A 55,860-nucleotide genomic window follows, 5' to 3' on the forward strand; every position below is an offset into this window, starting at 1 on the left:
GAGACAGGCCACCGCCCGTTCGGGGCCTACCAGTAGGCCCCGGCGAACGTGCCGTCGAAGCCGGTGGCACGGTTGGCCCCCTCCGGAGTGGAGTGGACCTGCTCGATCCCCCCACAGTGGGCTCGGTACCAGCTGGCGGGCAAGCGCGGCTCATACCACTGGTGGGTGCATCGGCATCGCACGTGGACGGCATCCTCAACGAGGATGAGCAGCCAGTCCCGCTCCGCGCCGCACTCCCCGCACGTCAGCAGCCGCTGCCCGAGAGGAACCTCGAACGGATAGTGCCAGCAGTACGACCCGGCCTCATCTGGGGTTGGCCCCAGCGCCGTGGCGTCGTCCGGCACGGCAACCGGCGCAAGAAGCGGCACGGCCGGACTGGCGGACCGCTCGCGTCTCCTTGGCATCCGCATCGTCTCACCTCCCGTTGGCCAACGCCTCGGGCAAATGGTTGCTGCCGTTCGGCAGAAAGTCCAGCCTGGGCTTCGTGCCTCTCTAGGAACAGCAGTTGCTGATGCGTTTGGGAGGCGGTTGGTGATCGTTCGTCGTCCGGAGACGGCGGGTTTTGTGGCCATCGCTCCCTGACTGCTAGCGAGAGGGCAGATCGTGAGATTCACATCCTCGTTGACGACCCGAAGAGGGAGCCCAAGTGCTCGCGGATGCCGCTCGTCGATGCCATGGTTCGGTGGGGAGAGGTCTATATGCCGGTGAAGAGACTGGCTGTCGAACCTCGGGCTAGGCGGCGGTGGCTGATTTGCCGCGGAAGGGCTCCTTGCTGTCGAGTCCGCAGGTCCGCTCATCCTCCGAGTATGTACAGGGCACTCCATGCCCTTCTGCCTCCGACGCGTGAGAGCCCAGGCGCACACGCAAAACCGTCGGCCTCCCTGCTCAGAGGGAGGTCGACGGTTTGAGGTCTGAAACGTCAGTGTGCCTTCTCGTACGCCTCACGGATGTTGGCAGGCACCCGGCCGCGGTCGTTGACCTCCAAGCCGTTCTCCTTAGCCCACTCTCGGATCGCCGCAGTGTCCACGTCGGGCGCCGAGCGCTTGGCGGCTGCCGGCGCCTTCCTCCCACGTCCGAGCTTCCGACCCTTGTCCATGAACGGGGCGAGGGCATCAAGGAGCTTGTCGAAAGATTCGGGAGTCAGGTCAATCTCGTACTCTACGCCGTCCAAGCCGAACCGGTGCGAGTCGATCTCAGTCGACTCCTCCCCCGTCAGATCGTCCGAGTAGATAGTTACAACTTTCTGAGCCATGCGGCGGAGTATAGGCCCGCAGGCTGCCCTCCGATACTGCCTGCCCGCCTTCTGCCCCTTCCTCCCTGTGGGCTAACGCACGAGGAAGACGTCACTCCCTTGATCCCCTCCGGGTAGAGAGAGGGACCCATCGCTTCGGAGGTTGCCGGGATACCGCCCGAAGGACAGGCGGATGACTTCAGGGCCTCGCAGCAATCCGGCATTCTCCGTCCTGCCAGACTCGCTTCCCGCTTGGCGGCAAGAGACCCTCGGTTTCCTACGTGACGCTGGCCGACCCAAGGTCGGTGGGGCTCGCCAGAGGCGAGGTGGTGGCCAAAGGTTGGGGAACGGTCTTGGCTGCGGTCATACTTCTCTACCTTTTAACCGGCCCTTGGAGTTTGGGAGCTCGGCCGCTTTGTCGACCTCTCGGTGTTCTCGCCTCGTCGCACCGTGGTTTGTGGCCGGTGTGGGGAGGAGACATGGCGAAGGTGGCCGAGATGCCGCAGCCGCCAGGTCAGGACGTCGCTGATGAAGTGTGCGCTGGCCAGCTCACGGTGCCGAATGGCCTGGCGAAGCAGGGCTTCAGCGTCGCCGCCGGATTGTTCGACCTCCTCGAGCGTGGCAGCCAGCGCATGCCACCCGGGCTCGGCGAGCACACGTTGGGCGCCTTCCGGTAGGGCAGCTTGGAGGGTGGCGGCGTGTCGGGCGTGCCGGTGCGGGGGCAGCTGGCGGCCTTGTGCGCGCAGTGCGGCGAGGGGGCGAGCGGCGGCGATGCCGTAGGCGGCACGGAGGTGTTCGGCCGCATGGAGGGCGGCGGCGGCCTGCTGGTGGTGTGCGTGGGCGGCGTGCCAGCGGTGGGCGGCAACCGCGAGGAGGGTGAGGGCGGACAGGAGTATGGCGGTCGCGGCGCCGTCCCGGCCGCGGCCGAGCGCCGGGCCGGCGAGGACCACGCTGCGGGCGGCGCGGCGGAGGGCGCGGGCGTGGGCGTGGGCGTGGGCGGCGTGGACGTGTGAGCGGGAGGCGCGTTCGAAGGACCGTGCGGCTGCTGTGATCTGTGCTCGTGTCGGTGCGGTTGCGGTGGTGGTGAGCGCGTCGAGGAGTTCCCCGGTCGCGACGAGCTGCGCTGCGGCGGTTTCGTCGTCCTGGTCGAGGCGGGAGGCGGCCGTCCAGGCCGCGTCGGCGGCCTCGGCTCGTGCTCGTGCCGGGGGCGCCACCGGTGCGACGGGGTGAGGGCTGAGGCGTGCGCGGATGCGTGGCCAGGACAGGTCGGGGGCGAGCTTGGTGCCGGAGAACCACACCGGTTCCCCGCGGTGGTTGTGGTCGCCGGGCAGGGCGACGGTGTAGCCGAGGAGGTCGCCGGAGGGGGCGTGTCGCTGGCGCACGAGGAGGCCTTGTTCGGTGAGTCGGGTGAAGAACTCCTCCTGGCTGGTGGCGCCGGCTACGGCCTGGCGGACGGCGTCGCGTAGTTGTTCGCGTGGGGTGCGCTGGCGTCGGTGGCGTTCGGCTTTGAAGCGTTCGGCGCTGGTTGGTCGTGGTGCGGCCGTGCCGTCGCCTGGGTTGAGGCGGCGAAGTCCGAAGTCGCGTTCGATCTGGCGGCATTCGGCCTGGGCGCGGGCGGCGTCCTTGTGCAGCCGTGGTCGGCGGCCGTCTTCGCGGACCAAGGTGGCGATGATGTGGATGTGGTCGTCGGCGTGGCGGACGGCGGCCCAGCGGCAGCCGTCGACGTCCCCCTCGGGTGCGATGCCGGTGGCTGCGACGACCCGGCGGGCGATCGTCGCCCATTCGGCGTCGGTGAGGAGTCGGTCTTCGGGGGCGGCTCGTACCGAGCAGTGCCAGACGTGCCGTTGAGGGCGGTGCCGCTCGGGGAGTGCCCGCACCGGCTGGTCGAGGACGTGGGCGAGGTCCTTCAGCAGCGCGTGCTCGTCGCGGCCCGGGTCGGGTGCGGTGTCGTCCCAGGAGGCGACGAGGTGGGGATCGGTGTGCTGGTCGCGGATGCCTGGTCCGTAGAGGTAGGCCAACAGTCCGAGCGTGCGGGAGCCTCGCCGGGCGATCTTGGGGTTCATCGGTCCGCGCTCAAGACGGCCGGCCCCGCGGACCGGGCGGTCTTCGCAGCAGACGGACCGGTCCGTACACCGGCCCAGATGCGAGGAGATGCCACTGGGGGGCCGGGGCCCGGCGCGGCGCCGCAGCCGGTGGCGGAACGGCGTGCGGACCAGGTGGTGGACGGTCCATGCGTCGCCTGGCGGCTGCTGGCGCGGCGGTCACCGTGGTGCTGGGTCATCGTGGTCCGGGCTCTGGGCGCTGGCGTTGAGCCACGGCGTCCACGGCCACGTCGACACGGCGAATCGCCTGGGCGACCGTGTCCAGGACCGCCTGGGTGTGGGACGGGGGGCGTGCGCCGGAGTTGAGGGCCTTGGCGATCTGGTTGAGGTTGTTGCCGACGTAGCCGAGGTGGCGTCGAGCCAGGAAGAGCTCTCGGACCTTCGCGTGCTCGTCCGCGATGTAGGCGGCGGGCAGCGGCGATTGTGCGGCAGCGACCGCCGCCAGCGACAGGAACGCCGCGACCGACAGGCCGTTATCGGCCGCCGCTGCGCGCACGGCGGCCAGCTCGGCGTCGCTCAGGCGAACGCCGCGCACGTGGGGGCGCGGTTCGGGCAGCCGCAGGCGACGCCGAGCACGCGGGCGCCGGTCACGAGGCGCGGCCGGCGGCCTGGTCGCGGGCTGCTCGTCCGGCTCCCCCTGGAGCCGGACATCCTCCGCCTCCCCTGGGGCGGATTCCCCGTAAGAAGCTTCGCCGTCCTCGGCGAAGCTTCTTACGGGATAACTTGCTCGGGCACCGTCCGTGGCAGAAGAGGCGCTTCCGGTAGCGGTGTTGCGAGGATCCGGAGTGGCGGTCACCGGCGCTGGCCACGCTGCACGCTGGCGATGAAGCGGCTGGCCTCTGCCGGCGTCGTGAGGAAGCAGGGTGAGGAGTCCGGTGTGCGTTGCACGGCCCACCCGCTCCTGCCGACGGGTTCGGCGGAATGCAGCAGGCCACGGGCGCACAGGATGGTGAGCCACGCGTCCACGACGGCCGGATCGGCCATCTGATCGGTCATACCTTGGTCCTTCGAGCGTCTATCCACACAGCGGGCAGTGCCGCAGGTGGTGATTGAGGGAGTTCGCCATGCGGCGGCGGAGGACCTTGGCGTTGGTCGCCAGGACCTTGCCGTTGGACGTGCCGGTCCGGAGCACGGCGCTGTCGGCCTCCCGGCTGATGGCGAGCTCGTAGTCGTTCTTGATCTCGGTGAATCTGGCGCAGTGGTATCTCATGACCGGCTCTGGGACTTGGTGATGCTTGCTTCGTTGCGGAGGGTCTGCAGGACGATGCCGAGGCGCTCGTTGCTGATCTTGATCTGGTGGGCCTGGAGGGCGGAGCGGACCAGGCGGCGGCTGACCCGTCCGGCCTCCTGGACCGCGCTCTGGGCGACGAGCAGCGCTTCGTCGGGAGCGGTCTCCGTTCCCGGACCGGTCTCGTCACGGTCCGGCGGCGCCCCGCCGTCCTCACGCGGGAAGGGCGTCGTCGTCGAGGCGATGGGGCCTTCTGGTGTTGTCGGAACATCGAGAAGGTCCGCTGTGCCGGTGGTGGGCCGGACGACGCTGGACTGGTCCACGCGGCTGCCGTCCGGTCCGCCCTCGGTCCGCGTGGCGGCTGACGCCTCGGTGCGTGGGGTGCCGCTGCGTCGGGCGATCAGGATGTAGAGGTGGACGGCGCCGGCGAGGGCGAGCGGGGCGATGGTGGAGAGCACGCCGACCGTGATGTCGCCGAGGCGGAGGCCGTCGCCGCCGGGGTTCTGCTGGTTGAGTCGGACGGCGTGCAGGCCATTGGCCCAGATGCTGGTGGCGGTCGCCGCGCTGAACAACGCCCACACATACAGCCGGGCGGCGAAGTGGGCGTCGCGCAGGACGACCAGGGCTCTGACGCTGTAGGCGATGAACCCGTCGATCACCAGGGGGAAGAGCCAGACAAGGGCGTCGCGGACGTGAATGGCCGCGGCCATCTGCTGCAGCGCGTCGAAGGAGAGGACACCGCCTGCCGCGCCCAGGCCCAGGATGGCCATGCGGTCCCAGCCGCTGATGCGCACCCTGGCAGCGGCGGTGTGGGTCATGCCGCGCGCCCCAGGCTCGGCGGCGAGGCGTCCGTGTGCGGGTACGGGCGGATCGGAGCTGCTTCGGCCAACCGGCGATGGCTGGCCTCGCGGCTGGCTCGACGAAGCAGCCGCTCGGCATGGTCCTCCGAGATCTTCAGCATGCGGGCGAGGTGATCGGTGCTCACCTCGCGGGCGTAGGCCGTGCGGACGACGGCTCGGCGCTCGGCGTTGGTGAGGTGGATGTCGCGGCCGGCCAAGGTGGCCTCGACGCGGTCGTAGTCCAGGCGGTTGTCGATGTTGGCGTGGAGCGGTTCGCGTTCCTCCTCGGTAAGGCCGCCCCAGATGCCGTAGCGGTCGTTGTTCTCGAGGGCCGAGTCGAGGCAAACCTGCTGGACGGGGCAGCGGGCGCAGTAGCGCTTGGCCTCGGTAATGCGGAGGATGTGGTCGGCGTCGGGGAAGAAGAGGTCGGGGTCGTCCGTAGCGGCGCCGCGGCATGCGGCCCGTTCCTGCCAGGACTGGTCGCCGAGACGGCGGTAGGCAGGCGATATCCCGGAAGCGAGCATGGGAAGGGTCTCCTCAAAGGCGCCCGTCTTCCCCGGCTCTCCCTAGGCCCAGGCATACGAGGTCGTCCGGTTGCCGGCCAGGGGAGGGTCGACGGGGGTGTGGTGAAAGGTGGCGTTAGGCGGCGGACTTCCGGCGTCTGTCGGGTCCGGCGAAGATGGCGCGGCCGGTCATCCCAGCGAGTCGGGACGCGACACGCTCCCCGACCGCTTGTCGCAGCTGGCCGATCGGCAGGTTGCAGGTGACGAGCGTCGGCAGCATCTCGGCGTACCGGTGGTTGATCACGCGGTAGGTGACCTCTTCGGTCCACTCGCTGCCCTTGGCGGCCCCGAGATCGTCCAGGAGCAGCAGCGGGCAGCGGGCGATCGCGTTCAGCTCGCGCTCGGTATCGACACCGGCTCGGGGACGGAGCGCGGCGTAGAGGTCGGCGGCGGTGGTGGCCTGCCAGGCCAGCCGCGCGCCGGCAGCCGCCAGGGCTCGGATGGCGCCGAACGCCTCATGGGTCTTGCCGGTGCCGGTCGGTCCCACCATCAGCAACGACGGGCCGCCCACAGCCGTCAGCTCTCCGCCGGGGCCACGCCGCGTGGCGGCCAGCATCGCGTTCACCCAGTGACGCAGCTGAGGGTGGTCGACTTCGGCCTGCCGGAACCGGGCGGGAATCCGCCCGTCCGCACGATCAGCCTCGGGGTCGCGAGCCTCGGGCGGCTCGGGCCGTACCTCGATACCGCGAGCGGCCATGATGGCGAACACCCGCCGGACCGCCGGTGCGTCGAGGGTCTGTGGATCGCGAGTGATCATCACAGCTCCTCGGCGTAGGCAGCGGCATCGGCTGGGGCACCCCAACCGACGTGGCCTGCGACGGTAGCGGCGGAATCCGGTCGCGCCAAACGCTCCCCGGCGCCGTTGAGCACCTCGTTGACCAGACTCGGCAGCACGGAGGGATGCTTCGGCGAGGCACGGAACCGAGCCAGGGCTGCTCGAACGACGCTCACGTCGACGCCCTCGAGCAGCAACTCGCGGACCTCCCGCCCCAGATGCGCCAGCACCTTCGCCGGCGGACGGGAACGGCAGCCGACGACGTACTCCGCCAACAACTCCCTCACCCCCGGGACGAGGGCTTCCTCCTTCGCCCGGGGCGGCCCAGGCCGGCCCGCATCAGCGGTAGATCCACGATCCATGGTCCAAGATCCAGTACGTGAGCCCTCGCCGCCCACCGGCGACGCCTCGTCGAGGACTCGCCGAGGGGACGGCGAACCCTCGACGATTCCGCTCTGACCAGCAGCAACGCCCGCTTCCGCTGAAATCTCCGCCGATTCCAAGACCTCGTTCGAACCCTCGCCGACCATTCGCCGAGCGCTCGACGAGTCTTCGCCCCACCCTCGCGTCACTCTCGTCGAGGGTTCGCCGCACGGCGTCGCCCGGCACACCGGGCAGGCCGCATCAACGTTGTGCGCCCGGCAGGCCGGCATCCGCGAGCGCGAGGGCCGGTCGATCTTCTGATGCCTCGCCCACGTCACGATGTGCAGGTACGTCCGCCCGTCACAGCCGGCGTAGCGGCAGATCAGCCCCGCCTCCGCCAGCTGGTGCAGGTCCTCCTCGACGTGAACTGGGGTGTGCTCCGGACGCAACGGCCACAGGGCCCCGGTGATGATGGCCGCGTGGTCCCGATGACGACCCTGATCGTCAGCCTGGGTCAACAGCCCGAAGAAGGTGCGCTCCGCGGTCAGCGACACCGACGCCAAGGTCTCCGAGACGAACGCCTCCGGCTTGATCGTGCGGATTCTCGCCACTCCGATCAACTCCCCAACAGGAGAAGGAAATCAGGAGCCGACGCTGGCGAATTGGCGCCACATGGGGTGGGTGGCGCTTCCAGTCCGACTTTCGACATGCCACAATCTCCCTTGCGTAGACGGAGCGCCCAGGGCTACCTCATCCCAGGGCCTGGGCCGCTCCGATTACCGATTCCGCCGCTCGCACGCGGCGGCCACGGTGCTCCGGAGGTTGCCTCCTCCGGAGCACCGTGGTTTTGCGCTCACGATGCCACTCGATGAAGCGCCTAGATCACACGGCTAACAGTCGATAGCCCCAACTCCCTCCTCTGCCCAGCGATTTCGGCACCGCATCGCAAGCGATCAGCACCATACGAGCCGCAGGCGCCACACATCCAGCATTCCGCGAAGAAGATCAAGCGATCCCGATGCCAAGGAGCCACGAGAACCGGCACACCCGCTGCGACGACGCGCCATGACCTCGACGGACGAGGCCTTCGCAGCAGAGCACGACCAGATACAACCGTCGCCGCGCCCTTCGGCGTACGAAGGCACGGGATCCAGCCACGAAAAGTAGCCAGTCCAATACGACGACGGCCCATTGCAGCCCCTTTCCTGCAACCACACCTCGAAGCCGTCACTCCAAGGCGGCTTGGCATGTGACCCTACAAACAGCCTCACAATGGGTCAATGATCAGCCACGATCACACATACCGACCGCAGGAAATCGATTTACTCCGTAACCGGTGCAGGCAACTCCGTAATTACTAGGGCATGCTGACTTTTCGTCATCGCTAGACACAGCAGCCAGCGCACTCCAACAGCCCTGATCATGCCGTCTGGCAACTTAGCGCCAGTCCAGTAATTGCCATGCGACGCGGACACGTGATCGGGGGCCATAGCGAGATCCGTTGCCAACTTCATCACCAAGTGCGACAACCCGAGAGCACCCCGTGCAGAGAAGAGGGCCGGAAGTTAGTAAGTCGCATCGGGCAGGGGGCCAGCGCTCCGTCTCGCCCCCTGCTACCTTCCCAAACCGGCCCGTGGCCAAGTGCGCCGACACCGAAGACCTCGGCGAACTTCGGCTGCGCCACCCTACGCCTCGTAGGCATCGGCAAGTGCTGCGTCCCGCTGCCCAGGAGGTTGGCCGCCCCGCTGTCGCCCTGCTGGCCCCCCAGGTGACGGTGAAGAACGCCGAGCTCGATGCGGCCGTAGCCGCCGCGGTCGCCCAGGGTGTGTTCGTTGTCGTCGCGGCCGGCGACGACAACGATGACGCCGTCAATCGCTCGCCGGCCGGTGCGCCCAGCGCCTTCACCGTCGGCGCCAGCTCCATCGCAGACGAGCTCGCCTACCCGTCCAACTACGGCGGCCCCGTCGATCTCTTCGCCCCCGGCCTCAACGTCGAGTCGGCCTGGATCGGCTCGTCCACCATGGAAAACACCATGTCCGGGACTGCGCAGGCCGCAGCACACGTCGCGGGACTGGCGGCCTACCTGATCTCCACCTCCAAGGACATCACGGCCGCCAACGTCGGCGCCGCCATCACGGCCCTGGCGACCAAGGACGCCCTGTCGGACATCCCCACCGGCAGCTCGAACCTGCTGGCTTACAACAACGCCTTCGGTTCCTGAACCCGCTGTCCGGCTCCAGTCCGGGCCGTTGAAGGGGCGTCGCGGGCCCCCTCGCTCCAGCCGCAACTGGCCGCCAGTGGGGAGTCATAACTGGCCGTCCGTGGGGGATTCCACCTGGCCGCTGTCACTGGAGTTGGCGGGCTGTGTGTCCAAGCGGGCGGGGCGTGGTCTCCGGGTACGCAGAGATGTGTTCTGGTGTATCGGCAGGGTGAACTGCGGCCGTCCGTCGCTTGCTCGATCGAGTGAATCCCTGGGCTTGGCCCATGGTGATGGTTCCGTGTGGAGGTTTGGGGAGCAGGGGGGGAGGGACGCCGCCAGGGCGGGTTGCACACCGGATCGGGGCGTGGTCGGTGGCTCCTAGAGTGCGGATCATGACAATCCCCACTGAGTCGATCGGCAGCATTCCTCGTCCGCGTGAGCTGCAGGAGGCGCTTGCCGCGCACGCCGAAGGACGCCTGGCTGAGGCGGAACTGCGCACGCTCCAGGAGAAGGCGGTCGCCGAGACCCTCGCCCGGCTGGAGGAGCTGGGCTGCGTGGTCGTGGTCGACGGTGACCAGGCCAAGCCCAGCACGATCACCTACCCCCTTGACGGGCTTACCTCCCTCGACCCCAAGGGCATGGTGATTTCCTTCGCCGACGGCCATACCCGGCAGCTGCCCCGGCTGACCGCCGGCCCGTTCAGCTACCAGGTCCGCGCCGAGACCTACCTCCGGGAGGCCAGCCGGCGCACCGCCCGCCCGGTCAAGCAGTCCGTCGTCGCACCCTCCGCCCTGAGTCTGCTCTACCCGTCCGAGCCGATCGACGGATACTCCCGCGAGGCGTTCCTGCGCGATCTCGTTGACGAGGCCGAGGCCGACATCCGTGGCTGCCTGGACGCGGGCGCGCACTGCGTGCAGCTGGACTTCACCGAAGGCCGGCTGGCCCTGAAGCTCGACCCGTCCGGCGGCGTCCTGGACGACTTCATCGCCCTCAACAACGAGGTTCTCGGCCGGTTCAGCGAGGCCGAACGGGCCCGTCTCGGTGTCCACACCGACCCCGGCGCCGACATGGACTCCACCCACAGCCTCGACGTCGACTACGCCGGACTGCTGCCCAAGCTGTTCCAGCTCAAGGTCGGCAGCTTCTACCTCCAACTGGCCGGCGAGCCCGACCCCGAGCGCGTCCTCCCGATCGTCGCCGACCAGCTGCGTCCGGGAATCCGTGTGTTCGTCGGCGTCACCGACCCCATCAGCGCGACGGTGGAGACGCCCGAAGAGGTACGCGACCGGATCCTGTTCGCCGCCCGGTACATCCCTGTGGAACAGCTCGGCAGCTGTGACGACGCCGGCTTCTCCCCCTGGGCCGACGACACCTCCACCTCGCGAGACCTCGCCTTCGCCAAGATCGAGGCCCGTGTGCGAGGCACCGCGCTCGCCGCCGCGGCCCTCGGCCTGTAACCACGCCCGCGGATGCGTGCTTCACCTGGCGACTCCCGTCAGGTGAAGCACTCGGTCAGAGCCACTCGTTGATGGCAGCGACGACGACGGTCGCCTCGTAGCGGACGGCGAGCTTGTCGTAGCGCGTGGCGACGGCCCGGTGTCTCTTGAGTCGGTTGATCCCACACTCGACCGCGTGGCGCTCGCGGTAGTCGGCCGGGTCGAAGCGCGGCGGCCGGCCGCCGCGGGAGCCGAGGTTCCGGCGGTTGCGTGCCTGGTCGGCCTTGTCGGGGATGGTGCAGCGGATTCCGCGGCGGCGCAGGTAGACGCGGTTTCTGCGAGAGGCGTACGCCTTGTCGGCCCGGACGCGATCGGGTCGGACGCGCGGCCGTCCCGGCCCGATGCGGGGCACGCGGACCTTCTCCAGCACCAGCTCGAACTGCGGCGAGTCTCCACGCTGCCCGGCCGTCACCACGATCGACATGGGTTTCTGCCCCTGCTCGACGGCCAGGTGCAGCTTGGTGGTGAACCCGCCGCGCGAGCGTCCCAGCCCGTGATCACCGGGCTCGGTCAACACGCCGCCGGGCGGCTCCTTCTGCAGGTCACTCCGTTTCCGAGTCCCTGCCGCATGCTGATGAGCGCGGCACACCGTGGAGTCGACGCTCAGGTCCCATGTGATCGCACCCTTCGCGTCGGCCAGGGACTGGAGCCGGGTGAGGACCCGGTGCCAGGTGCCGTCCCGCTGCCATCGGCGGAACAGGTCGTAGACCCGGCCCCACGGCCCGTACTCGATGGGTACGTCCCGCCACGGAACACCGGTCCGGACCCGGAACCGTATGCCGTTGATCAGCTGCCGCCGAGGCCAGACGGGCGGCCGCCCCGCCCTCGCCCCCTTTGGCAACAGCGGCTCCAGTGCCGCCCACTGCTCGTCCGTGAGATCTCCCCTACCCATGGACCATGATCATCCACGGCCCAAGATCCACTTCCGATACACGGCCTAGGCGGACCCGCCGAGTTCCTGTGTGCGCGGGTGCTGCCCTCGTTGGCCGGCCTCATCACCCAGGGACTCCAACTACGAGTCCGCTTCGGCATGCCGGACGACCTGCTCGCCGACGTGACGCAAGGCGCCCTCGACATCGCCATCAGCACCCTGCGACCACGACGGCGTGGACTGCGCGTCGACACCCTCGTCGACGAGGAGTTCGCCCTTCTCGCCGCGCCCTCCTGGAGCCTGGACGACCTCGACAGGGCACCGCTGATCGCCTACGCCGAGAACCTCCCGATCCTGCGCCGCTACTGGCGCACGGTCTTCGACACCCGCCTCACCCGGGTCCCCGCCGTCGTCGTCCCCGACCTCCGCGGCGTCCTGGCCACGGTCACCGCCGGCGCGGGCGTCACCGTCCTGCCCACCTACCTGTGCGCCACCGAACTCGCCGAGGGGCGGCTGCATATACTCCACCCGCCGGAGATACCGCCGATCAACACCCTGTTCCTGACCAGCCGGGCCGGCGTCACCCACCCCGCCGCGACGGCGGTCCGCGGCCACTTGCTCCTCCAGAGCCACATGTGGGCGTCCGACGCCGAATGACAGGCCGAGGTCGGCTCCTGCTCCTCGTCGTCGTCCAGCACGCCACGCTCCACAGATCGACCTCGTCGACGCTCGCGTGCGCACCGCGCTGCTCGCCAGGTTTCCGCGCCGTGGTCGACGGCCACCTCAATGCGCTCGCTGTCCGCCCTCTCGGTTTCCTGGCAGCCTTCCCGCAACCGCCCACACGCCCTGGGCGGGGGTGGCTGCCGGACGCCGTCGTCAGGGCCGGTTCGGGTCGGAGTGCACCACCATGAAGAGCGACCAGGCGGGCGCGGCTGGGTCGTCCCCGGCCGCCGCACCGGCCAGCCGCTGGGCTCGAACCATCTGTCCGCGCTCCTGAACCAGGCCGGCATCCCGATCGCCGCAGCCCGCGGCGCCGCCATCCGGCAGCAACTCCTCGAACTCCCCGCACCCGTCGTCGCAGACGCTCTCGGCTACCACAACAAGACCACCAGCCGACTCCGCAACGAGACCGGCGGAACCTGGAGCCGATACGCCCCGGGGGATCACACAAGGTCACCAGCGGGCTGGGTCCCTCGGGGAACCAGCGACAGTTGAATACGGGAGCCCACCGGTATCAACCCCCGAGTCAGCCCGGTCCGTACGGGAGCTATCGGCAAGTTGCCCGCTCCGAGTGTCGCCAGCAGCCGGCGTCTCCGTGGCAGCGTTCGACGCCGTTTCGGCAGCAACAGCGGTGCGACGTTTGCTCCATTTGTCGTAGGCGACAGTCCCCACGATGGAGGCGCCGGTGATGGCGCCGCCGATGATGATGCCCCGCCCGGTGTAAAAGGCGCGAAGCGCGGTGGGACCGCCGCGCTTGGCTGCTTCCTTGGCCAGTTCCGCGTAGGCCCACGCCATGGTGCTCCTCAATTCGTGTAGCTCACTCAGGGATGGATCGATGATCCCAGGGCGGCACGTCGTGGGTGGAGCGTTCACGGATGTTCGTCACCGGCGCGGGAGCCTCCGCCGCCGATGGTGCGGCCCGCAGCGGGAGGCACTGCGGGCACCTGACCGCCGCTCGACGGCCCCTGGAAGTGGTCGGTGAAGGAGTCGCCCCTGGCACCGGATGCCGCTCGCGATCACGCATTGTCACGGGCCGCTTGGAGTCTTCGGCGAACTCGCGACCGTCGAATATGAGAGCCCACCAGTAGAGCGGCGGCTACAGCTCCTCAATCCAGAGGTGCCCCGGGTGTACGCGGGTGAGTAGCTCGGCCAGGGTCTCGCGCTGTGCCGAGGTCATGTGCGGGACGGTCGCCTCGAAGTCTGCTTGATCCTTCCGGCGGGCGTGCTTGGCCTTGAACAGCAAGACCAGTTCAGGCGCCAGATACGGGATGCCGTCTTGGGTGTGATGGACGATCTCGCTGTAGGGAAGCCGAATTCTCTCATCGCGTCGGCAGATCCAGGTGTCGCCGTCGTGCGGTTCGCGGAACACGTCGAGCAGGTAGTTTCCAGTGGCCGGATCGCGGAGCCATGTCTGATACACGGCGGCCAGCACCCCCGGTGTGGCGTTCTCCCAGATCCGGCCGCTGCCTGCTGCGTCGAAGACGTATCCGGGGTAGCGGCGGCGAACCTCGGGGAAGCTCGCGGCCGGAATCGCGATCTCGATGTCTCCATGAGCGCGCGTCTGGGTACCGCGGAACAAGTCCAGCGCCCAGCCCGCGGCCACGTACCAAGGCGTGCTGATCCCGACCATCTGCTGCGCGACCTCACTCGGGGTCCAGCAACATGACCACCTGGTCTGGAGGGCTTCTATCTCGTCGGGTGACAGTTCGATGCCGCCGCCGGGTAGTTGCTCGCTCACCGCAGGAAATTATCAGCCGAGTCAAAGATCCTCGGAGCCGGACGCCGCTGGCGATCACGCAATGCCACCAGACAGTTGGACTCCTCGGCGAACCCGCGACAGATGAACACGAGAGCCCAGCAGTACCAGGGCCGGGCAAAGCGAAGGAGTGCCAGCCGAGCACGTCGACGTGGCCGGCCAGCGCCGGCGCGCCTTCCTGCGTGACGCCGTGTCCACCTGCTCACTGACGGCCCCAGGCCACACATCCCCTGCGCTCAATCCGCCAAGCACAGCGCTCACTCGCCAACTAAAACGCTCAGTCACAACAACGCCGCGCGACACGTTGCCCTCCCCCCGAGCCATAAATCGAACGTCTGATCTAATCTGGGGCATGGCGTATCCCGGTATCCCCGACGACTTGCTCCTCGCTCAACGCGAGCTGAACCACACCTACGCCGCCCTTGCCACCCCGGCGCCCCCGCCTGACGCCACCCAACTGCGGCGTCGGCTCCTGCGTTTGACCTGCCGCATCGCCTTCCACCCCTTCTGGGCGGACAGGTCCACGACCTGGGCAGAGCTCCGCCGCCGTGCCCGCGATCTCGAACATCGGGAGGCCACTGGGTGAGCGCCGACCGACGGGCGGAGATCCTGCGCTCGATCCGCGAAGCGATCACTGATCGCGGCGAGGCCCCCAGCGTCCGCGAGATCGCGCGGATGGTCGGCCTGTCGAGCCCCTCCACGGTGCACCACCACCTGCGGGAGATGGAGCAGCAGGGCGTCGTCCGGAGCAGCGGCCAGGGCCGTTCGCGCCGCTATCTGCCCCGATGAGGCGAGGCCAGTCTCGGACGGAGCCCGGGCATCGGCCAACCCTCAATGAACGCGGCCGAGGTGGATGACGCTGACACGCACCTGGTGGTCGTTGGCCTCGTACATCACCCGGTAGAGCCCGACGTGGATGCGCAGTAGATCGTCGCTGCCGAACGCGCCCTCGGGCCGCGGGTTGTCCGCAGGTGGTCGACGGCGGCGAAGACCTGGCGGATGCCCTGCGGGTCGCTTTTCGCGAACCGCTCAGCCTGGGCGACGGCTTCAGGCTCCCAGTCGACCTCGTAGGTCACGCCTCTCCGCCGAAGACCCGGCGGTAGGCCTCCGGGTGCGGGACGCCGGCGGACTCCCCGCGTTCCTGCCGTGCACGGTAGGCGGAGCTGACGAGCACCGCGACGGTGTGGCCGTGGTCGGTGATCGCCACCGGTTCGCGGGTCGTGCTGACCTCGCGGGCGATCGCGCCGAGCCGAGCTCGGGCCTCGACGATCGAGTAGCTGGTCTCCGTCATGCACACCACATTACAGAAGTGCACACTTGGTGACCGCCGTTCAGCCACCGCGGGCCCGAAAGGCCCCGCCGTGCGATCTGTCGCCGGCGATTGCCGCACAGTCGCGTTCCGCGATGCAACTCGCGGACCGTGACGTCGTGTGCGGCCAAGGACATCGAAGCGCACCCGGAGCCCCGCGGGGGCGTGGCGAGCATGCACGTCACCGGCGGCTTGCGGCGGTACCGCCGGTCACCGCCGCGCCGAAGGCAGCCACGGCCGGGATGGCGTCGACGTTGCCGCTCAGGAAGAGGAGGAGCAGGGTCACCGAGGTGATCAGCCCAGACAGAGCGGGGACCCACCGGGCCAAGCGCTCGAAACGCGGGGTGGGACTGTCGTCCTCGGCAGGCGGGGCGGCGGCCATCTCCGGTCGTTCCTCCTCGGGATGTCCCGGCGATCCGGGTTCCGTTGTGGTGGCGTGTTGACACGGCTGACCTTGTCTCTTTCGGGACCGCTCATCCAAACGGCTGGGTATTGTTCCGACCACAACACGGGGTTGTTCCGTCACAACCCGGGGTCGGTGGGGGTGGGATGGCAGGGAATAGGCCTGGGCGGCCATGGGAGCCGCCGCGGGGTAACTGCCCGGAGATGAACCAGGTCGTGAAGACCATCCGGGCCTGGCTGGACGAGACCGGGACGAGCGTCACCACCCTCCACAAACTGCTGGTCGGCGAGCACTTCCAGGACGGTGTCGTCCCCAGCATCAAGAAGCTGCGGAACCAGCTGAACGGCATCGGCACACCATTCGGCCTGGTCGAGGCCGTCGCGGATGTCTGCTTCCCCGACGAACCGCAGTCGATGACAGAGCGCCGTCTCGCTCCGTTGAGACCGCTGTGGGAGGTCGCGCAGGAGCCTCCGGCCTCAGCAGGTGCTGACCTGATGGTCCTCACGCAGAAACTGCTGGACGAGAAGGACCGCACGATCCGGCTCCAGCAGGAGATCGAACGACACCGTCGGGCCTTCCACGCTAGCGAGCAGGGGCGCTTCCAAGCACTCCAGCTGGCCACCTTCCTGTTCGGAATGCTGGGGCGCACACAAGCCCAGGTCGTCGAGCTCCGTCGAGAAGCGGATGCCTTGCGGGGCCTTCCTGTCCCAGAGCTGGAGCGCGCCACGGCCGACCACCGCCTCCAGCGGGCCGTTCAGCAGGAAAGCGGTCTGCGTCGCGCTCTTCAGCGCGCTGAGCAGGAGCGAGCCACCGCTCAGCAGGTGGCCGATCACGCAGCCCGCCGTATCCGGGCCCTGCAAGCGGCGATCGCTTCCCTCGGAGACGGCCAGGGCAGCGACGACGGACTGCTGGGCACCCCCGACACGACGTTGCCCGAAGTCGCGGCGACCGCGAGCACCAACGACGCGATGCTCGATGAGGTCGACCAGGTGCTCGCCAAGGCCGATGACTTCCTCGATCGTGAACATCAAGCCGTGCGTGACGCAGCCGAGGAGATCGGCTGGCCGTCGCTGCCCGGTTCCGCAGAGGACAGCAGCGGTGCTTTGTTCGCAACAACCGGGAACAACATCGGCGACCTGCCACAGGACGTCGCGGGCCCCAAGCAGCTCTCCCGGTATCGGGAGACGACCCGGACCAAGTTCATCGGCTCGGCCACCCGCCGGATCGCCCGAGGCGTCGACGTGGAGGAGATCGTGCTCGGCCTGTGCCGAGCCTCGGTCCCGGCCTTCGCCGACGCCATCCTGGTCTACCTGCTCGACCCGATGCCGGTCGGCGACGACATGCCCGTCTTCCCCTTGATGCTCAAGCTCCGCCGCACCGACCACATGCCCGAACACCCGGCCTTCGACAACACCAAGGCCCCGGACACGGCCGACCCAGGCGGCTTATTGCTCCCGCTTCTGGCCGGCGCCACACCGTCCCTCGAGGTAAGAGGGAACGGGCCGCTGGCCGAGGTGATGCGCGGGGTGCGGCCGGTCTTCGCCGAGTCCGAGGTCCACAGGGCGGCGCTGCGTGAGCTGACCCCCACCGGCACGATCCCCGAGGGGCGACGGGCGATCATCGCCCCGCTGCGCGGCCGGCGCCGAGCAATCGGCGTCGCAATCTTCCTCCGACTACCCGATCGCGAGCCGTTCGAGCAGGATGATTTCCAGGTCGCGGCGCAGCTGGCAACGCACTCGGCGCTCGGCGTCGACAAGGCCATGCTGTACGGCCGCGAGGTGTCCATCGCCGACGAACTCCAACGCACCATGCTGCCGGACGATCTTCCAGCATGCGTCGGCGTGCGGCTGGCGAGCCGTTACATGCCGGCCGCCCAGTCCTCCCGCGTCGGTGGCGACTGGTACGACGCCATCCCGCTGCCCGGCGGCCGAGTGGCGTTGGTCGTGGGCGACGTGATGGGCCACTCCACCACATCGGCTGCCATCATGGGGCAGCTGCGCACCACGCTGCGCACACTGGCCGGACTCGACCTGCCGCCGCAGGAAGTGCTGCACCAGCTCGACGAGGAAGTGCAACGGCTCGGCACGGACCGGATGGCCACCTGCCTCTACTCCGTCTACGACCCGGTTGCACGCCGGATCACCGCCGCCAACGCCGGCCACCCGCCGCCCGTGCTGCTGCACGTCGACGGCTCGACCGAGCTGGTCGAACTCCCGCCCAACGTGCCGATCGGCGTCGGCGGCGTGGACTTCGACATGGTCGAATTCGAGGCGCCAGTTGACGCTACCCTGCTGCTCTACACCGACGGCCTAGTCGAGTCCCGCGTCAGGGACGCGTGGACCGGGGTCGAGCACCTACGGATGAAAGTGGCCGGCCTTTCAGACCTTGTGCCCACTGGGACAACCATGCCGCTGGACTCCCTGTGCGATGGCGTCCTGGACATCGTGGGCCCAGGCGACCGAGACGACGACATCGTCCTCCTCGCCGCCAGACTCGAGGGCATCGCCCCCGAGAACGTGGCGTTTCGCCGCCTGAACCCCACCGCGGAGTCGCTACGCCAGGCTCGTCGCCTGGTGCGGGACACACTGGAGAACTGGGCTCTGTCGGACTTGTGCGATACCGCGGAGCTGCTGATTAGCGAGGTGGTGACCAACGCCGTCCGCTATGCCGAACGCCCCGTCACCGTCCGCCTCCTGCGCACGGACACTTTGCGCTGCGAGGTTGCCGACGATGTGCCCCAGATGCCACGACTGAGAAAGTTCAAGCCGGTCGACGATGTCGGGCGGGGCCTCCACGTCGTCGAGCAACTGGCCGAGCGCTGGGGTGCGACGCGCCTGTCCACCGGAAAGGTCGTCTGGTTCGAACTCGCGCTGCCGACGCCATAGCCTGCCCGCCTGGGCTCCACCCGCGACGGCTCGCGCGACCAACGAGCCATCCGAGCGAGTGGTGATTGGACGACCTAGCGACTCCGATTTGTTGCCAACGTGTCTCGGCATCCCCAGTACCCTACTCGCCGACGCGTCGACCGCTCTCCACGGAAGGTACGTCCAGGACAGGGCAGGAGACCGGCTGCGCCCGAACCGGCGGAAGCACCGCGCACGCTACTTCGCCCTGCGAGCCGCGGGCAGCGGTTACCTGATGTCGCACGGCCGTGGCGGCCCGCCGGTCGACCACTCGTCTGCGCGGTTTGGTCGAGGGATCGCTGGACGGCCTTGCGGCTGAAGGCGGCGAGCTGAGGGCGACGCTGTTGTAGACGGCCATGATGTGGATGCGACGAATCCACAGTAACCAGTCCCAACCCGGCGACTGTCAAGCAAGACCAGCGACACCCCGCGTCAACCAAGTACTGGACCTGCACACGTCACTCCGAGGGGGCGGTGAACCGCCGGCGCTCTGCGAACGGCCAGGTGTCTCTCGCCGCGGAGGCGAAAGAGGTTGGTCCTTCCGCAAGGCGGCTGAGGATACCGAGGAGGAGCTTATGGGAGATGGCCAGGAGGGGGCCGTGTTCCTGGGCGGTGTGGTGGAGAAAGGAAGCGCAGCGTTGGGCGCGGGTGTGGAGGTCGGTGAGGCTTTCGCCGTCCTCGCAACGCAGCGTGGGGTTGGTGAGTCGGTGTTCTCGCCACGCGCGGTAGGCGGGTGGGTAGGTGTCGGGGGTGCGGCCGAGCACGATGCTCGGGGCTCGCCACTCTGCGAGGAGGCCGGATGTGGCGACGACCGGCAGTCCCGTAAGGTGCGCAATGACGGAGGCCGTCTGGCGGGCGCGCATGACCGGGCTGGTGACGATGGCCGTGATATCAGCTGGGAGGGGCAGAGAGCGGTGTACCTGCTCGTCCCCCTCTCGGGTCAGTGCCGCGTCGGGTGGGGCGTGGTACCCGGCTCTGTGGCCATCGTAGGCGCCGTGACGCATGAGCCAGATGTCAGCCAAGGATCCAGCCCCCATCGACACGCAGCGTCTGGCCGGTGATGAAGCCGGCGTCGTCGGAGGCGAGGAAGGCGACGGCGGCGGCGATGTCGGCCGGGCTTCCTCGGCGCTTGACGCACTGTCTGGCGAGCTGCCGGGTGTTCATGGCTTCCGGGTCGTCGACGACCGCATCCTCAGCGGGCACGCGGATGGACCCGGGTGCCACGCAGTTGGCGGTGATGCCGGTGGGGCCGAGTTCCCGGGCGAGGGCGCGCGTGAGTCCTTCAAGTCCAGCCTTGGCGCTGATGTAACCGGTGAGGTCGTGGCGGCCTGCGGCGGCGAGGACGGAGCCGATCGTGATGATGCGCCCGTGCCCGCTGGCGGTCATGGCGGGGGTGAGTTCGCGGGCGAGGAGGAAGTGGCTGGTCAGGTTGGTGTCGAGTGCGTCGCTCCAGTGGTCGGGGGTCGTCTCCGTCCACGGGACGCGGGGGTAGGCGCCGGCGTTGCTGACGAGGATGTCGATCGGCCCGAGCTGTTCGTGCGCGTGTTGGCAGAGTGCGCGTACGGCATCCGGGTCGCGGAGGTCGGCTTCCAGCGGCATGGCGGTTCCGCCGGCGCGCGTGATGTGCTCGGCGAGGGCCGTGGCGGCGGGATGGTCGCCGAGGTGAGCGATGACGACGGCGGCGCCGTCGGCCGCGAGGCGCTGGGCGATGACCCGGCCGATGCCGCCGGTGGCCCCGGTGACCAGGGCGGCGTGGCCGTTCAGAGGGCCGGGCACGGCGACTCCAGCGGGGAGAAGAAGGTGGCCGGGTGGAAGCCCGGGCTCATGGTCTCGGCCAGTCGTGCGAGGAGGACGAGCCGGTCCTCGGGGTTCAGGTCGGCGAGGTTGTAGACGCCGAGGATGCGCATGGCCACATAGGGGCGGAACAGCTTGGCGAGGTCGTGGCCGGGCCAGAGTCGTTCGGCGACCGGCTGGACGAGTTGGTGCCAGTAGGCGGCTACGGCGGCTCGCCGAGGTGCTGAGAGGCGCGGGGTGTAGTCGATGTGGATGGTGCGGGTCGTGTGGTTGGGCTCGGCTCGCCGTATCAGGGGGGTGTTGGCTGGGGTGCGGGCGAAGGTGGCTGGGTGGTCGGTGAAGGCGGCCGGGTTGTATCTGGGGACGAGCCATCCGCCGAGGGCGGAGGTGTACCAGAGGAAGTTCGCAAACTCGCCGGGGATGCTGTTGGTGCCGGCGGTGTCGTAGTCGAGCCAGGCCAGGGGGTGGGCGAGGTTGACGTCGGTGGGGTCGCCTTGGGTGAGGGCTGCCCAGACTGGTTCGGTCGTGCCGAAGTGAGTGCGGAGCCAGCGGAGGGTGGCGGCCCAGTGCAGGTGGAGCCGCTGGCCGTTGACCAGCAGGGTGTAGGTGTCGAGGTGGGAGACCGGGGTGTCGATGAGGCCGTCCGCGACGGGGAAGTCCGCCCCGCCGTAGTAGGCGTCGAGTCGACCGCCGGCTACCGCCCGGTCCCAGTACAGCTTGCGCACCACGTGGGCCGGATCGGTCAGCCGCGCCGTTGCGAGGATGACGTCGTGGTACGCGGTCGTGAGCTGGTGCATGTAGGCGTGGAGCTCGCTGGTGGGCTCGTCGGTGTTGAGCAGGTCGAGCAGGAGCCCCTGGTCCTTTCCACCGGGAAGCCGTTCATATGCGAGGAGGTGTCCGCCGGGTACGCGCAGGTGGCCGCGGAGGGCGGGTACGCGGTAGTGCTGGGCCAGGCAGGCGTGGCCTCGGATCTCCTTGCGGGCTTCGGCCGGGTCGCGCGTGTACTTGAGGAGGAGACGGTGGCCGAGGATGTCGATGGGGCAGAGCAGGTTGCGGGTGAAGCGCCGCACTGGCCCGATCCTCATGCGCGTTGGTCCAGTCATCGCCGCCCCTCGCTCAGCAGGTCAAGGCAGAGCCGGGCCAGCGAGGCGGGTGTGAAGGCGTCCATGTGGACGTTCGTGCCCGGGGCGAGGGCGTCGCGTACGGGGCACAGGTCGCCCTGGTGCATGCGATCGGACAGAGCGGTGGCGACGGCATGGTGGTTCGGCAGCCCGGTACGCCACTTGCTGTGGCTGTGCCGCGCGTACAGGCCCACGATCGGCGGGCCCACGCCGTCGGGTCCGCACGTCATCGCGGCGAGGTGAGTGAGTCCGGTGTCGTTGCCGACGATCAGGCGACAGTGCGGGAACAAGTCGGCGAGTTGGTCGGCCGGCACCCCGTCGAGGTGCAGGACCTGGACGGGCTGCGACGCGTCTGCCGCGGCGACGTGGACGCCGCTGTCCGTGAGGCCGCCGATGATCAGCAGTCGGACCTGCGTCTGCTCGGCCATGGCGATGCGTTCGGCGAGTTCGGTGAAGCGCCGGGCGGTGTAGTCCTTGCGCTCGGGCCAGCTGGTGGCGGTGATGGCGGCTATGGTCAGGCCGTCCAGCCAGCCCGCGGAACGCAACTGCTCGACGAACGCGCTCGGTGCTGTGGCCAGAAGGGGGGCGAACGGAGCAGTGCTGGGCAGGCGGACTCCGAGGCGGCGTTCCAGCGCCAGGTAGTAGCGGGCGGGCAGGTCCGGGTGGGCGCGGCCGTCGCTCGACCAGCATGGCGGAGCGGCGGGGTCGCATACGAGGCTTACCGCGGTCTCCACAGCACGTCCTTCGACTGCGGCCCGATCGCCGATGACAGCACGCCGGCCGTGGGAGGCGGTGACCGGAGATCGCGCGGCCAGGCCGGAGCGGGCGATCAGCCCGGCGTACGGCCCCACAGCCCGGACGGTTACGGGGGCCGAGCGCAGCTTCAGCCAGTCGGTGAGCGCGCGGGCGGCGGCGAGGGCGAGGAGGGTGTCTCCGAGCTTGCCCTGGAAGTTGACCTCGACCTCGTCGCAGGTGTTGAGACGGTAAACGAGTTCCGAGGCCGCGGGGATCGGAAGCGGAGCACCGGCGGGAATGCTTACGCGGTCGTATCCGAGGGGGGTGGTGTGCACCGTCTCGGCAGGGACGATCTGCGCCCCGGGGCGGAACCCAACACTGGCCGGGGCGAGCGCGGTCATGCCGCCTCGATCGTGGTGAGGGAGACGAGGGGGAGATCGAGGTCCGTGAGCAGGGCGCGGGCCCCGCGCGTGGTGTCCTCCACAAGGCAGGCCGCCGCCAGTGGTATGGCACCCACCTCACGGAGTCGGCGCGTGAGGTCGGCCAGGGTGCGGCCGGTGGTGATCTCGTCGTCCACGAGGACGATCCGCTGTCCGGGGGCGATGCCGTAGGCGAAGACATCAGTACGCATCGCGTGCGGCTCGCTGAAGCGGACCGCGCCGTCGAGCGGTAGGTGCAGCTTCCAAGCGATCTTGTACGGCAGTCGCGCGGCGGTGGAGAGGGCGACGGTGGGCAAGATCCCGCCGGCATCCAGGCCAAGAAGGAAGTCAACCGCGCCGGTGACGCTGGGCAGTTGTGCTCGCAGACACTCCCAGAGGCGGTTCCCCGTGGCTGCCAGCGCATCGGGGCGGACCGGGTCTTCGAGTCCGTCCAGGGAGTGGACGACGCGCTCGCGTCGACTGGCCGCGCCGACGCCGAGACGTTCGACGATGCGCGCGGAGAACGGTGGCACGGCGAGGGTTTCGGGCATGGCGAAGCTCCTGCGGGCGAAGGAAGGGGAGGAAGCGGTGGTGCGGAGGCTGGTTCAGGCAGCGACCTGCGCGGCGTACCAGGTCAGAAGGCGGTCGACAGCGACGGTGACGGGCTTGAGCACCGTCTCGCGGTCGTCGTCGCCCCAGGCGGTGGCGATCTCGGCAAGAGAGGGCACGCGGAACGCGGGGAATCCGGGCATCCGGGAGGCCGCCGTGAGGATGCGGTCGGGGCCGGTCTCCCACTGGTTGTGCTCGCGCAGCAGGAGACGACAGGCCAGGACGAGGTGCTTGTACAGCTGCCGCACGGCATCCGGTCCGGCGGTGGCGCGCAGGCGGCGCATGGTGAGGATGACCTGCGGGAGTTCACGGACTGCGGCCAGGGCCAGTTCATCGCGGGTGATGGCCGGCAGCTCGATGTCAGGTGCGGCGTGCAGAACTGGATTCCCCTGCTGGAGCTGGTGCAGGGCGAAGGCGAGACGCGGGGTGAGGTGCCGTGCGGTCAGTTCGCCGGGGGTGACGAGGGTGGGGCCGACCGAGGTGACGCCCTCCAGAGCGGTCCGGTACTGCTCGAGCACCTCGTGGATCCGGTGGGTCGCCTCGTGCTCGGCGACCACGAGCACATCCAGGTCCGACCAGCCGGCGATCCAGGTGCCCTCGCCTGGACTGCCGGTGAGGGCGGCGAGCCGCACGCCAGGGCTGTGCACGCGGATGGCATCGACGAAGTCGGCCGTGGCCGCGGCGACGACGGCTGGCAGACCGAGCCCGTACGGCGTGGCGACGCGCAGCGTTGTGGGGGCAGGCGGGGCGGCGATGCGCTTCAGCTGGGCGCGCAGGGCGGCGATGCTGCCGGAGTTGTCGATCACATGGTCGGCGAGCGCGGCAACCTGGTGGGCGCCACGGCTCATCTTGACCTCGTCCTTGGCTGCGACGGCCTGCGGCGCCGTCCCGGACCGCTCGACCCGCACGGCGAAGGCGGCGTCCAGGTAGACGATCTGCAGCCTCTCGCCCATGAGTTTCTTGAGTTCGGCGATCGAGGCGTCGTCGTGGACGGACTCGATGGTGAACAGCCGTATGCCAACGTGCCCTTCGGCAAAGCGATTCAGCTCGTCGAGCAGCAACTCGGCCTGCCGTCGGGCAGAGAGCGCGTACGGGTCGGCGAGACCGCGACGGTGGGCGGCCTGGCGCAGCAGGAATCCGATCTTCAGCCGCTGGGCGCCGCAGGTGTCACGGACGAATTCGGCACTGGTGCTCTTGCCGCACTCGCTCAGCCCGCCGAAGGCCAGGACGCGCCCTAAACGATGGCTCGGCTTGATGACTGTGGCCACGGCGTCGTCCTGGCCGTAGAGCTTGTAGCGGGCCGGCACGGGCAAGCGTCTCCCGCCGGCGAGGACGTCACCGACGAGGGCGTCGAGCGCGGCGCACAGCTCCTCGAGCTGGCGGTGCAGGGCGGGGACGCGGCGGTGGGTCAACTCGTCTCGCGCCGAGGCGCGTTCGCTGTGCCAGATCCGCAGGGTGAGTACCGAGAGCCGGTCAACGACCGAGGCAAGGGTCTCGGTGTGCGGCGGCGCGTCGGCAGGCACCGAGCCCGCGAGCGTCCCGAGGATCTCGTCGGCCCGTTCGGCAAGCACGTTGCGTTCGGCGTTGAGCTGGTCGATCTCGCGCTTGCGATCGGCGACCTGGTCGGCGGTCAGCGAGGTGCCGCGCACGCGGTCTTCGGTGTCCCACAGACGCGCGTTGACGATGTGGAGCCGGGTGACGGCGTCGTCCAAGCGCTGCCGGTCCTTGACCGGCAGACCGGCTATAGCGCGGGTCAGGCCCGGCGGAATCACGAGCGGCGGGGTGTGCTGGGTCATCGAGGGTTCCCGTCTTTCAACGGTGGGGCCGACAGGTAGGTGCCGACGCGGGCGAGCACTTCGGCGTGGACGTCGTCGCGGGTACGGTCCTCGCAGTCCACGACGGCTGTGTACGCGCCCTGGTCGGCTTGCAGCAGGAGGACCGCGTGCAAGGTTCTCTGGTAGGTGGGGTAGACGCCGGTCCAGGGGCGCCCCTCCCGGGCACTGGTGATCGCGTAGCTGCGATTGGGGTCGATGGAGGGCAGCAGGAGGATCGAGGTCTCCGACAGTGCGGTCCGTGGATCCGCGATGCCGGTCACCGTGTCCAGAGCTTCCCGCACCGTCAGCCCGTCCTTGACCGCGCAGGTCGCCGCGGCCACGGCCAGGAGCATGGGCAGGCCTCGGTCGAGCAGCCCCGTACGGCCGGCTTCCCGAGCTGCGGCCCGCTTGGTATGCCCGACCAGCAGCATCTCCGTCAGCTCCGCGGTCGTGGACGTCTCGAACCACCATCGGGCGTAGTCCCCGGCCACTACCCGTGCCCACGGCTTGGGATCATGGTCGTGGATCGCGCCCAGCGGCTGGAAGTGGGGCCGGCGCTCGGCCAGAAGCCGCAGCTGGGTCGTCTTGCCGACGTTGTCAGGGCCGTTGAGGCTGACGAAAGCCGGCGCCACGGCCTGCATCGGTGATCACGCCTCGCGGATCGGCGTGTCAAGCACCGAGACGACAGCGGCGGTGTTGGCGGCGATGAACTCAGCCAACTGCGGGGGCATCAGGTTGAGTTCGCCGACGGCCTCGGCTGTGAACGGAACCCGGACCACCTCGTAGCTGCCCCGTTCCGGCTTGCTGAACTCCGTGCCGGTGCGGGCGGCAAGGTGCATCGACTCCAGAAGCGCGGCGAAGATGTGCTGGACGCCGATGCCGCCGTCGACCTCGTCGGTGATCAGGTGGACCAGTTCGGCCCGCTTCAGCTTGCCGCCGAGCTCTTCGAACACCTCGCGGTGCAGCGCCGCTTCGATGGTCGGATCGTCGTCCTCGACTCCGCCGCCCACCGTCACCCAGTACGGCTCCCTGCCCGGCTTGATGCGCTTGATCAGCACCAGGCTGTCGCCGTCGAGGAGGATGGCGCGGGCACTACGCTTGACGATGTCGGTCATACCGTGGGTTCCTTTGAGTCGCGGTGCAGGAGCAGTCGGGCGGAAGGCCGCCTCGCGGCAGCAGGCTCTTCGGCCTAGCGCATCCAGCATGGGGCAGTCGGTGGCCTGTGTGTGACGTACGAGTGCTGCACCGGTGCTGCACCACCGCCGAACACGGGCTGGGGATTCGGCCGCTCACGCGCGGTCTCAGGGAAGGACGACGACCTCGCGTTTCGTGCCGAGTCGAGCACACACCGGCAGCAGCCGGGACACAATGACGTGGACCGATCCAGCACCGATCCCAAGCACAGGAGGCCGCCCGCCATGCCTGATCAACTCCGCGACGATATGCGGGAGGCGCGCAGGGCATCCGGCATGGCATGGTCGAAGTTCGCTCGTGAAGCGGGATTTGGCGAGGCGTACCTGCGCAACGTGGAGAACGGGAACCGGTCGGTAACCTCGGGTGTCGCCGCCGCCTACGACAGAGTGCTGCACACCGGCGGCACCTTCACTGCGGCGCTGCACGACACGAGTTCGACGGTCGCCAAGACCCTGCCGTGGGACCAGCCAGGGAGCCTGACCGTTCTCGCCGACCTGTTGAAGGGGAGCAGTGTGGATCGTCGAGGTTTCCTGTCGGCCGGAGCGGCGCTCTCGGTGTCGGCGAGCAACTGGTCCGAGGCCCTGGAGCCGACCCGGACCAACGACAGTCCCGCCCTTCTCCCCAGCGGCCCGGCGCTGTTAGCCCATGTCGACGATCGCCTCGACTATCTCCGGCACCTCGATGACGAGCTCGGCAGCGGCGAGGTCTACCAACTGGCCCGCAGCGAACTGTCCCTGATCGTCAAGCTGATCACGTCGCGCCGCTACGGCGGTGCGACCGTGGACTACTTGCATACGATGGCGGCCGAGGCGGCTCGGCAGGTCGCGTGGGCGGCCTTCGACCAGAGCCGCCCCGGCGTTGCACAGCGCTTCTTCGACGGCTCCCTCCGGGCCTCCGCCGAGGCCGGCGATCCAATCAGCGGGGCCTATGCGCTCTCGTTCGCCGCGATCCAGTGCTACTCCACCCCCGGGCAGGCGGGCAGGGCGGTATCGCTTCTGGAGACGGCACAAGCGCAGGTGAAGCGGAAGGCGACTCCACGCATGCACGCCATGCTGGCCGCCCGGACCGCCCGGGCGCTGTCGAAGACCGGCGCGAAGAAGGAGTGCGCCCGCCACCTCCACGTCGCCCGCGCGGCACTGGACAAGGGACCACACGACGACGACCCGAAGACCCTGTACTGGGTGGACTTCGGCGAGATCGAAATGATCGCCGGCTCGGCCGCCTTGCATCTCGGAGACCCGGCAGAGGCACTACGCCGCTTCGAGGCCGCCATGAAGGCGTCGTACCCGGGCGACGAGGAGTATCCGCGCAGCCACGCGATCTACCTCGCCCGCGCCGCCGAGGCACATCTCGCCCTCCACGACTTGGACGCCTCGGTCGCCACCGCACGCCACGCAGCCCGATGCCTCGGCTCAGTGGACTCCGCCCGCTCGGCCTCCGAGCTGAAGGGCCTCCGCGAGAAGCTGACGCCCCACACCGGGCACACGGCCGTGCGCGAGTTCCTAGAGGTCGGATAGACCCAGCATCTCGCGGAGACGCTTGGCCGCTACCTTCTCGTCCAGCGCCAGCAGCGGCGTTATGCCCAGACCGTGGGCGGCGACAAGATTCTCTTCGCTGTCGTCGACGAACAGGCACCGCTCAGCCGGCACGCCGAGCTTGTCGAGCACCAGTCGGAAGATGACGGGGTCGGGCTTGCGTACTCCATAGTCCGCAGAGAGCACGACCTCGTCGAAGGTATTGTGCAAGTCGAACCCCGCGTAAGGGTCGTAAGGTTCCCGCCCCAGGCTGTTGGACAACACCGCGGTCTTGATCCCGGCAGCGCGTGCCTGCCGCGCGGCCTTGAGTACCTGGTGGGCAGGGAACGCGTCGTGGAGGTAGCGGGCCATCAGGTTGTCGGGTGAGGTGCCGATCAGGGCGGCGAACCCGCTGTTCCACTCTGTCTGGCTGATCTTGCCGAGTTCGAGCTGGCGGAAGAGTTCCTGCCCGCGTGGGTCGGCCCAGGCTCGAAGAAACGTTCCCCGGGCGATTCTCTCCCGGTCTTCGAAGTATGAGATCACCTCGACCATGTTGAAGGTCAAGACCCCGAAGAAGTCGAAGATCACGCCACCGAACTTGGGCTCGCTCATCGCCATTCCCAAAGCCTACGGTCCGCAGGGAAGGAGCAGCAGCCCCTCATGCGTGACGTGCACCCAGCGACGGACAAGGAGGTCGACACCTCGGGAGACCAGCCCTCGGTCAGCCGAGCCCAGTCAGCCTCGCTCATCGGCGGCCTGCCCGGGTGATCCCGGCCGCCTCCACCGGCGGCGCCGAGCGGCAGCCGCGACGAGCGCCTGAGCGGTCGGCGTTCAGGTGGGATCGCCGGACATCACCGTCGCGTGTCCGCGCCGGAGCTGATAGACAGGAAGCATGGATCTGGGGGTGACCGGAATGGCCGACAGCCGGACGGACCATGCCGCTGCCGCAGCGCACGACTTCCGGGCTGTCCTCGCAGACGGCGACGAGTTCCTTGACTACCGCCGCAGCATCTGGGAGCTCCAAGAGGGCGGCGACATCCTCACCGCGTGCGCGTGCGGATGGAGGAATCGGCACCGGGGTCCCCGGTGGCCGTACGACGGCCCTCCTCGTCCCTACCACGACTCCGTGGAGATGGACTCGTGGTTCTCCCATTGGAAGCAGTACCACCTGTGGGCGTACCAACGGCACCTTCGCGAGGCTGGAGTCTTGGAACCGGCGGTGGCGACGGTCAGTGACCTGGCCAGGGGTGTGATCGCCTCGGTGCACCTGCTGCTCGACCTGGCCTCGGACGATCCCGAGCGCGTGATCGGCGAGATGGAGGCCGTGTTCGAGGCGCTGCGCGAGGAGCGGGTACGACTGGAGAGCGCCACAGTGCGCGTCCTCCTCGGAGAGTCGGATGAGTCCGAGATCGCCGACCAGCCCGATCTCGACTTCGGCCCCTCGCTGCCCCACGACGTGGCGGCGGGGATACGGCTGCTGCTGGCCCGAACCGCTGGCCCGGAGGCCGCCGGCAACCTCGAACGGAGGGCCGTGGAGTTGACCGCGAACAAGCTGGGCCGTTTCGTACGGGCGACCACGTCCCTCGCACGCGAGGCGGACGTGGCGTAGGGGTGAGGTCCGATCGGGTCACGACCGTGGAGCTGGCGGTGGGCTGGCAGTTGGCCAACTCGTTGTTGGCGCGACAGTGGGTCTCCCGGGTCCACGAACATGCTTCCGTGAGGCGGGCGGTGTGGACGGAAGCGCGCCATGGAGCTTCGGGTGGTTGCCTTCTCGGCAGGGGTAGGTTGTCGCTGTGAATGCGGAGGTTAGCCTGCGGCAGACGGTTCAGCTGGCGCATGGCACGGATGCTGATGACACCTGGAGAGCCGCGGTTCGACGGGCCAGTCGTCTTGTTGGCCGGCAGTGGCCGGAGCACGACTGGAGTAGCGCCCTCACTCACTCCTTGCAGGCCCTGGGGCTGGTGCTGTACATCCTCGATCCTGATGAGGACCTGGACGACACGGCCATCAGAGCTGCGGTCACACCGTTCGTTCAGATTGATGGTTGGCCGAATCCGAAGACCACCCATACAGCGGTGTCCTGGGTTGGCTTGATCGCCGGCCTCCCGCAGGATGATCCGCGACGCCCGGTCGCTGACAAGCTCACGACCCGAGTGGACACGTGGGATGTGGGGTACGGGGAGTCGCCGGCGGCGTTCGTGCCTGATCCTCGCGCGCCGCTGATGCCGGCGTTGGAGTGGCTGTGGTTCTGCGGCTTCGGCGGGCAGGCTACCGCGCCCGACTCGCCCGGGCCCGGGTTGACCGCGGAAGGCGATCATCCGCAACGGCGCGAAGAGGACGGTTTGGCGTGAGCTACCGACACGTGTCCGTGGAGGCGCGGTGCCGGTCTGCGCGCGCCTGCCACTGGCTACTCCTCGAAAGTGTCGGTAACGGACTTCGCTCAGGCGCCGACTGAGGAAGCTCTCGCACGGAGCGGCCCGATTGTTGCTGGTAAGGAGAGGTCCTCCGAGATCTCGGAAGGGTGGGGCATGATGAACCCGAGACGTAATCTGCCGATCGCCATAAGCCTGTTGCTGCCGGAGAACGCACCATCCCGCTGGGGAGACTCGGTGGCTCGCGCCGGGCAGCTCCTGCAGCCCGCCTGGCCCGTCGACCCCTCTCATCTGACGGCGCTGGCCTACATCGTGTACTCGACCGCGAGCTCGGATCGGCGCGCACCGGCCGAGGTGTCGCCGAGCGACGTGCTCGAGGCGATCGGAGCCGCGGTCGATGCCCCCGATTCGCTTGCCCAGTCGATCAAGCAGTCACTTATCGAGGCCGGGCACGAGGACGACTTCGTTGGGCGGCAGTTCTCGAAGCTCAGCGCCCTGGAGTACTTTGAGGAATTCGACGACTTCTCCTGTACGCCGCCCGGCCCTTCCCTTCTCGCCCGTGCCCTGCCGCGTCTGGCGATCCATCTGGAATCGATCCGTGCAGAGGAGTTGCCGCCCGGCCCGGCGCCGGCCGGGCCGTTCTCCCTCTCCATCTCGGGCCTCGTTCACGTGGTGGGACGTTACGGGTCGATGAGGGGCACCTTCGTCCTGCGGTGCGAGGTCTGCCAGGAAAGTAAGAAGTCGTTGATCACCGTACGGGGCCCCGATGTCGTCATCGCCTGCAACGCGGGGCACGTCCATCGCTCGCCCCACCTTTCTGCGGTGCATGTGCGCCGGGCAGCGGCTGCCCATGGGCAACTCGCGCTGCTCGCGGAGGCCACGGCATCGAATCCAGTTGAGTCAATCTCGGTGAAGGGTGACCTGGAAGTCGCCGTTCCCTCCATGCCCGAGGACGCAGACCCGACCACCGTGATGCCCTGGGCCGCCGCCAACAGGGCGTGACCCCCAGGTCGGCGGCAACCGCCTGGACGGCAGGTTCAGCATGTCTGTGACGCCGTTGAGTGGCTCCAGCATGTCGGCCTCAGGCACACCCGTTCACCGTGAGCCGTGGGGCGGCTTCGTGAGGCCCGAACCAGCTCCGCCGGGGCCGGAATTGATTCTCGTCGAGCTGAAAGTGTGACCGTTGGCGTGAGGGCATTGGCATGATGGTCGGCATGCCCATGGACACCGACGGCTTTGTTGAGGACGACGACGCGGCCTGCGTTCCGGTCGCCGATGCGCTGACTGGCGATGTGCGCGTGTTGGCCGAACGGTGTTCGACGTGCATCCTTCGGCCGGGCAATCCTTACCGCCGCACGATGCCGCAGACGGTCCGCGACATGATCGCTGAGGCCGCGGCCGTGGAAGGGCATGTGACGTGCCACAAGACACTTCCCGGAGTGGCACCCGCTGGTGTTGAACCTGCCATCTGCCGTGGCTATGCGGATGCTCACGGTCATCGATCGTTGGCATTGCGGTTCGGGGCTGCTCTGGGAACCCTCCGCGAACTGCCTCCACCTCCGTGATGGCAGCTATGTGACTACGCTGAACGGGTGGACAATTTCTTCGCTCGTGTCCGGTCTCGGAGCTGGCCCTGGCCGGAAGGCCGGGAAGACCTTCACTGGCACATCCTGCCGCCCCGTGGCGAGATCAACCGCCTGGTGCGCGGCTACAGCACGGTCACGCACCATCAGGGCCTTATCCCCGTGCCGGTGGAGTGGACGCACGTGACCGTGCTGCACTCCGCCCCGCTCGGCGAGGTCACAGCCGACCAGGTGGAGGAGGTCACCACCCGGGTGAGGAAGGCGTGCGCGACGGTCGCGCCGTTCGAGTTGACCGTCGGGCGCCCCTCCGTGGGTACGGTCGCCATCGAGTGTCCGGCATGGCCGGGACCACTGGCCCGCCCGCTATGGCAGATCACCGCGCAAGCGAGCCGCGACGTGTGGCAGGACGCCTACCCGACGTTGCCCGCCAAGTACTACCCCCACCTCTCGGTGGCCTACGCCGGGGAGAACGCCAGCGAGGCCGACCGCACCGATCTCAAGGTCGCCCTGTCCGACTGCGGCGATGTCGGCACGGTGACGTTCACCGTGGACAAGCTCTGGCTCGTCGCACAGCGGCATGACGGGCGGCACATCACCTGGCGCGTACTCGACCAGGTCCTCCTCGGCAGGTGATGAGCCGGCCAGCAGCCGCGGGGACGTCGGCGACAAGGTCCACCAGCGCGAGGGCGTACCTGCGCAGGCGCCGATGTCCGGCGTCGTTCTCTCCCCCTACACCAGCGCGGTGTGTGGATGGGTGGCGGCCTCGTCTTCGTCTCCGGTCACGGCCCTGGTCCAGGAGAGGGTGACCCGGCTGTGCTTCTTGTCGATGACCCGCCGCAACGGTCCCTGGGGCAGCTGATCATCGGGGGTGCCGGCCGGGTGGATGGTGATGCGTGGCCCGGGGCCGCCGCGGTGCTCGGTCTCCCAGGTCCGCACGTGGTCCGCGAGCGTTTCGGCGAAGGCCGGCGCGGAAGGGCCGAGGGCGTGTGCACCGAACTCGACCCGGTTGTCGTCGTCGGTGCGGCGGTGGGTGAGGTACCCGAAGCCGTGCCCGTCGACAGCGGCCAGCGAGAACCAGGTGTTGCTCGGGGCCACGAGGCCGGTGTCGAGGTCGGTGTCGACGGTCATGATGCAGAAGTCGTCCAGCACCGTGGCCAGGTACATCTGGAGCGTGTCGATCACCTCCATGCGGCCAACCGTTACCCCCGTCCACACCTCGGCGCGAGGCGTGCGCACGGTGTTGTCCAGCAGCCCGGTCTGCCGGGGTGAGCCGTCGTCGAACCGGAGGACGATCTCCTCACTTCCGTTGACCAGCAGCACCTGCCCGTCGTGCTGGTCTTCTCCCCGCATGGGGACGAAGCCACAGACGCGCGAGGAGGTGCTGGCCAGGTGGCCTCCAGCGTGCTGGAGACCGAGAGCGCGGGTGAGGTTCCTGATCCGCAGCGGCACGACCAAGCGCCCGCCGTCGGTCAACTGCTCGCACCACGCGGGCGGGATGTCCCAGGCTCCGGCCGTGACCAGGATCCTGTCGTACGGGGCATGTTCGGGGACTCCGCCGGCGGCGTCGGCCTGCACGACCCGAACCTGTCGGTAGCCGTTGGCCCTCAGCAGGCCCTCGGCGCGGGCCACGATGTCCGGGTCGATATCGACGGTGGTGACCTCGCCGCCGGGGCCGACCAGTTCCGCGAGGTACGCGGCGTTCAAGCCGCCAGAGCCGATCTCGAGTACCCGCATCCCGGGCTGGATGTCGGCTTGTTCCAGCATCATCGCCTGGACCTGGGGCGCGGAGACGGAGCTGATAGCGGCGCCGTCCTCGTTCCTCTTGGTCACCACGGCGGTGAAGGCGTCGTAGGCGGCCTCCAACGACGCCTCCGGCACGAACGCGTGCCGAGGGACCTGTCGCATCACCGCCTCCACGGGCTTGGAGACGATGTCACCGCTCGCGCGGAGCTGGTCAACGGCCCTATCCCGCAGCTGCGCGGCTCGGTTGTCGTCAACGACGACGTCACTCATCAGGGATTTCCCCTCTTCATTCCTATACGCGGACACTACGTCGTCCCAAGAGACGCGGCGTCGTGCTGACCGCTCACAGCCTCCGCCGGGTTGTCCGTCCTCCCGGCCTGAGGGCTGGGGAGCGCATCCGTCCGGATCGTCAGGTCGGCCAGGAGGCTGATCAAGGTCGCGCGGTCCACGGAGACCACGACCGTGTGGTGGTCGGACAGGCCTCGCATGTCCACCACGTCCACGTCGATGACCGCGGGCATGAGCTGGGTGGAGAGGTAGACGCGGTCGATCCTGGTGGCGGGTCCGTGGCTGGGGTAGGCGTCGACCGTCGGGGCGAGGGACTTGGTCCGGTCGGCCTCCCGCCCCGGTGCGGTGGCGAGGTGGCGCGCGGCGTCCTGGAACCCGGCCGTCCTCAGGATGGTGTCCGGCCAGACGTCGAGGACGCGCGGCTGCCCCGGGGTGATCAGGCGGCTGCGGTGCGCGCGATGGGGTTCGTTGCGGATGGCGAGCTCGTGGCCGGCCGGCACGTCGAGGCGCGGCAGCAGCACCTCCCCAGGCGTACCGGGTTCCGGATAGCTGTTGGTGTCGCCAGCGACGATGGCCGGCAACACGATCCGGGCTCCGCCGGGCAACGTCACGGTCTTGTCGGCCAGCCGGGTCAGCCACTGGGCCTCCGCCTCACGTCCTGCCGGATCGTGGTAGACGTGGTGGAACGAGGCGCAGACGATCGGGACACCGGTGCCTGTCAGCTCCAAGCTGAGCGTCGTCGGCGGCAACGCCCAGCTCGAACCGACCTCGTTCGCCCAGTTCCGGCGGGGCGTGAAGACCTCCGGATCCCAGTACAGGGCGGTGGCACCGAGGCCGGGCCCGAGTTCACCGCGCATGCCCAGCGCATTCTGGGAGTCCAGCCAGAGCTCGGACTCGCGGCCGGCGGTGCCGCAGCCGAGCATCTCCTGCCGCATCAGCAGGTGGAGATCGAGGTCGCGCAGCCGCTGGTGCATGCGCGCCCACCGTTCGCGATCGCCGGCCCCGTTCAGTTCGAAGTTGCAGGTGCCCACGCGCACAACACGGTCCATGGTGATCCTCCTCTCGCTCACGCCGCAGGGGTGAGGGCGCGTTCGAGCTTGCGCTTGTCGAAGGTCGCCACCACGCAGGCGTGGTCGGAAGCGATACTGGCCGGTTTGGAGTCGATGACGAACAGACTGCTCAGCGCCTCCGCTATGTTCGGCGTGGCGTACAAGCGGTCGATGCGCTGCGGTCCTCCCTGCTCCTCATTACGCCAGAGGGTGGCCGTGGGCCTCAGCGCCTCGGATTGGTTGAGCTCGACGGCGGCGTGGCGTCCGAGTTCGCGGAACGGGGCAGATCCGCCGGGGGTGATGCCGGCCAGGATCCGGTCGGGCTCGCTGTCCGATACACGGCTCTCCCCCATCCACACCGTGCGGTGCTGGTAGTGCACCGAGTCCGTCACGGTGGTCCAGTCCGGCAGCGTCTCCGGGGCGTCGAAGGCCGGGTAGGAGTTGAAGTCGCCGCCGATGAGCGCGGACTTGCCGTGGTCGGCGAGCGTCGTCAGCCGCTCGGCGGTGATCTGCCGCAGCACGGGGCTGAAATGGCACAGATGGATCGAGGCGACGGCCACGGGCGTGGTGGTGCCGTGCATGCGAAGGACCGGGATCCGTAGCGTCTTCCACATCGCCGTGTTCCAGATCAGCGGCTCCCCCACCATCTCGAACAGCCCGGCGCGGTACAGGACCGCGGTGGGGTTGGTGCTGTCGGTGTCCTCAGGCGCGAGGACGGCTTCGAGGCCGAGGCGGTCGGCTTCCTCCCGCAGCAGCCGCCCGTCGTTGTCCACGGCCTTGGTCTCTTCCTGCCGCAGCAGGATGTCCGGGCCCAGCTGTTCGAGCAGGCCCATCGCGAGGTCGCGGCGCTCGCGACCGCCGTCCGCGTCGAGGCCGTTGCGCTCGATGTTCCAGGTGACGACGGTGACCTCCTCGGCGGGGTTCGGCGGCGTCGTGGCCGGGGTCGTCATGTCGGTGTTCTCCCTTGAGTAGCGGGTCGTCGTGGCTGCGTTGGTCGGGGTGGTACTTGTCGACGCTGGCGGCCGACCGGCCCGGCTCGCTGAGCCGGCCGCCGCGTTGGCGACGGTCGGTCGTGCGGCCGACGTCTGGGTCGCGTACCGCTCCAGCAGTCCCAGGGCCGTGCGGATGAGCAGGTCCTCCTGCTCGGCGGTGAGGCGCTGGAGATCGACGCAGTGGAGTCCGGCGAGGTGGGCGACGGCGCCTCGCCAGCCGTAGGCGCAGTCCGCGCCTCGCATATCCCGCAGCCAGTCCCGCCACTCACCCAGCCCCCTGCCGCTGTGGCGGCGGGCACCGAGGTCGTAGCCATCGACGTAGCTGGCGAAGGGCGCGAAGCGATGCCCCAGCAGCCCGGGATACTTGCGGAACAAGGCCCACAGCTGCGCCTCGGGCATCGAGTGGATGTCGATGACCGGCGTTCTGGTGGGGGTATCGGGGGCTCGGCTGGTGGAGCAGTACGTCGCCGTCGGACAGGGTTCCACAGGGGTTGGCCTCCTGGCGGTCTGTGAGGGAGGTCTGCAGGGCCCGGCCGGCGGGCACGTGCTTCAGCGGGGGTCCCAGGGGCCGTTCGCCGGGTCGCCGCACCAGGCCCACTGCTGGTCGGGGGTGACGGTGATGCCGAAGCTGTAGATGTCAGGGCTGCCGGCGCGCAGCCAGGCGTCCCAAGCCTCTTCGATCTCGTCGGCGAGCTGCCGAGGGCCGCCTTCGAACGCGACAGCTCCGCCAGTCGGTGGCGCGGCGAGGAGCGCCCACGAGGCGTCGCCGTCGTGGAGGGTGACGAGGAGGCCGCGGGCATCGGAGTGGGCGCTGATCCACACATCAGGCAGGAGTACCGACAGCGCCCACAGCAGGTGTGCGCTGTGCTGGAGTTGGGCGATGTCGCGGTCGAAGAACCGTTGGTGGTCAGCGGGGCCGTTGTCGCGGATCTGGTGCCAGGTCCGTGCCGCAGTGATGGTGCCTCGGTCGGGGAGGAAGCTGGTGGCTTGCTGGACCCATCCGGTGGCGGAGGTACCCTCCTCGTCGACGATGAGGGTCGTCAGGCCCTGGCCCCAGGGAGTGACGATCAGCCCTTCGGGGCGGGTCTGACCGATCCAGGCCCAGGGGATGCGGCGGGCGGCGAACCCGGCGACGACCCGGTCGTAGGGCGCACCCGCAGGCCAGCCCGCCAGGCCATCGGCATTCTCGGCGCGCGCGGGCACATCGTGGTGGTCCAGGCGTTCGCGGGCGGCGGCGGCGAGCTCGGCGTCGATCTCAAGCGTGATGACGCTGTCCGGGCCGGTGCGGCGGGTCATCAACGCAGTGATCCACCCGGTGCCGGTGCCGAGCTCGAGTACGCGGTGGCCGGGTTCGAGGTCGAGGTGGTCGAGCATGTCGGCGACGAGAGCCGTGGCGATCACGTAGCTGGTCGACGTGTTGTCGCGGACCTGGGCGATGGTGGAGTTCCCGGGGCTGGCGTAGACGAGGGCGGCCCACCGGTCCGGATCGGCGCCACGGTCGACGCGCGCCCACCTGCTGCCTTCCACGACCCAGACGCGGTCGGGGGTGTAGTGGTCTCGCGGGATGGCCGCCACGGCAGCGCGGATCCAGGGCGAGTCGGCCGGCCAGTCACCGTCCTGTTGCATCTGCAGGTCGAGGCGTTGTCGCAGGTCGTCGAGAGAGGTCATCGCGGAGGGCTTTCGTCTTCAGGGGCGTCGGGCCGGCGACGCCCGGAGTCTGGCGAGCGCCCGGGAACCTCGCCCGGTGAGCGGTGACTAGTGGTATGTGGCCGTCAGTCGTCGGCGTGGCCGGCTTCGAATTCGGCGAGGTAAGACAGGGCGTGAGCGAACACGGCTGCGGTGGGGCGGGAGGTGGGCTGGGATGCGAGCGCGGTCTCCAGCAGCACCTCGAACGCCTTCCAACCGAGAGGATCGACCGTGCGGCGCCACATCCCGGAGGCCACTGCGCCTCGCACCGCCGCCGGGTCTTCGGCATCGACACCCGCGGCCTGGTAGTCGACCGGCCAGACACCCGTCCAACCACGCCACACATCAGCAGCGAGGGCGTAGACGTCAGCCGCAGGTGTAGGTGCGGCGGGCACCTTCGCCTGGAGACGGCGGGCGATCTCCGGAGCCTCTACGTGAACCCAGCGGTCCGGGACGTCGAGGGGGAATCGGCCGAAGTGGCGCCGAAGACGGACGGTAGGGCAGTAGGCGAAGGACAGGTCAACCAGCCGCGTCCCGTGGGGGGTGTGGATGACGTGGTGGGTACGCACGGCGCCGTGCGACCAGCCGGTTTCGTGCAGCTCGGAGAGCGCGGTGGCCGCCTCGGCGGCTCGGCGGGCCATCGTGGTGCGGGCTGCGGGGTCGTCGGCCTGGTCTCGCAGACGGGCCAGCTCGACGGCGAGCGTGGGACCGTGCCACCACGGTGTGACCAGCCAGGAGCCGCCATCGGGCAGCGTGCCAGTGCCCAGGACCCGGCCGGCGGCTGGGCCAGCCATACGGATCGCCTCCGCCTCCCGAGCGGCCATCAGCCCTTGGTCTCCGGCACCAAGGCTGATCTTGATGGCGACCTTCACGCCGGTGACCAAAGTGGCGCACCACACCTGCGAACCGGTGCGATCAGCGACCTGGCTGGTGGTCTGCCAGCGGCCGACGGCGGATTCGATCGCCGCGGCAATGGCCTCATTCATCAGGATGGCTTCTTTCGGTCACCGACAGCTGGGTGGGGGCAGGGGTGGCGTGGCGGTCCAGTTCGCGCCGCACGCGGGCGAGGCGTGCGGCATCCAGCGGGGAGCGGCGGTCGTACAGCCCGAAGGCCTCGACGTACGCCGCGCGGGCCTCCTGGTGACGGCCAAGCTCCTGGTGGAGGTCACCGGCCCACTCCAGGGCGCGGGCCTGCCACAGCACGCTCCCGCACGCCGCGAACTCATCGACCACATCTCGAAGGAGGTCCTGGGCCTGATCGTGCTCACCGGCCTGGCCGTGGGCGCGGGCGAGGAACGAGGCCGCCCGAGCCGCCTCGTGAGCGTTGCCCGCCGCCACGAGCTCCTCCCGGGCCCGAGTGAGGTGGTCATACGCGGCCGCACTCTCGCCCCGGAAACTGGCGAGGTCGCCGAGCCGCATCCGAGCCAAGGCGGCGTCCACCGCGTGGCCGGCCTCGTCCCACAGCGCGAGGGCCTTGCGGTGCAGGGATCCCGCCTCGGCCGTCTGCCCCGTGGCCCGCGCGATATCACCGAGTCCTAGGAGGGCATCGGCCTCCGCCGCCTGGTCCTCGTCGGTACGGGCGCTGTGCAAGACCTGGTACAGCAGCGCGCGGGCTTCGTCATAGCGGCCGAGACGGCGCAGCGCGGCGGCGCCGGCTGTGGACATCCTGCGCCCGGCCCGGTGGTTGCCGACCGACCGAGCGCCTGGCGCCGCGATGTCCAGGTAGAGCTTCACCCACTGCTCGTCACGCTGGAACCGCCGGTCGAGAGGGTGCAGGCTGTCGACCAGTTGCCACGCGCACCCCCACCAGCCGGTCCAGTAGGCCGTGCGGGCCGCGGCCACGAGATTCGACTGGTGCGTCTCCAGCCACGCCCACGCCAGGGCCGGGTTCGTGAACTCCACCGACTGCGGCTCGCCGGCGTAGTCCCGCTCTAGGATGCGGTGCCTCGGCGCCACCAGCGTTTGGGCGTTGGTGGCGGTGGCCAGCAGGTGGTCCAGCCACCGCCGCAACATCGAAGCGCGGTCCCGCTCCCCCAGCGCCTCGGCCTGGCCGACGGCGTGCTCGAGAACGCCGGCCGGGACACGAAACCGCCCACCGGCGACATCATCGATGCCCTGAGCCTCGTCATGTTCAACGTGGACGTCACGGCGCTCAACGAGCCCGCATCTCACCAGCTCCTGCAGGGCGTCGGCCGTCGCCGCCGGCGGCATGCCGGCCGCCGCCGCGACCTCCGCGACGCCGATGCTCGACAAGCCGGGCAGCACTCCGAACACCTGGTAGGCCCGGCGGGCGACGGCGGGGAGCCGCTGGAACTTGTGATCAAGAACAGTCATGGTCAACCAGCCTCGGAACGGAACCCTTGAGTTCGGAAGGGAAGAGAACGCCCGGTACCCGCCAGGTGTGCACGCGGCCATGGCCGCAGCGCCAACCCGCGCGAACACGAGTCAGCGTGAGATGCAGCGGAAGGCGACACTGACGGCAGCACACCCACCACGGCTCGCGGCTGCTTCCCGGGTAGGTCTCCAGCGGCACGAAGCCCGCCGCGGCCAGTTCCTCCGCGGCCTCGTCGGAAGTCACCTGGATGGGGACGTGGCTGCAGGGCTTGATTCGCCGGTGATTCGAGGGCTGCGGGAAGCGCAGTTCACCGCAGTCGCCACACACCGCCGGCCACCCCTGCTGGGAACCGGGATAAGGGACGACCGGCTCGTACCGGGCGGCCAGCAGCCGGTTCATGGCGCGCAGGTGTCTGGTGTCGCGGCGTAACGCCACCTCGGCTAAGCGCCGTTGGCCCAGAGCCCGGTCGTGGCCGCAGCGCAGGCCACCGACGACCTGGTGAACGGATACGTCCTGCGGCAGCAGGCAGTCCGCGCACCGGGCCGGCCACAGGCGATGCGGGAGGCCCGGGTAGCGGACGGTCGGCAGGAAGCCCCCGCGGCGCAGGACTTCCACCGGCGCTGCTGGCATCCTCGACCGCACCGGCGGCAGCTGGGTCCTTGCCGTCTGCGCCCGAACAGGGCGATCCCATCCGCCCCTGATCACTATTCGGTCGAAGTCCAGGTGGTGAACGGGTCTGATGCTCGCGCTAGTGTTGTTTGCGCGAGCGCGGCGTGTGACGGATGTGTCGTGCTCGACGATGACCGGCGCCATCAAGGGCTCCACGCAATTCCCCCTTCCATGACTCATGCGGTTGGCTTTGACGAGAGTGCTGATGCCTTCGCGGCTCCCCGTTCACGCCGCTTGCGTTCTCGGGAACAGGCACGGCAATAACGCTGACTTTCGCCAATCCGGGGACGTTGATAGCCGACGTTCTCGCCGACCATCTCGTGTTTCCCTTTCGCGCACATGCCGCCGATCTTGCGAGGACGCGCCGCCCGCCACGGCACCTTGGCCGGTGGTGGTTCCGGCGCGAACCACAACTCCACGGCCGCCTGCCGGGCCCTTCGCAGCCGCTGCTTAAACGCGCCGCATGTGATCTGCAGCTGGTTTGCCGCCTCAGCCAAGTCGTCTTCCACCGTGAGAGCCCACAGCGTCCACTGATGGATCTCCGGCAAGCCGCGGTAGACCTGCAATGCGGCGATCCGCTCCACCACAGGGAGCTCTTCGAACGGTTGGCGTTGAACGGGCTTCCAGTAGGTGTGGAACCTCTTGATCGGCTTGTCCGTCTGCCAGGCGCCCCGGCCACGGACCATGAACCGTGCCTCGTCATGGATCGCCCGCAGACCGACGCCGTACAAGGTCTGCGCCTCGGGTTCCTCCGCGCTGGTCCACAGTGTCTCGGCGATGGCCGACCACGCGATGTCGTACTGCTGGGCGGTGTCGTAGAAGTCGCACCTGGCCTGCCACACCGCCAGGGATGCGATCCGCGCGACATCGCGCCCCGTGTAGCCGTGAGCCACCTCCACGGCACTGGCGTGCGCCGGCCGACGCACCACCGTCATACTCACCCCGCACCACCCACGAACGGTGCCGGTGGAAGGGAATCCCGACCCACGACAGCGAGATGACGCACACGAGGAAAGGCTTCTCGCTGAGGCGACGCCCGTGTTTCCTTCTCCAGCAGATCGGCCAAGGCGTTCGGTATCCGCTGCCGGAATTCCGGCACCCAGGCCCACTGACCGTTGGGATTGACATCGACGAGGTAGTGGGCGCCGCGCGAGTCCACGATGAAGTCGAGCGTGGCGAACCTCAGTTGAAATCGACGTAGCAGCATCAAGATGCGCTCGCCGATCGGCGACGGAAGTACCGTGCTTCGATACGCGAGGTTGGGCGTGTCGCAGCGCCAGTCCAGGCGGCCTGATCCCTCGGGGGCGTGGATCTCGACCGGAAAAATGCGGTCACCCACCACCGTCACGCGGATCTCGTATTCCTTGTCGATGATCCGTCGTTGAAACAAGTGCGCCGTCAGGGCGATGCGTTCGCTGCCCCGCTGCTCGGGCGGTACCGGGTAGGTGTAGAGACCGCCGCGCTCGCCACCCTCCTCATAGACCAGGCCGCTGAGGGACTTGGTGACGACGTGCCCTCTGTGTCGCTGGGCGAAGGCCGCGGCTTCGGCCGGGTCGTCGGTGATGAGGGTGTCCGGCACCGCGAAGCCGAGTTGCGCGGCGGCGGCGAGCTGGCGCGGCTTGTCGCACCTCTGGTTGTTCTCGGGCCGGTTGATCCACACCACCTGCGGCAGGGAGTTCAGCGTGCCCAGGAGCCCCGCTCTCGCCTGCCTCTCGGCCCAGCCGCGTTCCGCCACGCTCATGCCCTCGGCCAGACCGAAGCCGGCGGGCTTGCGCCACCAGATCGCGCGCAACTCGGCGAGGTCGGTCTCCCGCCGGCCATCGCTCAGGGTGCCGCCCCAGCGGCCATCCGGCCGCAGCTGCGTCGAGAGGCGAAGGCGGCTGGGAAAGTCGGCCAGGTCGATACGCCAGAACTCAACGCCACGAGCGTTGAGTTCGCGCAGCACCAGGTCGGCGGTGGGGTCCAACGCGACGGTGACCACCAGCAGGCGCGGCGTCCCAGATCGAGTGGACGCGGTCGTGGTGTTCATCAGCAGCGCCCGGTGTCTTCGTCTTCGTCCTCCATACCGTCCCGCGGGGACGCGCTGGTGTCGGTCAACGCCGTCACCTGCCACACCTCCGGCAACTCCAAACACACCCGCCCGTCGACCATCGACAGCTGCGTGACCGGATCGACCGTGACGACACCGCCCAGCGCAGGTGCGCGCCCGTCCGGCCGCACCAGCGCGTCCAACCCGAAGGGACGCGTGCCCGGCACCTCGACGTCGAGCTCGGAGGAGACTTCGAAGGTCATGCTCATCTGAATCAGAACTTCCAAACTATTTAGAACTATTACAAAAGGCTGGAAAGTAGGGTGTAGTCGGCTCGGGCGGTCTTCATGACCAGCCGCGTGGCGGCAAGGAAGCTGCCGTGCTCGACCGCGTGGGTCAGGTGTGCGCGGCCTCGTGTCGGGCGCTCATCGCGCGCAGGCGGGCGGCGTCCTGGCCGCTGCCGGCGAGCTCGTACAGCCGGCACGCCTCGGTGAGCAGGTGCCGCGCCCCGTCCCCGATCTGGCGGCGGGTGGCCGCGGCGAGCCAGTCGACCGAGCGGGCCTCCCACCACATCGCGCCGGTCTCGGCGAACTCAGCTCGCGCCTGCAGGAGAGAGTTGGAGGCCGCGACGTGATGGCCGCGCCGGGCGTGGGCGAGGCCGAGGTAGGCCCGCGCCCTGGCCCGGTCGTACTGCTCGGCGCACTCCCTCAACAGATCGACCGCCAGGGACAGCAGCAGCACGTCCTCGTCGGGCTCGCCGAAGGTGGCCGCGAGGTCGCCAAGCAGGATCAGTGTCCGACCCAGCCCATGCTGATCCCCCAGGGCACCGTAGAGGTCCGCGGCCCGCCGCAGCGGCGCCAGCGCAGCACGCGGACGTCCCGAGCTCCACTGCACCTGGCCGATCCCGAGCAGAGCCCGCGCAACATCGCGTTCGTCCTGATGCTGGCGGGCGCTCGCCAGCAGGTCTTCGAAGCAGGCCATCGCCTCCGCCGGCTGCTCCTCGCTCAGCCACCCCTCCCCGATGACGGCGAGCAGCTGCCGCTCCCCACGGTTGTCCAAGGCGCGTCGGGCGGCCGGCAGTCCGTGGTCGATCAACAGCGGCAGCCAGACCACGTCGTCGCGCCGCCGCTGAACCAGCGGCCGCATCGCCACCAGCAACCGCCACGCCAGCTCCGGCCAGCCCGCTTTCCACGCCACCGGCACGGCCGCCGCGACGCTCTCCCGGTGCGCCGCCAGCCACGCCAACGCCTCCGCCGGCTCGTCGGGAACGCCCCGCGGCTCCGGCAGCGGATGCCGATACACCACCCGCTCGGGCGGGATGCTGGGCGACAAGACCTCGCGGGCCGCGATCGCGCCGGCCAGCAGGTACTCCACCCACCGCAGCACAACCGCCCCGCGCTCCTCTTGCCCGTCCTGCCGCTCCGCCAGGCCGACCGCGTGCTCGCGCTCCAGACAGCTCATTCGGAAGACCGGGGAACCGCCGCTCAGTTCCTGACGCCGCAGCAACCCGCACCGGACCAGGGCCTCGACAGCGGGCTCGGCGAGGTCCGGCATCCCGCTCGCCGCCACCAGCTCCCCCATCTCCAAGGCGACCGGCGGCAGCAGCCCGACCTGCCGGTACAGCAGCGCAGGCGCAGGAGACAGCCGGCCGTAGCTGGCCGCGAGCACCGCTTCTGCCGCTGCGGGGCCGAGGTCGTTCTCGTCGGGGGAAGTCACGTCCGCTCTCCGGGAATCGGATCAAGGTGCAAAAAAGGTTGGGGTCCCGCTCCCCTGCCAAGGGCTGCACCACCTCGACAGGGGGCGGAACTGCACTCACGCAGCGGGCACCCCCACCCAAACCGCGCGAGTGAGCCAAGCGAGGCCCGGAAGCCGGGCCGGGGAAGGAGAAAGAGCCGTTGAGGCGCCTCGGGGGAGGCTGGATCCGGGGCGCTTCAATCAATCCAGAACGAAGCCTCAACGGCCGTCTTTCGGCGGGTTCATGTCGAACTCGAACTCCGCCCACACCTGTTTACTTCTACCTTGAGCCACCGGTCGCCAGCCCCAGGCGCTGCTGACCGTTGCCACCATCCGCAGCCCACGACCAGACTCTTCATCCGCGCCCGCAGCACGCACGACCGGCACGGCATCCGGCCTGCCGTCGGTCACCGTCACACGAAGCCCGCGTTCGAATCGCTGGGCCTCCACGACCACCGTGGCCCCCGCGGAGGGTCCTGGTGCCCCATGAGTCACGGCATTCGCCACCAACTCGCTGACCACCAGTTGGACCACATCGGCTACACCGGACAGCTTCCAATCCGCAAGGCAGTGACGAACCATTCGACGAGCGGCCGCCGTGCTGTCTGGCTGCGCCGGAAAAGTCGCAACAGCCCGCCCCTCCAATGAGCCGGGCGCCCTTCGTGGCACAGTTGCCACCGTGGTCCGGGAGGCATGGATGCCTCGAACGCCTCGCCAGAGAACTCGTTCAGCGCGTCCAGCCGCGCGAGCTATGAACCACGCCCTGACGTTGGAGATCGGCTGACGCCGGAAGACTGCCCGTGACAGTGAAGCTGCACTCCTCATCCCCATGTCTCCTCGTGCCTGTGCGGTGGCCGAACTCGGTAGGCCGGGCGTTTCGTGGCCACGCAACAGACAAGCGTCATCACGGCTCGTAGGGGAGATGTCACAGCGGTTGTTCTCTCGCACACCGGGCTGAGAGGGGTTGCACGTCCGCCGTAACCTGCTGTAGTTGCCTTCGCTGTCTCGCCGCCGCCTGCGGCGTCGAAGCTTTGTCTCAATCCGGGTGGAAGGACCTGCCCTTGTTGCCACTCGCGCGTTTCCGAGACTTCAGATGACCGCCTCACATCTGGCGCTTGCCGGCCGACGCCTGCTGGTCACTGGTGGTTCTCGGGGACTGGGCGCCAGTATCGTGCGTGCGCTGACCAGCGCCGGAGCCTCAGTGGCTACATGCGGCCGCAGGACCGAGCACCTCGAGGCCCTCGTAGCGTCTCTGCCCGAAGCATCGCTGTTCACGAGACGGCTGGACATCGCCGAGCCGGGGCATCTGGAGAGCTTCGTGGCAGACGCCGCGGATTCGCTCGGCGGGCTGGACGGCGTGGTGGCCTGTGCAGGCGGCGCTCGAGGGCGTGCCCTGGAAGAGTCAACAGCGGAGGACTGGGAAGCGACCTGGCAGCTGAACGTGGGCCACGCCGCCAGACTCACCAGGTCGGCAGCGCCAGTCCTGCGGGCAGCGGGCGGCGGCTCCGTAGTGTTCATCTCCAGCATCAGTGGATGGCGACCGAGCCCGCAGGCACAGTACGGCACAGCCAAGGCCGGGCTGATCTACCTGGCGACTGTCCTGGCCCGAGAGCTGGGTCCCCAGGGGATCCGCGTCAACACCGTCTCGCCAGGGTCCATGCTGATCCCCGGCAAGCGGTGGGACCGGATGCGGCAAGAAGAGCCCGACGCCTACCAGCGGTTCCTCCGCGAGACCCCCGGCGGACGCCTCGTGACGCCCGAAGAGGTCGCCCAAGTCGTGGCGTTCCTGCTCTCCGACATGTCGAGCGGAATCTCCGGTGCACACATCCCCGTGGATCGAGCCCAAAATGCGCCTACCCCTGAGGGCTACTGACGCACCTGTTCTCAGGCGGCTGGCCCCAGGACGCTCACCGCGCGCTGTTCAAATTCACGAACTTGAAGATTTGTCCTGTGCCGGGCGAGGCGACCACGGAAGTTTCGCAGCGCCTGGATCGACCGCTGCGACTGGACGCTCCCGCCCAGCTCGTCCAACGCCTGCTCGGCGGAGGCCACCGCCTCGTCCAGCCGCCTCTGCTGCAACAGTGCCGTCGCGAGTACGGATCGGCTGATCGCCCGGCGCCGGCCACGTGCCGCGTTGGCCCTGACCGAGGCGGTGGCCAGGCGCTCGGCGGCCCGAGCCTCACCCAAGTCTCGATGACACAACGCAGCTTCGGCTTCCAAGTAATGATGATCGAGGAACTGCACCCAGGGGGACTCACTCCCACGCCCGGGGCTGGCTTCGAGAGCTGCGGCAGCCGCGCTCAGCGAGGTCACAGCCTCTTGCTTCTGGCCCAGGGCGGCATACGCGCGGGCGGCCATGGCGTGCAGTCGCATCAGCCCCAGCGGGCTGCCAGCGTGCTTGGCCGTGGCGATCCCCGTGCGGGCGGCCGCGATCCCCTCCTTCGGATGCCCCAGGTTGGTAGCCAAGTGAGACAGCCCAGCCAGGATCTGGCCTCCCAGAACCCGGTCCTCTCCCTCCTCACACAGCCGCAGAGCCTGGATCATGTACCGCTGGGCCAAGCCATACTCGCCGGAGTCATACAGGCTCCAGCCAGCCGTTGCCGCCAGCTTGGCACCAGCGGTGTACAGCTGCCGCCGTTGCTGGGACGGCATCGTGTAGCGGTGGAGCAACGGCGTCACCTGGGTGCTGAGGTAGTGCACGATGCTGGAGCGCACCCCGCCACCACCGAACTTGTTGTCCATCTCGTCGAACATCGCCGTCATGGCTAGGACCTGGGCGACTTCGCCATCCGCCTCGGCCACGGCCAGCGGGGTGGCCTTGTCCTCTACCAGCCAGAGCAGCCATTCGCGCTGCGGTTCCATCAACGCCGCCGACACGAAGGGCACAGCGGCCCCCAGCAAGTCGCGTCGCGTCAGGTCGGCCGAACCGAGATCAGCGAGCGTACGCAATGTCTCACCCACATCCTCACGGTAAGCCAGGGCTCGGGAAGCCACAGCGCTCTGCGGTGCTGCCGCGTAGCCCAATTCAGCCAGTGCGACAGCACGTCCAAGGAACTCCCCCAAGGCCGCGGCGATGAACTCCGGAGTCCGGTTGCGCGGGTGCATGCCACCAAGCCACCGGGTCACGGAGGCCTTGTCGTAGCGGGTCACGATCCCCTGGCGGAGAGCAAGTTCGTTGACCTTCCGGGCCAACTGGGCATTTGAGCATCGGGCTTCGACCATCAGCTCCCGCAGACCCGACCCAACATGGATCTCAGCGCGTCGATCGTGAGGCATGCCATCATCATGCACCCACGGTCACGGTACGTGTCCACCCGAAAGCCACCTCTCCTACGAATTACAACCCCGTACAACCCTTTTCAGAGCGGCTGGCAGAACTATGTTGCTCAGCTACCCAGATCTGGCGCCCGCTCCTCCCCGGGGGTTGCCTGCTGCGACACGTCGCCCAGATGGTGGCCGGCGCAGTATCCAGGTCTTCGTCGCCTTCGACGAGCTCAATGTTGAAGTCGGCGACGTGCCGTTCGAACCGGGCGACCTGCTGTTGTAGGGCATCTACGTCGCCCAGGCGCCCAGCCCGGAAGCTCTCCAGGCATCCTGGCCGAGGGCTTCGGACGGCCGTCGTTCGAGCTGGGTGATGTGCCGAGCGAGTCGGGTGTTGCGTTCGGTGAGGTTGGTCAGGTTGGTCAGCACGGACAGGCGGCTGATCTGTGGGCCGGATGGCCACGCTGCTCAGCAGTTGTCGGAAAACCCGCAACCTACCCCGCAGCCGATCAGCCGTGCAGAGCCTTGAGCTCCGCACCCAAGCCGACGCATGCGGCAACCACTCAGACTGCCAGCTCCCTTCATCGCGAACCGCCCAAGCCTCGAGCAACGTGCGCAAAATCGACTACCAGTTCCCTTCCGAACTGTTAGCGTGCCGTGGGATCAACTCGGTAAGCAGAGAGGAGACTTGGGTGGCGTCGCACCACGCCCCATGGCCCCAGAGTCGTGCGCCAGTAGACGGGCGGAGCAACGAGCGCGCCCCGCTCGGCCCCTCTGCGGTTGTTGACTGTCGCCTCCCATGGCCGTCGCCGAGCTGACCCAACGAGGCACCCGAAGGGGAATCACTCCCATGACCGAGATGCCCGCTCAGGTGGCGCTCGATACGGACGACTTGAGTCGTGATCTACATGCAGCGATGGTCAAGGCCCATTCCGGGCTTGACGAGGTAGAACCGCGTGGATGGTGTGATGGCGCCCTCGCCGAAATGAGGGTTCCGCGCTCCCTAGAATTATTGACGCCACTGAACCGGCTGCACGCGGTCAACAGTCGGCAGTGGGAAGCCGAGGATCGGATACGGCGAGCTGAGGACGGGGAGATCCCAGCCATCAAGCGCGAGATCGACGAACTCAACAGCCTTCGCCACAAACTCATCGAGCAGGTCGATCGAATAATTGGTTCGGCGTGGGATGTGAGCCAGGACGTGCCTCCTCTTACTGAGTCAATCGGCTCGGCGCTTGATCGGCTCTCGGTGCTGACACTTCGGATCCTGCATACCGGGCGACTGGTAAAGAAGGATGCTGGCACGGCGAAGCGCGTCGTAATTCTGCTCCGCCAGCGCGATGATCTCGTGTGGTCTATCGCGGTTGCGTGTGAGGATCTCGAAGCTGGCCGACGGCGCATGCCGCGCCCTGAGCGCCTGAAGCTCTATGGAAAGCCCGGGCGATGAGCACGGTCACTTTACCATTCGGAGACCCTGGGGTGTGCGATGACAACTAATGCATCCGGGAGTGGGAATGGTTTCGAGCACTGGCGCGACGGCCTGTTCCTGCGCCCCGACGGCGGCAACGCAGACGCACTTGTCGATCTCATGCGCTACGCCCTCGATGAGGTGCTGAGCAATCAGGGGGTGGGCCCTCTGTATCCGCGAAGGGGCCGGGAGGACGGGCGCTCACCGGTAGATGATGGACATCTGCCCGAGGCCCCTGTCGCCTCGGAGACGGTGCTCAGCCAGCTGCGTTGGTGGCTAGCTGGATCGGTCAAGGTGCATCACCACATGTTCGCCAAGAACATCGTTCCACCACCATCGTTCGTCAACCTGGCGGCGCTGTCCGCAGTGTCGCTGTTCATGCCCAACGGCGTCACCGGAGAGGACGCTGCGGAGTCCCTTTCCGCTGAGGTGTCCTGCGCCGGAGCGCTTGCGCGATTGGCGGGGTGCGACCCGAATCGGGCAGGCGGCCTGTTCACCTTCGGCGGCACTGCGACGAACCTGTACGCGATCAAGGTCGGTCTCTCCAAGGCACAGCCCGATCATGCTGAACGTGGAATCGAGCCTGGGATCGCCGTGGTCGGTTCCTGGCCGGCACACTATTCGCAGAAGTCGGCGTGCGCGTGGCTAGGAATCGGCACCCAGAACTACGTATCCGCAGCGTCGCTTCCTGACCAGACCACAGACCTGGATTCCATGGAATCGGCCTGTCGCGACGTACTAGCAAGCGGCCGTCGACTCGCATGCATCATGGGTGCAGGCGGGACAACATCCAATATGGCTGTTGATGACTTTGCCGAGATCGCCGAAATGCGAGATCGCTTGACAGTCGAATACGGGCTAGATTACACCCCGCATGTGCATGCAGACAGCGTCGTCGGGTGGGCCTACTTCTGTTTTATCGACTACGATCTATGTAGCAATCCGCTGGGATTCAGTCCGCCTGTGGTAGCCAAGCTCTCACGACTTGTGGAGCGCCTAAGGACAGTTCAGCACGCCGACTCATTCGGAGTCGATTTCCATAAGACTGGTTTTGCGCCGTACACATCCAGCATGATCATCATGCGAGACGGGCGAGACTTCTCGCGATTGCGTCGTGACGGCGGAATCATGACTCCACTATTTCACGACAAAGATGCCTATAATCCTGGCACCTTCACTCTAGAAACGTCTCGATCGGCGGCAAACATGGTCGCGACCTGGATTGGCCTGCAGGCCCTAGGTAAACAGGGAATGCGACAACTTCTCGGTCACGCACTTGAAGCAGCCGAAGCCCTCCGGCGCCACATTGATGATCTGGCAGCCGGCGACGCGGTGGTCATCAATAGAATTTCGTACGGACCGGATGTGTTCTTGCGCTGCTACGAGCCAAATGACACGGTCGCCGAGGAGGAGGATTTCAGCGACACCAGCTCTGTGCGCCGGATAAACCAGTACACGTCCGACTTGTTCGCTTGGTTGTCGCGTCAACATGTTCCAGACGCTGAACAGATCGCGGTGAGCAAGACGTCTGCGGCGTTCTACACGTCGACTGGCGAGCCGGTCGTGGCTCTGCGCATCTATTCCCTCAATCCGCATTTCTCCGACTCTCACGCCAGGGAGCTGGTCGTGCGCCTACTCAAGGCTAAGCGGCAGTTCGACACCATACAGTCCGATCCAGAGGTACACGAGGGGGCTCGGTGAACCGGTCGTCCTCTAGCGGACGAGAAGAACTGCCGACGCGTTTTGCCGCCGCGGACCTCTCGGTCCGTGACTGCGTCGAGCTGGCTGCTGGTCTGGCAGCCTACGCTCAAATGCATGGGCTGAGCCGGGTGGAGGTGAGCGGACCACCAGCCATCGGTGGACTCATCGAGGAATTTAAATGGGATGAGGTGCACTTTGTCGATGCCCACCAGGAGCCCGCGGTGGACATTGCGAAGTTTCCTCGGACTTGGCGCTGCGGCCAGCGTGGGCTGCGCTGCCTAAGCGACCAGCTCGTCGGTACGAGAAGAGGTTCAGCTGAGGCAGGCGTATCGCCGTCTACGCTCCCGGCAGGATGCGTTATGCAGTTCGCCCGGCACAATCGTCTTGGCGATGCGCTGGGCATCGTCACCGGTCTGGAGCACTACTGCCGAGATAACAACGTGGCATCAGTTGCCGTCACGGGTTCGCGGGCTCTCGCCGAAGTGGTCGACGTTTTCGCATGCGAACAGGTGAGTTACGTCGCCACGCCCAGTGAAGCGATCAGCGGCGATGCAATCTTCGCCCGGTCCTCATGGAGTCTCCCTTGGCTTGACCGATTCAATCACGCCGTCGCGGACACTTTCGGGGGACGAGCTCGCCACCAAGGATCCCCGCTGCCTCTCCGTGAGGAGCCGACGCCTGGTGACCAAGAAAATGTGGTGTACTGCCAGTTCGATGCTCGATCCAGTACACCGCCGCCAATCCACTCCATCCGGCGGCTGCTGGGCCAGATAGCAGCACACGGCGAGGTCCGGGTCCTCGGCGGCCCAGACACCAAGGATTACCTCGGACAAGATCTGGTCTACATGCGAGCAGAACTCCCCGAGATGGTCGCCCGCCTGCTGTCATGCCGTCTCTTCGTGGGCTGCGACAGCGGTCTGGGACATCTCGCGGGTTGCCTTGGTGTGCCTGGTCTGATTGTGAGCACCGACGACTTCGAGACGACCTGGTCATTCTTTCGAGGTTACGCCAGCCTGAATGTCGTCCCGCTCGCAGCGACAGACTTACTCCTACCATGAGGCCCCCGACGGAGCAGGCAGTTCTGCAGGCTGTCAGTCAATGCCTAAACCATGAGGCCGTGGCCGCGCACCGAATCCCAATGGGCCGTAGTCATTTCGTGTTCAGGGTGGGGTTGGTGTCCGGTGATTCCGTGATCACGCGGATCGCGCGACACGATCGCGCCGAATGCTTCGAGGGATTCGCGTACTGGCGGAGCCAACTTGCCCGGGTGGGAGTGCCCGTTCCCCGCGTGCTGTCCATGGACCTCACCCAGACAGTACTGCCCTGGCCAATCATGCTCCTTGAGCGAGCCCCGGGGGATGATCTCTGCAACGTCTACGCCGAGCTTACGGCTGCCGAGAAGAGCCGCGTCGCCGATGACCTGCTCGACATCCAACGGCGCGTGCGCGGGCTTCCACCCGGTCCCGGATACGGCGGTATCGCCAGTTACAGCGACCTTCGCTGCCACCCTCGCTGGTCGGACGTGCTCTGGGAATACTTCACCGGCGCGATCGAACATCTGCCTCCCTCACTGGGGCAGATACCAGTCGTCGGCGATATCCGCAGAGCCATGCGCGAGCTTCGCTCCGAGTTCGATCGCATCCCCCCACTGCCCTACCTGATCGACGCCACCCACCAGAACGTGCTGGTCAATGAAGGGAGAGTCACAGCGATCGTCGACTTGGACGAGATCGGATTCGGTGACGCTTTATACCCGCTCGGCGTCGCACGTGCCGGTCTCCTGGCTCGTGGACCGGAGGCTGACTGCATCGAACAGGTCGCCGCGCCGTTGTGCGACGTCCCTGTTCGACGGCGCATGTTCGACCTGTACTCGGCGATCGCCTGCCTCAAGATGCTCGCTCCCAGCCCCTTCAGCGTCACCGGACCTCCCTCGGCTGACAGCCAGATCGCCGCACGGCTTCGGACCTTACTCGATACCTTCGCCGCCGCAGCAGCCCACAAGGAGTAACGCCGTGACCGGCATCGTCTTCGTCAGCATCGACGACTTCACCCGCGAGGGCTTCACCAACGGCCTCTTCCTTCAAGTACGCGAGCTGCTGCGACGCGTCATCACTCGCGGGCACCCGGCCAGCCTCGCCTGTGTCGCCCAACACAGCAATCCCGGGATCGAACGCAGAACCCGAAGCGTCCAGGGTTGCACAGTCCACGAAACATTCATCGGTGCACCAGGCCCAGCAAGCGCGTACCGGCGGGCTCTGCAAGACCTGCTGAGCGACCTGGACCCCGACGTGATCCTGCTCAACTCGTGCGCGATCCACCTCCAAGAAGCGCACCTTGCCGTGCTGGATGAAAGCCTCGCGAGTGGTCGGCAGGTAGCCGTGCTCGTGACCGACCAGCTCTACCCCACAAGGCGTGCTCACCCCGCCGACCAGGTCCGGCGTTACTACGACCTCATGCGGCAGACCAGTGTGCATGCGGTCAGCCAGACCATCGCCGACGCGCTCCACAGCCAGACCGGTGTTCCAGCGCAGGTGCTCCCTAACCTCCTCCCTGAGCGGGCCGCCAGCCCGGTTCCCCTGGGCACGGAGAATCGGTACCTGACCCTGATCAACCACCACCCCATCAAGGGCCGGCACGTCTGGGACGCGCTCATTCGTCAGCGCCCCAACGACGCCTACCTCGTCGTTAAGACCTGGCCCGATGTCCCGCCGTACGTGCCGCCCTCGCCAAGCGTCCAGGTGGCGCCCTTCGCCCCGGACCCCACCACCATCTACAACCGCACCAGGATTCTGCTGGTACCGTCCCTCGGCCCGGAGGGGCTTCCGCGAGTTTCGCTTGAAGCAATGGAGTCAGGAGTGCCAGTCGTGGCCCACCGCATAGGCAGCCTGCCGGAACTCGGCGATGCCGCGATGTTCATCACCCCGCCACCGATCGCCGCCCACGTCCTCGACGAGGATCATGTGCTGCATCCCGTCGTTGCCGCCAACGACCTCGAGCGGGCTGCACGAGATTTTGGTGAGGCAATCGATGCAATCGATCACGATCCGGCGCTCAGGCCGCGACTCGTGGCCAAGGGCAAAGCATTCGTCCGCGACTACCGCCGCCGCAGCGAATCTGTAACCAACCGACTACTCGATTCATGGTTCGGGGCTGTGATGGAGAACGCCCAAGGAACACCTGGTGTGGCCCCCGCTCGCCGTACAGGCCCCTGACCAGGGGAAACGCAGCGACCCGGTCTGGACCACTACACTTGCCGCCACACTGAGAGACGCGACCCAAGGAGATACAGAACCGTGACGGCCATCGTCGACGAGCTCACGTGGCGCGGGCTGATCGCCCATGCCACTGACGAGGACGCATTGCGCAAGGCTCTCGCGGACGGCCCCGTCACGTTCTATTGCGGTTTTGACCCAACCGCGGCCAGTCTGCACGTCGGGCACCTGGTACAGGTACTCACACTCCGCCGGCTCCAGCAGGCCGGCCACCGGCCGCTTGCGCTCGTTGGCGGCGCGACCGGCCACATCGGCGACCCGCGGCCGACCGCCGAGCGCACTCTGAACGACCCGGAGACCATCGCCCAGTGGGTGACCCGGCTGCGCGCGCAGATCGAGCCGTACCTCTCCTTCGAGGGCGACAACGCGGCGACCATGGTCAACAACATGGACTGGACCACGGGCCTGTCCGTGATCGAGTTCCTGCGGGATATCGGCAAGCACTTCCGAGTCAACAAGATGCTCACCAAGGACTCGGTTGCCCAGCGCCTGGCATCCGACCAGGGCATCAGCTACACAGAGTTCAGCTACCAGTTGCTGCAGGCCATGGACTTTCTTCAGCTGTACCGACGGTACGGCTGCACCCTCCAGACCGGCGGCAGCGACCAGTGGGGCAACCTCACGGCTGGACTGGATCTGATCCACCGCCTGGAGCCGCAGGCCGAGGTGCACGCCCTCGCGACGCCACTCATGACGAAGTCGGACGGCACCAAGTTCGGCAAGACGGAGACCGGCACGCTCTGGCTCGACCCGGAGATGACCACGCCCTACGCTTTCTACCAGTTCTGGCTGAACACGGATGACCGGGACATCTCCCGGTACATGCGCATCCTCTCCTTCAAATCCCGTGAAGAGCTGGAGGACATGGAGAAGATCACCGAGGAAAGGCCACAAGCTCGTACCGCGCAGCGTGCCCTCGCCGAGGAGCTGACCACGCTGGTGCATGGCGCTGACCAGTGCGCGGCCGTGATCGCCGCGTCGAAGGCGCTGTTCGGGCAGGGTGAGCTCATCGAGCTCGACGAGGCGACGCTGGCCGCCGCGGTCTCCGAGCTCCCGCGCGCCAAGGTGAGCGAACTCGGCCCAGTCACCGATCTGTTCACCCAGGTCGGCTTGGCGGGGAGCAAGTCCGCCGCACGCCGCACAGTCAAGGAGGGCGGCGCCTACGTGAACAACGTGAAGGTGACCGCCGAGGACGCAGTAGCCACGGCCGACGAGCTTCTGCACGGACGCTGGCTGGTGCTGCGCAAGGGTAAGAAGAACCTGGCGGCAATTGAAGTCACCGGCGCCTGAGCGGACCGAAAGAGGGAAGCTCAGCCGTGAACAGAAGGAGCACCTCGGGCTCGCGAAGCTGAGCTATGGCATCCCGCGAAGCGAGCCAACTCGCCGGCACCCCTACAGGATCGGCCGTCAGGGTGCAACGGCCGGTCCTGGCAGCGTTTCCGATTCGCTGCCCGAGACTGATCGAGTACTCATGGCCGGCAGCTACGGAAGACGGGCGTCCGTACCATCACCAGCTAGCCAGGCCGGGCTTCGGCAATCTCACTGGCACGAACCTGGTGGCCACACAGCCGACGTTTCCAGGTGGCGGCGGGCAAGGCAATGCGGCAGTTCAGCGGGCAACGTTGGCCAGCATTCTGGGCAGGTCGCGCATATCGTCGAACAGGGTGGTGCCTGGCCCTTTCAGCCGCGAGGCGGGAGTGAGACCGCCGCAGTAGCCGA

At 68.2% G+C, this 55,860-nt stretch carries 56 protein-coding genes (1 of these 56 only partly in view); 18 read left to right on the forward strand and 38 right to left on the reverse strand.

The annotated features are described in order from the left end of the window. Window positions 1-919: 919 nt before the first annotated feature. From ACFWI8_RS21365 to ACFWI8_RS21405, 9 genes are all read right to left on the reverse strand, one after another. Entirely contained in the window at window positions 920-1,252 is a 333-nt protein-coding gene (locus ACFWI8_RS21365; protein WP_387093860.1) for an Lsr2 family protein, read from the reverse strand. Between the two features lie 359 nt (window positions 1,253-1,611). After that, the gene (locus ACFWI8_RS21370; protein ID WP_387093863.1) at window positions 1,612-3,294 is read right to left on the reverse strand and encodes a relaxase/mobilization nuclease domain-containing protein; all 1,683 of its coding nucleotides are present in this window, start codon (window positions 3,292-3,294) and stop codon (window positions 1,612-1,614) included. 214 nt (window positions 3,295-3,508) lie between these two features. Beyond that, a complete protein-coding gene (locus tag ACFWI8_RS21375) occupies window positions 3,509-3,868 on the reverse strand; it encodes a plasmid mobilization protein (protein WP_387093866.1) in 360 nt (119 codons plus the stop codon). Between the two features lie 257 nt (window positions 3,869-4,125). Beyond that, the gene (locus ACFWI8_RS21380; RefSeq protein WP_387093869.1) at window positions 4,126-4,329 is read right to left on the reverse strand and encodes a hypothetical protein; all 204 of its coding nucleotides are present in this window, start codon (window positions 4,327-4,329) and stop codon (window positions 4,126-4,128) included. 19 nt (window positions 4,330-4,348) lie between these two features. After that, entirely contained in the window at window positions 4,349-4,543 is a 195-nt protein-coding gene (locus tag ACFWI8_RS21385; RefSeq protein ID WP_387093872.1) for a hypothetical protein, read from the reverse strand. Next, window positions 4,540-5,379, reverse strand: a complete 840-nt coding sequence (locus ACFWI8_RS21390; RefSeq protein WP_387093874.1) for a DUF2637 domain-containing protein — start codon at window positions 5,377-5,379, stop codon at window positions 4,540-4,542. Before ACFWI8_RS21390 ends, ACFWI8_RS21385 begins: the two co-directional genes overlap by 4 nt. Then, window positions 5,376-5,924, reverse strand: a complete 549-nt coding sequence (locus ACFWI8_RS21395) for a WhiB family transcriptional regulator (protein ID WP_387093877.1) — start codon at window positions 5,922-5,924, stop codon at window positions 5,376-5,378. The genes ACFWI8_RS21390 and ACFWI8_RS21395 overlap by 4 nt, the downstream gene beginning before the upstream one ends. Before the next feature lie 115 nt (window positions 5,925-6,039). Then, window positions 6,040-6,720 carry an ATP-binding protein gene (locus ACFWI8_RS21400; protein ID WP_387093879.1) on the reverse strand — a complete coding sequence of 227 codons (681 nt, stop codon included), beginning with the start codon at window positions 6,718-6,720 and terminating at the stop codon, window positions 6,040-6,042. Next, a complete protein-coding gene (locus ACFWI8_RS21405; protein ID WP_387093882.1) occupies window positions 6,720-7,712 on the reverse strand; it encodes a hypothetical protein in 993 nt (330 codons plus the stop codon). Before ACFWI8_RS21405 ends, ACFWI8_RS21400 begins: the two co-directional genes overlap by 1 nt. A gap of 1,097 nt (window positions 7,713-8,809) precedes the next feature. On the opposite strand from ACFWI8_RS21405, the gene ACFWI8_RS21410 reads away from it, so the two are divergent. After that, window positions 8,810-9,322 carry a S8 family serine peptidase gene (locus ACFWI8_RS21410; RefSeq protein ID WP_387093884.1) on the forward strand — a complete coding sequence of 171 codons (513 nt, stop codon included), beginning with the start codon at window positions 8,810-8,812 and terminating at the stop codon, window positions 9,320-9,322. 371 nt (window positions 9,323-9,693) lie between these two features. Next, complete coding sequence (locus tag ACFWI8_RS21415; RefSeq protein ID WP_311598533.1) at window positions 9,694-10,758, forward strand: 5-methyltetrahydropteroyltriglutamate--homocysteine methyltransferase; 1,065 nt, start codon at window positions 9,694-9,696, stop codon at window positions 10,756-10,758. 55 nt (window positions 10,759-10,813) lie between these two features. Here ACFWI8_RS21415 and ACFWI8_RS21420 read toward each other — a convergent pair whose 3' ends face one another. Beyond that, window positions 10,814-11,689, reverse strand: a complete 876-nt coding sequence (locus tag ACFWI8_RS21420; protein WP_387093888.1) for an IS5 family transposase — start codon at window positions 11,687-11,689, stop codon at window positions 10,814-10,816. A 78-nt stretch (window positions 11,690-11,767) separates the two neighbouring features. Between ACFWI8_RS21420 and ACFWI8_RS21425 the strand changes: the two genes are divergently transcribed. Continuing rightward, window positions 11,768-12,325 (forward strand): substrate-binding domain-containing protein, encoded by a 558-nt coding sequence (locus ACFWI8_RS21425; protein WP_387093891.1) that lies wholly within the window; start codon window positions 11,768-11,770, stop codon window positions 12,323-12,325. Between the two features lie 1,159 nt (window positions 12,326-13,484). Here the strand turns inward: ACFWI8_RS21425 and ACFWI8_RS21430 are convergent. After that, on the reverse strand, window positions 13,485-14,126 hold the full coding sequence (locus ACFWI8_RS21430; protein WP_387093894.1) for a nucleotidyltransferase domain-containing protein: 642 nt from the start codon (window positions 14,124-14,126) through the stop codon (window positions 13,485-13,487). A 600-nt stretch (window positions 14,127-14,726) separates the two neighbouring features. Between ACFWI8_RS21430 and ACFWI8_RS21435 the strand changes: the two genes are divergently transcribed. Further along, the gene (locus tag ACFWI8_RS21435; protein ID WP_387093897.1) at window positions 14,727-14,933 is read left to right on the forward strand and encodes an ArsR family transcriptional regulator; all 207 of its coding nucleotides are present in this window, start codon (window positions 14,727-14,729) and stop codon (window positions 14,931-14,933) included. A 104-nt stretch (window positions 14,934-15,037) separates the two neighbouring features. On the opposite strand, the gene ACFWI8_RS21440 is transcribed toward ACFWI8_RS21435, so the two are convergent. The 3 genes from ACFWI8_RS21440 to ACFWI8_RS21450 all read right to left on the reverse strand — a co-directional run bounded on the left by ACFWI8_RS21440 (window position 15,038) and on the right by ACFWI8_RS21450 (window position 15,835). Next, window positions 15,038-15,220: a hypothetical protein gene (locus tag ACFWI8_RS21440; RefSeq protein ID WP_387093899.1), complete on the reverse strand. Its 183-nt coding sequence runs from the start codon at window positions 15,218-15,220 to the stop codon at window positions 15,038-15,040. Then, window positions 15,217-15,435 carry a type II toxin-antitoxin system Phd/YefM family antitoxin gene (locus ACFWI8_RS21445; protein WP_387093902.1) on the reverse strand — a complete coding sequence of 73 codons (219 nt, stop codon included), beginning with the start codon at window positions 15,433-15,435 and terminating at the stop codon, window positions 15,217-15,219. The genes ACFWI8_RS21440 and ACFWI8_RS21445 overlap by 4 nt, the downstream gene beginning before the upstream one ends. A gap of 199 nt (window positions 15,436-15,634) precedes the next feature. Next, complete coding sequence (locus tag ACFWI8_RS21450) at window positions 15,635-15,835, reverse strand: hypothetical protein (protein WP_387093905.1); 201 nt, start codon at window positions 15,833-15,835, stop codon at window positions 15,635-15,637. Between the two features lie 989 nt (window positions 15,836-16,824). Between ACFWI8_RS21450 and ACFWI8_RS21455 the strand changes: the two genes are divergently transcribed. Continuing rightward, window positions 16,825-18,741, forward strand: a complete 1,917-nt coding sequence (locus ACFWI8_RS21455) for a SpoIIE family protein phosphatase (protein WP_387094053.1) — start codon at window positions 16,825-16,827, stop codon at window positions 18,739-18,741. A 476-nt stretch (window positions 18,742-19,217) separates the two neighbouring features. On the opposite strand, the gene ACFWI8_RS21460 is transcribed toward ACFWI8_RS21455, so the two are convergent. The 8 genes from ACFWI8_RS21460 to ACFWI8_RS21495 are packed head-to-tail and all read right to left on the reverse strand — an operon-like array spanning window position 19,218 to window position 26,366. Beyond that, window positions 19,218-19,796, reverse strand: a complete 579-nt coding sequence (locus tag ACFWI8_RS21460; RefSeq protein ID WP_387093907.1) for a histidine phosphatase family protein — start codon at window positions 19,794-19,796, stop codon at window positions 19,218-19,220. After that, the gene (locus ACFWI8_RS21465) at window positions 19,774-20,535 is read right to left on the reverse strand and encodes an SDR family NAD(P)-dependent oxidoreductase (RefSeq protein WP_387093910.1); all 762 of its coding nucleotides are present in this window, start codon (window positions 20,533-20,535) and stop codon (window positions 19,774-19,776) included. The genes ACFWI8_RS21460 and ACFWI8_RS21465 overlap by 23 nt, the downstream gene beginning before the upstream one ends. After that, a complete protein-coding gene (locus ACFWI8_RS21470; protein WP_387093913.1) occupies window positions 20,520-21,638 on the reverse strand; it encodes a hypothetical protein in 1,119 nt (372 codons plus the stop codon). The genes ACFWI8_RS21465 and ACFWI8_RS21470 overlap by 16 nt, the downstream gene beginning before the upstream one ends. Before the next feature lie 14 nt (window positions 21,639-21,652). Beyond that, complete coding sequence (locus tag ACFWI8_RS21475) at window positions 21,653-22,810, reverse strand: glycosyltransferase family 9 protein (RefSeq protein WP_387093916.1); 1,158 nt, start codon at window positions 22,808-22,810, stop codon at window positions 21,653-21,655. After that, window positions 22,807-23,379, reverse strand: coding sequence for a phosphoribosyltransferase domain-containing protein (locus ACFWI8_RS21480; protein ID WP_387093918.1), 573 nt, complete (start codon window positions 23,377-23,379; stop codon window positions 22,807-22,809). Before ACFWI8_RS21480 ends, ACFWI8_RS21475 begins: the two co-directional genes overlap by 4 nt. Before the next feature lie 54 nt (window positions 23,380-23,433). Then, window positions 23,434-25,233, reverse strand: coding sequence for a DUF4254 domain-containing protein (locus ACFWI8_RS21485; RefSeq protein ID WP_387093921.1), 1,800 nt, complete (start codon window positions 25,231-25,233; stop codon window positions 23,434-23,436). Continuing rightward, complete coding sequence (locus ACFWI8_RS21490; RefSeq protein WP_387093923.1) at window positions 25,230-25,892, reverse strand: hypothetical protein; 663 nt, start codon at window positions 25,890-25,892, stop codon at window positions 25,230-25,232. The genes ACFWI8_RS21485 and ACFWI8_RS21490 overlap by 4 nt, the downstream gene beginning before the upstream one ends. Window positions 25,893-25,898: 6 nt before the next feature. Next, window positions 25,899-26,366, reverse strand: a complete 468-nt coding sequence (locus ACFWI8_RS21495; protein ID WP_387093926.1) for an NUDIX domain-containing protein — start codon at window positions 26,364-26,366, stop codon at window positions 25,899-25,901. 303 nt (window positions 26,367-26,669) lie between these two features. Between ACFWI8_RS21495 and ACFWI8_RS21500 the strand changes: the two genes are divergently transcribed. After that, a complete protein-coding gene (locus tag ACFWI8_RS21500; RefSeq protein ID WP_387093929.1) occupies window positions 26,670-27,962 on the forward strand; it encodes a helix-turn-helix domain-containing protein in 1,293 nt (430 codons plus the stop codon). Here the strand turns inward: ACFWI8_RS21500 and ACFWI8_RS21505 are convergent. Beyond that, window positions 27,948-28,577: an HAD family hydrolase gene (locus tag ACFWI8_RS21505; RefSeq protein ID WP_387093931.1), complete on the reverse strand. Its 630-nt coding sequence runs from the start codon at window positions 28,575-28,577 to the stop codon at window positions 27,948-27,950. The two genes, ACFWI8_RS21500 and ACFWI8_RS21505, sit on opposite strands and share 15 nt — an antisense overlap. Before the next feature lie 601 nt (window positions 28,578-29,178). Between ACFWI8_RS21505 and ACFWI8_RS21510 the strand changes: the two genes are divergently transcribed. The 5 genes from ACFWI8_RS21510 to ACFWI8_RS21530 all read left to right on the forward strand — a co-directional run bounded on the left by ACFWI8_RS21510 (window position 29,179) and on the right by ACFWI8_RS21530 (window position 32,547). Continuing rightward, a complete protein-coding gene (locus ACFWI8_RS21510) occupies window positions 29,179-29,568 on the forward strand; it encodes a hypothetical protein (protein ID WP_387093933.1) in 390 nt (129 codons plus the stop codon). A 184-nt stretch (window positions 29,569-29,752) separates the two neighbouring features. Further along, window positions 29,753-30,310, forward strand: coding sequence for a hypothetical protein (locus ACFWI8_RS21515; RefSeq protein WP_387093936.1), 558 nt, complete (start codon window positions 29,753-29,755; stop codon window positions 30,308-30,310). A 177-nt stretch (window positions 30,311-30,487) separates the two neighbouring features. After that, window positions 30,488-31,333 (forward strand): hypothetical protein, encoded by an 846-nt coding sequence (locus ACFWI8_RS21520; protein WP_387093939.1) that lies wholly within the window; start codon window positions 30,488-30,490, stop codon window positions 31,331-31,333. A gap of 212 nt (window positions 31,334-31,545) precedes the next feature. Beyond that, window positions 31,546-31,896: a hypothetical protein gene (locus ACFWI8_RS21525; RefSeq protein ID WP_387093942.1), complete on the forward strand. Its 351-nt coding sequence runs from the start codon at window positions 31,546-31,548 to the stop codon at window positions 31,894-31,896. A gap of 186 nt (window positions 31,897-32,082) precedes the next feature. Continuing rightward, entirely contained in the window at window positions 32,083-32,547 is a 465-nt protein-coding gene (locus ACFWI8_RS21530) for a 2'-5' RNA ligase family protein (protein WP_387093945.1), read from the forward strand. Between the two features lie 96 nt (window positions 32,548-32,643). Here the strand turns inward: ACFWI8_RS21530 and fxlM are convergent, their stop codons facing one another. The 12 genes from fxlM to ACFWI8_RS21590 form a co-directional block, all read right to left on the reverse strand. Continuing rightward, the gene (fxlM, locus tag ACFWI8_RS21535; protein WP_387093948.1) at window positions 32,644-33,927 is read right to left on the reverse strand and encodes a methyltransferase, FxLD system; all 1,284 of its coding nucleotides are present in this window, start codon (window positions 33,925-33,927) and stop codon (window positions 32,644-32,646) included. Between the two features lie 35 nt (window positions 33,928-33,962). Further along, on the reverse strand, window positions 33,963-34,994 hold the full coding sequence (locus ACFWI8_RS21540; protein WP_387093951.1) for a hypothetical protein: 1,032 nt from the start codon (window positions 34,992-34,994) through the stop codon (window positions 33,963-33,965). A gap of 17 nt (window positions 34,995-35,011) precedes the next feature. Further along, window positions 35,012-36,472: an endonuclease/exonuclease/phosphatase family protein gene (locus ACFWI8_RS21545; protein WP_387093954.1), complete on the reverse strand. Its 1,461-nt coding sequence runs from the start codon at window positions 36,470-36,472 to the stop codon at window positions 35,012-35,014. Window positions 36,473-36,535: 63 nt separating this feature from the next. Continuing rightward, entirely contained in the window at window positions 36,536-37,654 is a 1,119-nt protein-coding gene (locus ACFWI8_RS21550; protein ID WP_387093957.1) for an rRNA adenine N-6-methyltransferase family protein, read from the reverse strand. 104 nt (window positions 37,655-37,758) lie between these two features. Then, window positions 37,759-38,658 (reverse strand): hypothetical protein, encoded by a 900-nt coding sequence (locus tag ACFWI8_RS21555; protein WP_387093960.1) that lies wholly within the window; start codon window positions 38,656-38,658, stop codon window positions 37,759-37,761. Further along, window positions 38,651-40,006, reverse strand: coding sequence for a tetratricopeptide repeat protein (locus ACFWI8_RS21560; protein ID WP_387094056.1), 1,356 nt, complete (start codon window positions 40,004-40,006; stop codon window positions 38,651-38,653). The genes ACFWI8_RS21555 and ACFWI8_RS21560 overlap by 8 nt, the downstream gene beginning before the upstream one ends. Continuing rightward, window positions 39,993-40,622, reverse strand: a complete 630-nt coding sequence (locus tag ACFWI8_RS21565; protein WP_387093963.1) for a hypothetical protein — start codon at window positions 40,620-40,622, stop codon at window positions 39,993-39,995. Before ACFWI8_RS21565 ends, ACFWI8_RS21560 begins: the two co-directional genes overlap by 14 nt. A 230-nt stretch (window positions 40,623-40,852) precedes the next feature. After that, the gene (locus ACFWI8_RS21570) at window positions 40,853-41,611 is read right to left on the reverse strand and encodes a hypothetical protein (RefSeq protein ID WP_387093966.1); all 759 of its coding nucleotides are present in this window, start codon (window positions 41,609-41,611) and stop codon (window positions 40,853-40,855) included. 2 nt (window positions 41,612-41,613) lie between these two features. Continuing rightward, window positions 41,614-42,705 carry an MvdC/MvdD family ATP grasp protein gene (locus tag ACFWI8_RS21575; protein WP_387093969.1) on the reverse strand — a complete coding sequence of 364 codons (1,092 nt, stop codon included), beginning with the start codon at window positions 42,703-42,705 and terminating at the stop codon, window positions 41,614-41,616. Further along, window positions 42,705-42,974, reverse strand: coding sequence for a hypothetical protein (locus ACFWI8_RS21580; protein WP_387093972.1), 270 nt, complete (start codon window positions 42,972-42,974; stop codon window positions 42,705-42,707). Before ACFWI8_RS21580 ends, ACFWI8_RS21575 begins: the two co-directional genes overlap by 1 nt. Window positions 42,975-43,101: 127 nt before the next feature. Next, window positions 43,102-44,421, reverse strand: a complete 1,320-nt coding sequence (locus ACFWI8_RS21585; protein ID WP_387093974.1) for a hypothetical protein — start codon at window positions 44,419-44,421, stop codon at window positions 43,102-43,104. Window positions 44,422-44,658: 237 nt separating this feature from the next. After that, window positions 44,659-45,270, reverse strand: coding sequence for an ATP-binding protein (locus tag ACFWI8_RS21590; protein WP_387093977.1), 612 nt, complete (start codon window positions 45,268-45,270; stop codon window positions 44,659-44,661). Window positions 45,271-45,532: 262 nt separating this feature from the next. Here ACFWI8_RS21590 and ACFWI8_RS21595 point away from each other — a divergent pair, with 262 nt between their 5' ends. Next, window positions 45,533-46,312 carry an SDR family NAD(P)-dependent oxidoreductase gene (locus ACFWI8_RS21595; protein WP_387093979.1) on the forward strand — a complete coding sequence of 260 codons (780 nt, stop codon included), beginning with the start codon at window positions 45,533-45,535 and terminating at the stop codon, window positions 46,310-46,312. An 11-nt stretch (window positions 46,313-46,323) separates the two neighbouring features. On the opposite strand, the gene ACFWI8_RS21600 is transcribed toward ACFWI8_RS21595, so the two are convergent. Next, the gene (locus tag ACFWI8_RS21600; RefSeq protein ID WP_387093982.1) at window positions 46,324-47,715 is read right to left on the reverse strand and encodes a hypothetical protein; all 1,392 of its coding nucleotides are present in this window, start codon (window positions 47,713-47,715) and stop codon (window positions 46,324-46,326) included. Between the two features lie 276 nt (window positions 47,716-47,991). After that, on the reverse strand, window positions 47,992-48,129 hold the full coding sequence (locus tag ACFWI8_RS21605) for a hypothetical protein (RefSeq protein ID WP_387093985.1): 138 nt from the start codon (window positions 48,127-48,129) through the stop codon (window positions 47,992-47,994). A 421-nt stretch (window positions 48,130-48,550) separates the two neighbouring features. Between ACFWI8_RS21605 and ACFWI8_RS21610 the strand changes: the two genes are divergently transcribed. The 6 genes from ACFWI8_RS21610 (at window position 48,551) to tyrS (ending at window position 55,431) form a co-directional block, all read left to right on the forward strand. After that, window positions 48,551-49,147 (forward strand): DUF4254 domain-containing protein, encoded by a 597-nt coding sequence (locus ACFWI8_RS21610; protein WP_387093988.1) that lies wholly within the window; start codon window positions 48,551-48,553, stop codon window positions 49,145-49,147. 39 nt (window positions 49,148-49,186) lie between these two features. Beyond that, window positions 49,187-50,869 (forward strand): pyridoxal phosphate-dependent decarboxylase family protein, encoded by a 1,683-nt coding sequence (locus ACFWI8_RS21615; RefSeq protein ID WP_387093991.1) that lies wholly within the window; start codon window positions 49,187-49,189, stop codon window positions 50,867-50,869. A 359-nt stretch (window positions 50,870-51,228) separates the two neighbouring features. Next, window positions 51,229-51,927 (forward strand): glycosyltransferase family 9 protein, encoded by a 699-nt coding sequence (locus ACFWI8_RS21620; protein ID WP_387093994.1) that lies wholly within the window; start codon window positions 51,229-51,231, stop codon window positions 51,925-51,927. A gap of 80 nt (window positions 51,928-52,007) precedes the next feature. Beyond that, a complete protein-coding gene (locus tag ACFWI8_RS21625; protein ID WP_387094059.1) occupies window positions 52,008-52,877 on the forward strand; it encodes an aminoglycoside phosphotransferase family protein in 870 nt (289 codons plus the stop codon). Window positions 52,878-52,881: 4 nt separating this feature from the next. After that, entirely contained in the window at window positions 52,882-54,081 is a 1,200-nt protein-coding gene (locus ACFWI8_RS21630) for a glycosyltransferase (protein ID WP_387093997.1), read from the forward strand. A gap of 81 nt (window positions 54,082-54,162) precedes the next feature. Further along, window positions 54,163-55,431 (forward strand): tyrosine--tRNA ligase, encoded by a 1,269-nt coding sequence (gene tyrS, locus ACFWI8_RS21635; protein WP_387093999.1) that lies wholly within the window; start codon window positions 54,163-54,165, stop codon window positions 55,429-55,431. A gap of 319 nt (window positions 55,432-55,750) precedes the next feature. Here tyrS and ACFWI8_RS21640 read toward each other — a convergent pair whose 3' ends face one another. Next, window positions 55,751-55,860, reverse strand: the end of a protein-coding gene (locus ACFWI8_RS21640) for an HAD family hydrolase (protein WP_387094002.1). 550 nt of this gene lie beyond the right edge of the window; only the last 110 of its 660 coding nucleotides appear in the window; the start codon falls outside the window, past its right edge; its stop codon occupies window positions 55,751-55,753.

Origin of the sequence: Streptomyces sp. NPDC127098, assembly GCF_042722465.1 — a bacterium.
GTDB classification, from domain to species: Bacteria; Actinomycetota; Actinomycetes; order Streptomycetales; family Streptomycetaceae; genus Streptomyces; species Streptomyces millisiae.

Coding starts and splice junctions, on each gene's coding strand:
- ACFWI8_RS21560 (WP_387094056.1), bottom strand. CDS start 40,006: ATGACTGTTCTTGATCACAAGTTCCAGCGGCTCCCCGCCGTCGCCCGC.
- ACFWI8_RS21595 (WP_387093979.1), top strand. CDS start 45,533: ATGACCGCCTCACATCTGGCGCTTGCCGGCCGACGCCTGCTGGTCACT.
- ACFWI8_RS21495 (WP_387093926.1), bottom strand. CDS start 26,366: ATGACCGACATCGTCAAGCGTAGTGCCCGCGCCATCCTCCTCGACGGC.
- ACFWI8_RS21485 (WP_387093921.1), bottom strand. CDS start 25,233: ATGACCCAGCACACCCCGCCGCTCGTGATTCCGCCGGGCCTGACCCGC.
- ACFWI8_RS21550 (WP_387093957.1), bottom strand. CDS start 37,654: ATGACCTCTCTCGACGACCTGCGACAACGCCTCGACCTGCAGATGCAA.
- ACFWI8_RS21490 (WP_387093923.1), bottom strand. CDS start 25,892: ATGCAGGCCGTGGCGCCGGCTTTCGTCAGCCTCAACGGCCCTGACAAC.
- ACFWI8_RS21420 (WP_387093888.1), bottom strand. CDS start 11,689: ATGGGTAGGGGAGATCTCACGGACGAGCAGTGGGCGGCACTGGAGCCG.
- ACFWI8_RS21470 (WP_387093913.1), bottom strand. CDS start 21,638: ATGAGGATCGGGCCAGTGCGGCGCTTCACCCGCAACCTGCTCTGCCCC.
- ACFWI8_RS21620 (WP_387093994.1), top strand. CDS start 51,229: ATGCAGTTCGCCCGGCACAATCGTCTTGGCGATGCGCTGGGCATCGTC.
- ACFWI8_RS21600 (WP_387093982.1), bottom strand. CDS start 47,715: ATGCCTCACGATCGACGCGCTGAGATCCATGTTGGGTCGGGTCTGCGG.
- ACFWI8_RS21575 (WP_387093969.1), bottom strand. CDS start 42,705: ATGAACACCACGACCGCGTCCACTCGATCTGGGACGCCGCGCCTGCTG.
- ACFWI8_RS21540 (WP_387093951.1), bottom strand. CDS start 34,994: ATGGACCGTGTTGTGCGCGTGGGCACCTGCAACTTCGAACTGAACGGG.
- ACFWI8_RS21610 (WP_387093988.1), top strand. CDS start 48,551: ATGACCGAGATGCCCGCTCAGGTGGCGCTCGATACGGACGACTTGAGT.
- ACFWI8_RS21365 (WP_387093860.1), bottom strand. CDS start 1,252: ATGGCTCAGAAAGTTGTAACTATCTACTCGGACGATCTGACGGGGGAG.
- ACFWI8_RS21415 (WP_311598533.1), top strand. CDS start 9,694: ATGACAATCCCCACTGAGTCGATCGGCAGCATTCCTCGTCCGCGTGAG.
- ACFWI8_RS21450 (WP_387093905.1), bottom strand. CDS start 15,835: ATGGCCGCCGCCCCGCCTGCCGAGGACGACAGTCCCACCCCGCGTTTC.
- ACFWI8_RS21570 (WP_387093966.1), bottom strand. CDS start 41,611: ATGACGGTGGTGCGTCGGCCGGCGCACGCCAGTGCCGTGGAGGTGGCT.
- ACFWI8_RS21400 (WP_387093879.1), bottom strand. CDS start 6,720: ATGATCACTCGCGATCCACAGACCCTCGACGCACCGGCGGTCCGGCGG.
- fxlM (WP_387093948.1), bottom strand. CDS start 33,927: ATGAGTGACGTCGTCGTTGACGACAACCGAGCCGCGCAGCTGCGGGAT.
- ACFWI8_RS21395 (WP_387093877.1), bottom strand. CDS start 5,924: ATGCTCGCTTCCGGGATATCGCCTGCCTACCGCCGTCTCGGCGACCAG.
- ACFWI8_RS21460 (WP_387093907.1), bottom strand. CDS start 19,796: ATGGGGGCTGGATCCTTGGCTGACATCTGGCTCATGCGTCACGGCGCC.
- ACFWI8_RS21455 (WP_387094053.1), top strand. CDS start 16,825: ATGCTCGATGAGGTCGACCAGGTGCTCGCCAAGGCCGATGACTTCCTC.
- ACFWI8_RS21590 (WP_387093977.1), bottom strand. CDS start 45,270: ATGGGGATGAGGAGTGCAGCTTCACTGTCACGGGCAGTCTTCCGGCGT.
- ACFWI8_RS21380 (WP_387093869.1), bottom strand. CDS start 4,329: ATGACCGATCAGATGGCCGATCCGGCCGTCGTGGACGCGTGGCTCACC.
- ACFWI8_RS21525 (WP_387093942.1), top strand. CDS start 31,546: ATGCCCATGGACACCGACGGCTTTGTTGAGGACGACGACGCGGCCTGC.
- ACFWI8_RS21390 (WP_387093874.1), bottom strand. CDS start 5,379: ATGACCCACACCGCCGCTGCCAGGGTGCGCATCAGCGGCTGGGACCGC.
- ACFWI8_RS21505 (WP_387093931.1), bottom strand. CDS start 28,577: ATGGCGATGAGCGAGCCCAAGTTCGGTGGCGTGATCTTCGACTTCTTC.
- ACFWI8_RS21385 (WP_387093872.1), bottom strand. CDS start 4,543: ATGAGATACCACTGCGCCAGATTCACCGAGATCAAGAACGACTACGAG.
- ACFWI8_RS21475 (WP_387093916.1), bottom strand. CDS start 22,810: ATGACCGCGCTCGCCCCGGCCAGTGTTGGGTTCCGCCCCGGGGCGCAG.
- ACFWI8_RS21625 (WP_387094059.1), top strand. CDS start 52,008: ATGGGCCGTAGTCATTTCGTGTTCAGGGTGGGGTTGGTGTCCGGTGAT.
- ACFWI8_RS21520 (WP_387093939.1), top strand. CDS start 30,488: ATGATGAACCCGAGACGTAATCTGCCGATCGCCATAAGCCTGTTGCTG.
- ACFWI8_RS21370 (WP_387093863.1), bottom strand. CDS start 3,294: ATGAACCCCAAGATCGCCCGGCGAGGCTCCCGCACGCTCGGACTGTTG.
- ACFWI8_RS21615 (WP_387093991.1), top strand. CDS start 49,187: ATGACAACTAATGCATCCGGGAGTGGGAATGGTTTCGAGCACTGGCGC.
- ACFWI8_RS21580 (WP_387093972.1), bottom strand. CDS start 42,974: ATGAGCATGACCTTCGAAGTCTCCTCCGAGCTCGACGTCGAGGTGCCG.
- ACFWI8_RS21500 (WP_387093929.1), top strand. CDS start 26,670: ATGCCTGATCAACTCCGCGACGATATGCGGGAGGCGCGCAGGGCATCC.
- ACFWI8_RS21445 (WP_387093902.1), bottom strand. CDS start 15,435: ATGACGGAGACCAGCTACTCGATCGTCGAGGCCCGAGCTCGGCTCGGC.
- ACFWI8_RS21555 (WP_387093960.1), bottom strand. CDS start 38,658: ATGAATGAGGCCATTGCCGCGGCGATCGAATCCGCCGTCGGCCGCTGG.
- ACFWI8_RS21480 (WP_387093918.1), bottom strand. CDS start 23,379: ATGCCCGAAACCCTCGCCGTGCCACCGTTCTCCGCGCGCATCGTCGAA.